The sequence below is a fragment of the Eggerthella sp. BIOML-A1 genome (genome assembly GCF_009875595.1).
Classification (GTDB): domain Bacteria; phylum Actinomycetota; class Coriobacteriia; order Coriobacteriales; family Eggerthellaceae; genus Eggerthella; species Eggerthella lenta.
In genome coordinates, this window is record NZ_WWRZ01000006.1 from 350,957 (window position 1) to 408,329 (window position 57,373).

The window sequence follows — 57,373 nt, forward strand, 5'->3', positions numbered from 1 at the left end:
TCGCGGCGGCACGAACGCCGGGTGGGTAACCCGACCGGACGCTCCCGGGTTGTCATCCTGAGCGGAGCGCGAAGCGCGGAGTCGAAGGATCACGCGCGGCGCCAAGCTGGAAGCGCCGCGGCTATCGCCGCGCGTGATCCTTCGACTCCGGCCTGCGCTCAGGATGACAAAAAGGGCGTTCCGCCCGTTCAGATAGGAAAGGAATCCATGAACCTCAAAGCGATCGATGCGGCCATCGCCGCGTACCGTACGAACCTCGACGAGAGCGACGTCTCGCGGCTCGCGTTCTTCCGCGAGCTGTGGGGGGTTCAGGCCGAGGCGGCCTCCCATGTTGATCTCGGCTACGAAGTGCCCGACGCCGATAGCCTGAAAACGTGGGCGCGCCACGGGGAGCCGGTGCTCTCCCATGCTCCGGTGAAGATCGAGGCCGCCGCGTTGGCGGGCGCGATGGAGCGGCTGGCCGAAGTGCTGGCTGCGCGCGGCGGGTTCGCGGCGTCGACGAGCGAGGCGCTCTCGCGCACGAGCTGGGAGCGCATGGTCGCCGCAAGCGACCTCGCGCTCGCCGGCTGCAACCCGGCTGCCTATGTGGAGTCGTTCGTCGAGCTGCTCGAGGACGACGGCATGGACGAGGACGCGGCCCGCATCGGCGCGATGGCGGCGGCGCTGGCCCTGCGCGCGTTTCTAGAGGGTCCGGCGACGGCCGTCGAGCGGGCGCGTCGGGAGGCGGGTGCCGACGAGCCGCATAGCGTGCGCTGCCCCGTGTGCGGCGGCGAAGCTGCGGTGGCGCAGGTGAGCGGCGCGCCTGCGGGGCAGGGACGCGCCAAGCGCCTGTGGTGCGCCCAGTGCGGCTGCGCGTGGGAGTTCGAACGCGTGCGTTGCGTGCGCTGCGGCACGCAGAACCAGAGCCGTCTGCATTATTTCAATCTCGAGGGCGACGAGGCGCACCGCCTGGCCACCTGCGACGAATGCGGCGGCTACACGCGCACCGTGTACGAGGAGGACGCGCTTGCGCCGTTCTCGTTCGAAGTGGAGGACGTGGTCATGGCGAAGCTCGACCTCGTGGCGTACCAGCGCGCGGCCGCCGATGCCGCCGCGGAAGCGCAGAGGTAGGACGATGGCCATCGTAGAGCGTCCCGAGCCCGCGAAGCGCGAGTCGGCCGAGCGGCCCATCCGCATCTTCCTGAACGAGGTGCCTGTTGCCGTGAGCCAGGGAAGCCCCTTCGGGCTGTCCGAGCTGGCGGTGGGCTACCTGTTGTCCGAGGGCCTCATCGCCGATCGCGACAGCCTCGTGGAGGTGGTCGAGGTGCCCGAGGAGGCTGCGGTGTACGTGGCCAGCGGAGAGCGGGCGGAGGAAGGCTACGTGCCCCTGCACCGCGTCACGTCGGCCGGGTGCGCCCAGTCGGCGCTTCTGCGCGACGCGCGGCGCGCGGGCGAGCCCCGCGCGTTGGAGACGGCGGCGCGCTTCGACGCCGACGACTTGCTGGCGTGCATGGAGGAGCTGTGCGAGCGCAGCCCGCGCCGCAACACCGGCGCGTGCGTGCACGGCTGCGGGCTGGGCGCGGCGGGCTCGGACGAGCTGCTGCTGGTGCGCGAGGACATCGGGCGGCACAACGCCATGGACAAGCTGGTGGGGCAGGCGTGGCTCGACCGTGTGGACGTGCGCGACAAGGCGCTGTTCATCACGGGGCGCATCAGCTGCGAGATGGCCCTCAAGGCTTATCGTGCCGGTTGCCCGGTGCTGGTCAGCCGCAAGTCGGCTACCGACGAGGCCGTGCGCCGCGCCGAGGAGCTGGGCGTCACCCTCGCGTCGCACTGCCGCGACGGCCGTATCCGCGTCCTGTCGCGTTCCGAGCGCGTGACGGGGTAGGGGGATCGGCCCCTGCGGGCGATCCATCCGGTTTCGCCGTGCACGCGCCCGGTTTCGCCGTGCGCCTTGACCGCGCCCGCCGGTTGCCTTTGAATTGCCCAGACGGCGCGCGGCGCGTAGGCGCGCCCGAGCGAGAAAGGGCTTCCTTTGAGACATTCCGGGCGCGCACGGCGCGATCCGGGCGCGATGGCGCTCGTCGTGCTGCTGGCGGTGCTGCTCGCCGGGGCGGCGGCGGGGTTCGGCTATCTCGCCTGGCAACGGCAGCAGGCGGCCGATGCGGTGCGCGCGGTCGAGCGCGAGCCGCTGCCGGCGGTGGAGCGCGCCTACGACGCGCCTGCGGACGAGCCGGCGGAGAATCCTATCGACTTCGAGGCGCTGCGCCGGGAGAGCCCCGACGTCTACGCGTGGCTCTACGTGCCGAACACGAACGTCAACCTTCCCGTGCTCCAGCGGCCGGGAGACGACTTCTTCTACCTCGATCACGACCGCTACGGCGAGCCGGCCGTCGAAGGCGCGGTGTTTTCCCAGATGGCGAACGCGACCGACTTCTCCGATCCCGTCACCGTGCTGTACGGCCACAACATCGTGAACGACGCGATGTTCGCCACGTTGCATGCCTACGAGGACCCGGCGTTCTTCGCCGACAACCCCGAGCTGTACGTTTACCTGCCTGATCGCATCCTCGCCTATGAGGTGGTGGCGGCCTACGAGTACGACGACCGGCACATCCTCAACTCGTTCGACTTCTCCGACCCCGCCGTGCGGACGGGCTACTTCGCATCGGTGCTCGCGCCCGACGACCCGAAGGCGAACGTGCGCGACGGCGCGCAGCTCGATGCCGACGACCGCATCGTGCAGCTCAGCACCTGCCGCTCGGCCCTGACCAGCGACCCGGTGCGCTATATCGTCACGGCCGTGCTCGTGGGCGAGAAGCCTGCTGCGTGAGCTGCGCCCCCGCTTTCGCAACAGGCGGAGCCTCTTTCGTCGAAGGGGTCGAACGGCATGTCTCCATGCTCTAGCATGAGGTGGCTGTGGAATGCTTGCGCCTTCGGGTAGGCGCATCGACGAGAGAGGTGCTGATATGAAGAAGAAGCTGGCCGCGCTTTTGTGCGCTGCGATGCTCGCGTGCGCGCTCCCCGCGCTCGCGTGGGCCGACGAGGCGGATCAGGCGACGGCGGATCAGGCGACCGCGCAGGAGTCGGCCGCGGCCCGCTCGATCGGGCCGTGGCAGGAGAGCGCGTCGAACGAAGACGGCTCGTGCGTCCTCTCTGGCGAGACGAGGGCGTCTTCGTTCGCCGTCATCGCTACGAGCGAGACGGCCGACGACGCGCTGGACGGCATGCCGTCGTTCAGGGTCGTTGCCGAGAACGCGACCAAGAAGATCGATTTCGGCGTGGCGCTTCTCGCGGGCGGCCAGTACGCCGGTTGCAACAAGCTCGAGGTGCACGTGAAGCCGAGCGCGGGAAGCGCCGGCATCGCCAAGACGTTCGAAGTGACGAGGGCCGTCGACCAGAGCAGCTTCAACTTCACGTCCGAGATGTTCAACCTCGGCGACCAGGAAGGCGATGCCTCTTACAGCGCCGACTTCGTCATGACGCTCGTCCCCTCGAAGGCGGACGTCGACGAACCGGCCGCCGACGAGCCTGCTGCCGATACGTCGGCTGCGTTGCCGTCCGGCGCCGACACGGGCGCAACCTCGCCCAAGACCGGCATGGACGCCGGCGCGCCGGCGGGCGCCTCCTTCGGCATGCTGGCCGCCGCCGGAGTCGTGGCCTTCGCGCTGCGCCGCAAGCTCGCGAAGTAACCGATGCTCATCGTCGGGCGGGCGCGCCGCAAGGTTCGCCCGCCCGGTCGTCGAAAGGCGGCCGCATAGGCGCTTGCGCGACCTCGCCTTATACATATTCTCGCAAGTTTCTGCATAAAAGGGGTTACAAATCGGCTCCGAACCGAATATACTGCTTCCAGTCCTTTAAAAGCGGTACAGAGAGACCGACAAGGTAGAACCCCAAGCGCTCACCCGAACAAGAGCGCGACGAGTCGAAGCCTTTGTCTGTCGCGGAGGCTTTTTTCATGCCCTCGCGCAGACGCCGCCAACTCGGGGGCGACGCGGACGCCCGGCATCGCCGGAGCGGGCGCGGAACCCGGCGGAGAGCAGGTCCGTCTGTACGCACTCGACGTCAAGAAAGGGTGTGTATGAACGACGCAGGAACGGTCAAGACCGTCTGCATGGACGCAGACGAGATCGAGCGGTCGCTGACGCGCATCGCGCATCAGATCCTCGAGACCAACAAGGGCGCGGGCAACATCGCGCTCGTCGGCATCGTGACGCGCGGCGACTTGCTCGCCAAGCGCCTGGCCGAGAAGATCGAGGCCATCGAGGGCACGAAGGTGCCGCTCGGCAAGCTCGACATCAGCTTCTATCGCGACGACTTCGCGACGCATCTCTCGCCCGAGGTGCATTCCACCGACATCCTCTTCGACCTCGACGGCAAGGACGTCGTGCTCGTCGACGACGTGCTGTACACCGGCCGCACCATCCGCGCCGCGCTCGACGCGCTCATGGATATCGGCCGTCCCTCCACGGTGCAGCTGGCCGTCCTCGTGGACCGCGGCCATCGTCAGCTGCCCATCCGCGCCGACTTCGTGGGCAAGAACGTCCCGTCTTCCTCCGACGAGAACGTGCGCCTGTTCTTGGAAGAGGCGGACGGCAAGTCCGAGGTCGAGATACTGGAAATCGCTCCGGGCTCCCGCGCGGGTTCGGCACCGCTGGGAGGTGAATAGGGCATGGCCTTCAATCACAAGCATCTGATCGACATCACGGAGTACTCCGCCGACGACATCATGACCGTTCTGGAGACGGCGGTCCGTTTCAAAGAGGTCAACGAGCGCCGCATCAAGCAGGTGCCCACGCTCAAGGGCGTCACCGTGGTCAACATGTTCAACGAGCCGTCCACCCGCACGCGCTCCTCGTTCGAGATCGCCGAGAAGCGCCTGAGCGCCAACAGCCTGAACTTCGGCGGCAGCTCCACCTCCACGGTGAAGGGCGAAAGCCTCGTGGACACGGTGGAGACGCTGTGCGCCTACAAGATCGACATGATCATCGTGCGTGACAAGCACGCCGGCGTGCCCCGCAAGATCGCCGACGTCTCCGGCGCGCACGTCATCGACGCGGGCGACGGCAAGCACCAGCACCCCACGCAGGCGCTGCTGGACCTCTACTCCATCTGGGAGGTCAAGGGCGACCTGAACGGCCTCAAGGTGGGCGTCGTGGGCGACATCGGGCACTCCCGCGTGTGCGGCAGCCTGATCCCCGCGCTCAAGATCATGGGCTGCGAGGTGACGGTGGTCGCGCCGCCGACGCTGCTTCCCGCGCGCCCCGACATCCTGGGCGCCGACCGCGTGACCACGAAGCTGGACGAGGCGCTGCCCGACCTCGACGTGGTGTACATGCTGCGCATCCAGCGCGAGCGCCTCGAGGGCGCGCCGTATCCGTCGCTGCGCGAGTACAACATGCTGTACGGCCTCACGAAGGACCGCGAGCACCTCATGAAGCCCGACGCCCTCATCTGCCATCCCGGCCCCATCAACCGCGGCGTCGAACTGGATAGCTACATGGCCGACCATCCGAAGCGCTCGGTCATTCTCGATCAGGTCTATGCCGGCATCCTTACCCGCATGGCCGAAATGTACCTGCTGCTCGGAGGGAGCGAAGATGGCCTTACTGCTTAAGAACGCCCACGTGATCGACCCGCAGGTCGGTCTGAACGAAACGGCCGACATCCTCGTGCGCGACGGGAAGATCGTCGAGATCGGCCAGAACCTTGCGATGGAGAAGGGCGTCGAGCGCGACCTGGGCGGCAAGATCGTCGTTCCCGGTCTCGTGGACATCCACGTGCATCTGCGCGAGCCCGGCTACGAGCTGAAGGAGGACATCGCCTCCGGCACGCGCGCCGCGGCGCACGGCGGCTTCACGGCGGTGTGCTGCATGCCGAACACGAAGCCCGTCATCGACAACGCCGTGGGCGTGGAGTACGTGAAGGCTCGCGCGGCGGCCGTGGGCAAGTGCCGCGTGCACGTGGCCGGCTCCTGCTCGCAGGGGCTCAAGGGCGACACGCTGTCCGAGATGGGCGACATGGTGGCGCACGGCGCCGTCGCCTTCACCGACGACGGCCGCGGGGTGCAGGGCGCGGGCATGATGCGCCGCGTCATGGACTACGCCGCGCAGTTCGACCGCGTGGTGATGAGCCACTGCCAGGACGAGGACCTCGTCGGTGCCGGCCAGGTGAACGAGGGCGTCGTGTCGACGCGCCTGGGCATGCTGGGCTGGCCGGCCGAGGGCGAGGAGATCCAGATCGCCCGCGACATCGCTATCTGCCGCCTCACCGGCTGCCCGCTGCACATCCAGCACCTCACCACGGCGCGCGGCCTGGACCTGGTGCGCGCCGCCAAGGCCGAGGGCCTGCCGGTCACCTGCGAGGTCACGCCGCACCACCTGTTCCTCACCGAGGACGCCATCGGCGACGACTACAACACCTTCCTCAAGGTGAACCCGCCGCTGCGCACGGCCGAGGACGCCGCCGCGCTGGTGGAAGGCGTGAAGGACGGCACGGTGGACGCCATCGTCACCGACCACGCGCCGCACAACGACTTCGAGAAGAACGCCGAGTTCGAGCTGGCGCCCTTCGGCATGATCGGCCTGGAGACGGCGCTTTCGCTGGTCATCACGAACCTGGTTGCGCCGGGCGTCATCAGCTGGGAGCGCGCCGTCGAGCTGATGGCCGTGAACCCCCGCGAGATCCTTCGCGTCGAGCGCGTGGCCCTCGAGCCGGGCGCGACGGCCGACCTCACGGTCATCGACCCGGACGCCGCCTGGACGGTGGACGCCGCGGACTTCCAGTCCAAGGCCGTGAACTCGGGCTTCCTCGGCGCCGAGCTGACCGGCCGCGCCACCGACGTCTACGTGGGCGGCTACGCCACCATGGAGGACGGCGCCATCGTCGAGTAGGGTCGAGCCCTGCACGATCTTCGAACCACGCGGCCCCGCATCGAGCGAACGATGCGGGGCCGTTCTGCGCGATGCCCGGTGCGCCCGATGGCCATACGTGGCGTAAGAAACGCTCCGATGAGCCGACTAGGCGGCGCAGGTCGTCCGCTGCGGTTCCAGATGCCCGATTCTTCCTGCAATGTTGCGTTGCGGGGGTAGAAGAAGGGCGATCCTGAGTGCTTTTGCGCGTTTTCCCTGGTTGCAAACGCAACTGCTGGAGAATGTCCGATTGATGCGCGTTCTTTCACAACATTACGGGAAATATCGGGCATCCGGGCGGGCACTGCGTGATAAAATCATCTCCTTATCGAGCCAGTGCAGGCGCTCTTCTTTTTTGAAGCAGCCCATGGAGGAAGCCGGGCCCTCGCTTCCTAGTACCACGTCTGCAAGATCCTCGCAGCCCAGGGCAGACGAGGAGGCTCCAATGGAACCTATGCAGGTTTGCTTCTCCCATCAAACGGCTTTTCAGGTGTTGAGGGCGATCGACGCGCGGGAGCTTGCAGGGTCTGGCGACACGGCGTGGCGGCTTCCCGCTCGTGCGCCGAGTGCGCGGGAGCTCGAAGAGGTCGTCAAGCGCATTGAGAACGATCGCCCTGGGTTATCGATCGAGCGTCCCGTCCATATTCTCCTGGGAGCGGCTTCAAGATGCCGCTCCACTTCGCGTCGCGTGTCGCACGTGTGCACACGGCAGATGCGTGGGAAGCCCTTGCTCCGGCTGTCGGACGGAGTTGGCGTATGCAGTGCGCCGTTTGCCTGCGTTCAGGCGGCTCCGTCAGCGAAAAACAAGATCGATCTGCTTGAACTTGCTTACGAGCTTTGCGGAACCTATCGCACTCGGCGAACGTCGACTGCTCCTGCGTATCAGGTGCCTCCTTTGATGACGATGCGTTCTCTACGCAGCTTCGTTTCGCTCAACCCTTCCATCGCGGGCGCTCGGATCGTGGCGCGCGTCCTGCCGTACCTGGCGGATGGTTCGGCTTCTCCGAGGGAGACGAAGCAGGCGCTCGTGTTGGGCTTGCCGACATCGTACGGCGGGTACGGCTTGGGCATCCCGAGGATGAATTACGAGGTGAAGGCAATCGCAGGAGCCCGCACGACTTCCGGCAGATCGAGTTTTCGTTGCGACCTTTGCTGGCCGGATGCGAAACTCGACGTGGAGTACCAAAGCAGGGAGATGCACGAAGGGGAGGAAAGCCGTATCAGGGATTCTAGAAGGACGAACGCGTTGATGGCGATGGGCTGGACGGTCGTAGGCGTCACGAACGACGAGCTGGACAGCCTGGCTGCAACCGATGCGATAGCCGACACGATACGTCGGCTCCTGGGAAAGCGCGTGCAAGTGCGCGTGTCGGACTATCATGCTCGCAAGCTGCGGCTCCGGCGGCAGCTCGGGCTTCCGGTGGGCTACGACTAGGCCGGCCGCCGTAGGTGCGGCCTCGATGTGCGATTATCACAGGAATGTTGCGTTTGACGGGGCGTTCTCATCGACGCGGAAGAGCGCGAGACGATGATCAGGCAGTTTGCAATGATTACTTTCGATGCATGCCGATACGGTCCGAAAAAACGCAACATTGCGGGAAGAATCGCACGCGGCACGCCGCTTCTTCGGCACGCGTGCGCCGGCCGCCGACGGGATAGAACGTCCGACGGTCGGAAGCTGTGCGCGTCTTTCGGCATCGTTTCTTGTAATTGCATAAAATTACTTGAATAAGAGAAAATATTGCATTTCTAATCGATAAAACTCGTTATAGGCGTATACTACGCTTCGACCTTTAAGGGCGGTACGGAGAGACCGACAAGGTGCGCAACATACACCCTGCATCCGTGCGCCTCCCACATCAGATGGAGGCGCTTTTTTGTAGGGGCGTTGCCCGAACGGAAGGATGGAAGCTTGAGCGAGATTTCGAAGCGGTTGATGCAGGGGACGTCGAAGCCCGCGGGCGCGCCCGCGGCGCTCGTGCTGGAGGACGGCGCCGTGTTCCGCGGCACGTCGTGCGCGGCGGCGGGGGAGGTGTTCGGCGAGGTCTGTTTCAACACCTCGCTCGAGGGCTACCTCGAGGTGATAACCGACCCGTCGTACGCGGGCCAGATCGTGACGATGACGTATCCCCAGATCGGAAACTACGGCGTGAACGTGGACGACGCGCAGGCGGACGAGCCCGCCCTGCGCGGCCTCGTCGTGCGCGACCTGTGCGCGACGCCGTCGAACTGGCGCAGCGCGCAGGGTCTGCCCGACTACCTGCGCGACCACGGCGTGGTGGCCGTCGAAGGGGTGGACACCCGCGCGCTCGTGCGCCATGTGCGCGACTGCGGCGCACAACGGGCCGTGCTGTCCACCGTCGACGTGGACGAGGCCAGCCTTCTGGCGAAAGTGCGTGCGAGCGCATCCATCGTCGGGCAGAACCTGGCCTCCACGGTGTCGTGCGCGCGTCCGCGCCGCTTCTCGGCCGACGACCTGCCGGCTTCGCGGGCGTTCTCGCTCGCCGCGCCTCCCGAGCCGCGCTTCAAAGTGGTCGCCTACGACTGCGGAGCGAAGCGCTCCATCCTCGAAAACCTCGTGCGCGCCGGCTGCGACGTGACCTGCGTGCCGTGGGACACCCCGGCGCCCGAGGTGCTGGCCATGGCTCCCGACGGCGTGTTCCTGTCGAACGGCCCGGGCGACCCCGAAGCCGTCGAGGGCACGTACGCCCAGGTGGAGCAGCTGCTGGGGAAGGTGCCCGTGTTCGGCATCTGCCTGGGGCACCAGATGATCGCCAAGGCGGCGGGCGCGGATATCGAGAAGCTCAAGTTCGGCCACCGCGGCGGCAACCATCCCGTCATGAACCTGCGCACGCTCCGCGTGGAGATCACCGCGCAGAACCACGGCTTCGGCCTCGTGTTCCCCAGTTTGGGCGCGCTCGTGCCGGAGCTGTCGGCCGGCGTCTGCACGCACGAGGACGACCTGCGCTGCTGGGCGCGCCGCGGCGTCGCGCCGGTGGTGCAAAACGAGCGCTTCGGACGCATCCAGCTCACGCACGTGAACCTCAACGACGGCACGGCCGAGGGCGTCGCGTTCCTCGATATACCGGCGTTCTCCGTGCAGTACCACCCGGAAGCCTCGCCGGGTCCTACCGACGCCCATTACCTGTTCGCTGCGTTCGCGCGGTTGATGGATTCCGCCGTTCTGGCGAACGGCGGCGTTGCCGACGCTGCGGCCGCGGCTGGCACCCTATCTTGCCCTTCTGCTGCGGCTGGACGGACAGAAGTCCAGTCCAGCCTTGCATCAGGGCAATCTGGGGCACCAGCCGCGCCCTCGCTGACCTTGCCTGACCCGCGCGAATGTGCAAACTACCTCGACATCGACATCGCCGAGGATCGCCTGGCCGGCTGGTCGTTCGCCGAAGGGAAGGAGGCCTCCCATGCCTAAGCGCGAAGACATCCAAACCATCCTCGTCATCGGAAGCGGCCCCATCGTCATCGGGCAGGCGTGCGAGTTCGACTACTCGGGCGCGCAGGCCTGCAAGGTGTTGAAGGCCGACGGCTATCGCGTGGTGCTCGTGAACAGCAACCCCGCGACCATCATGACCGACCCGGGCCTGGCCGACCGCACCTACGTCGAACCCATTACCGTGGAGTTCGTCGAGCAGGTCATCGCGAAGGAGCGCCCCGACGCCCTCTTGCCCACGCTGGGCGGCCAGACCGGGCTCAACACGGCCGTCGAGCTCGCGCGCGCCGGCATCCTGGCCAAGTACGGCGTGGAGATGATCGGCTGCGACCTCGAGGCCATCGAGCGCGGCGAGGACCGCAAGCAGTTCAACGAGTGCATGGCGGAGCTTGGCATCGAGACGTCGCGCTCCGGCTACGCCTATTCCATCGCCGACGCCGAGGACATCGTGGCCGAGCTCGGCTACCCCGTGGTGCTGCGCCCCTCGTTCACGCTGGGCGGCGCGGGCGGCGGCATCGCGCACGACGCGGCCGAGCTGCACGAGATCGTGGGCCAGGGCCTGGAGCTGTCGCCGGCCGGCGAGGTGCTGGTGGAGGAGAGCATCGAGGGCTGGAAAGAGTACGAGATGGAGGTCATGCGCGACCGCGCCGGCAACGGCATCATCGTGTGCTCCATCGAGAACTTCGACGCCATGGGCGTGCACACGGGCGACTCCATCACGGTGGCGCCCGCGCAGACGCTCTCGGACGTGGAGTACCAGCGCATGCGCGCGGCGTCGCTGGCCATCCTCGAGAAGATCGGCGTGGAGACCGGCGGCTCCAACGTGCAGTTCGCCGTCAACCCGGAAAACGGCCGCATGATCGTCATAGAGATGAACCCCCGCGTGTCGCGCTCCTCGGCGCTCGCGTCGAAGGCCACGGGCTTCCCCATCGCGAAGGCGGCCGCGAAGCTGGCCGTGGGCTACACGCTCGACGAGATCGTGAACGACATCACGAAGGCCACGCCCGCCTGCTTCGAGCCGTCCATCGACTACTGCGTGGTGAAGGTGCCGCGCTTCGCGTTCGAGAAGTTCCAGGGCACAGACGACACGCTGTCCACGCGCATGAAGGCCGTCGGCGAGGTCATGGCCATCGGCCGAACGTTCGAGGAATCGCTCGGCAAGGCCATGCGTTCGCTGGAGAACGGGCGCGCGGGCCTGGGAGCCGACGGCAAAGGCGGCGAGGCCGACGCGTCCGACGAGGCGCTGGAAGACCTCGTGGCGCGTCCCACAGCCGAGCGCATCTTCTACCTGGCCGAGGCGCTGCGTCGCGGCTGGACGGTTGAGCGCGCGAGCGCGGCGAGCCGCGTGGACCCCTTCTTCGTCGCGCGCATGGCCGACATCGTGCGCGTGCAGGAGAACCTGCGCGGCATGGCGCTGGACGAACTCGATGCCGATGCGTTCCGCCTGCTCAAGCGCATGGGGCTGGCCGACGCGCAGATCGCGCGCCTCACGGGATCCGACGAGCTCACCGTGCGCACGTGCCGTAAGATGCTGGGCGTGAGGCCTGCGTTCAAGACCGTGGACACCTGCGCCGCCGAGTTCCCCAGCGCCACGGCCTACCATTACAAAACCTACGATGCCGACGAGACCGAGACGGCGCCGAAGACGCGGCGGCGCGCCATGATCCTGGGCGCGGGGCCGAACCGCATCGGCCAGGGCATCGAGTTCGACTATTGCTGCGTGCACGCCAGCTACGCTCTGCACGAGGCCGGGTTCGAGACGATCATGGTGAACTGCAACCCCGAGACGGTGTCCACCGACTACGACACGTCCGACAAGCTGTACTTCGAGCCGCTCACGTTCGAGGACGTCATGGACATCGTCGACGTCGAGCAGCCCGACGGCGTGGTGGTCACCTTCGGCGGGCAGACGCCGCTCAAGCTGGCGAACGCGCTGGCGGCGGCCGGCGTGCCCATCATGGGCACCTCGCCGGAGGCCATCGACCTGGCCGAGGACCGCGACCGCTTCGCCGCCGTCCTCGACGAGCTGGGCATCGTCTACCCGGCCGCCGGCATGGCCTCCACGTACCAAGAGGCGTGCGTCGTGGCCGACCGCATCGGCTTCCCGCTGCTCGTGCGCCCCAGCTACGTGCTGGGCGGGCGCGGCATGGGCATCGTCTACGACGGCGCCCAGCTAGAGAAATACATGGCGGAGGCCGCGAAGATCTCGCCCGACCACCCGGTGTACCTCGACCGCTTCCTCGAAGGCGCGGTGGAGGTGGACCTCGACGCGCTCTGCGACGGCGAGCAGGTGTTCGTGGGCGGCGTGCTGGAGCACATCGAGATGGCGGGCATCCATTCGGGCGACTCGGCCTGCTGCACGCCGCCGTTCGCGCTGTCCGAGGCCGTGCAGGCGCAGCTGCGCGCCATCGCGCGCCGCTTGGCGCTGCGCCTGGGCGTGGTGGGGCTCATCAATATCCAGTTCGCCATCAAAGACCAGGTCATCTACATCATCGAGGCGAACCCGCGCGCCAGCCGCACGGTGCCGTTCGCCTCGAAGGCGACGGGCGTTCCGCTGGCGAAGGTCGCCGCGCGCATCATGGCGGGGGAGAAGCTGGCCGACTTAGGGATGCCGCCCGACGACCGCCGGCTCGAGCATTTCAGCGTGAAGGAAGCCGTCATGCCCTTCGGCCGCTTCCCCGGCGCCGACACGGTGCTCGGCCCCGAGATGAAGTCCACCGGCGAGGTCATGGGCATCGCGCGCAACTTCCCGGCGGCGTTCGCGAAGACGCAGCTGGCCATCAGCTACGCGCTGCCCGAGGGCGGCACGGTGTTCGTCAGCGTGTGCGACCGCGACAAGCGCGCCATCGTGCCCATCGCTCGCGACATCGCGCGCCTGGGCTTCCAGCTCGTGGCCACGGGCGGCACGGCCCGCGCGCTGCGGGCGGCCGGCGTGGAGTGCGAGCAGGTGAGGAAGATCCACGAGGGCGAGGGCAACGTGCGCGACATGATCGCCGCCGGGGACATCGCGCTCATGATCAACACGCCGTTCGGCCACGCCACGCGCGCCGACGGCTACGAGCTGCGCCTCGAGGCCGTGAAGCACGGCGTGACCCACGTGACGAACCTCGCCGGCGCCCAAGCCATGGTGGCCGGCATGGAGGTGGCCCGCCTCGGCGGTCTCACGGCCGTGGCCCTGCAGGACCTGCCCCAATGGGGGTAAGGTAGTTGTCGAGATGAACGGCGGGCGGGACCCGGAAACCTGTCCGCTTCATCTTGCCCCAATGTTCCTTTCATGATAAGATATCTGTAAAGATATCTTGAAAGGAGGGTGCTCATGTCGTTGGTTGCAGACAAGATTACCCAGCTGTGCTCGTGGGGGACGTCGCGCGCCGTCCGCATTCCCAAAGATCTGTGCGAACGCTTGGGCGTTGATGTAGGTGCTCGGCTTTCGATGCATGTCGTCCATGACGAAAGAGGCTCGTTTTTGCTCGTTCGGCCGGAGGGTTCCGAGCATCGCCGTTGTCTCGACGTCCCGTATGTTTCGATAGACGATCTTTTCGAGGGGTACACGGGAGATTACCAACCGAGCGAATGCGATTGGGGCAAAGACGTGGGACGCGAGGTGGTTGAATGAGCCTCGAGCAGGGCGATGTGATTCTGGTTGATTTCAACCCGTCGGTCGGACATGAGCCGGCAAAGCTCCGTCCGGCCGTCGTGGTGAGCGGGTACGGGTTCAATTCGCGAGCGAATCTCGTGGCGGTTGTCCCGACGACCACGAAAGACAACGGTTATCCACTCCACGTGCCTGCTACGTGCTCGGGTCGTTCCATCGGCTTCGCATGCGTCGAGCTGCTGAGAACGATCGACGTTTGCCAACGCGGATTCGAGTATCTGGGCGTCGCAGACGACGAAACGTTGCGCTCCATCCTCGCTTCCATCAGAGGCATGTTGGAGTTGCGCTAGCGAGCGCCCTGGGCGCCGCGGTTTCAAGCTGATCGAGAGCGAGAGCATCATGGAGATCACGGGCGAGCACCTGCGCGAGGCATGCTACGAAAAGGCGATCTGCTACACTTGATGCGTTTCGCGATTCTCCATGATTCCCTGACGAGGGCAGCCGTACCAGGATCGAAAAGACGGCGCATAGCCTACGAAGGGGGTCTTCTCATGGCATGGGTCGTTCTTATCGCATCGGGCGTTCTGGAAGCGGTGTGGGCCACAGCGCTCGGGCGCGCGGAGGGGTTCACCAGGCTGGCGCCTTTGATCGTGTTCCTGGTTGCGCTGGCGTTGAGCATGGTCGGCCTGTCCTACGCCGTCAAAACGCTGCCCGCAGGCACCGCGTGCGCCGTCTGGGTGGGCTCGGCGCCTCCCTCACGGTCGCCTACGGCATGTTCTCGGGAACCGAGCCGGTCTCGGTGGCGAAGGTGCTGCTCATCGTCGGCCTCATCGCTTGCGTCATCGGCCTCAAGCTCGTGCATGACGGCTCTTGATGCTGCTTGGAAAGCAACGGACTGAAACATAGAAACGAGGGCGCATCGGCTGACGCGCCCTCGCTCGATCAGAATTCTTCCTCACGCCTTCGGGGACTTCGGCGGTCTGGCCGACCCCTGTTTGACGACGATGTCGAGCGCGCCCAGGGCGTCGAAGGCTTTCCGCGCCGCCGCTTCGACTCGAACGGCATCGAGGCTGCGCTCGTCGACGACGGCGCGCACGGCGGCCGCGTAGTCGCGCTTGCAGCGCTCGTTGAGATCGGTCCAGTCCACCTGCGCGAACCCGTCGGCTGCAGCGCGGTCGAGCGGAAGCCTGCCTTGCAGCATGAGCACGGCGATGACGGGGTAGCCAGCATAGCCTTGCCAGTACGTGGCGTTGTCGTTCGACGAGTACGTCGAGCCGTTTTCGTTCCAAGCCACGGTGTAGGTCTTCGCGCCGTTCGAGGAGGCGATCGCCGCGCGCCGCTCGTCGGGGTGCAGCGCGACGCGTCCGTCGGCGACGGCGGACCATGCTTCGTACACTTTCTCGATGGGCGGCAGCTTCTCCACGGTGCTCCTTCGGTCGCGGCATCATGTTCGGAAACAGCATGATATCAGATGGTAGAATGATCGCTGCGAATGCTGACGAACCGTCGAAGAAGGAGCGCCCGTGACGCTGTTCGGCGATCTGCACGACCTGATGAAACCTCCCGCGCTGTACGAACGCACCGATGCGGCGTTCTGGGACGACGAGCACATATCGCGCGGCATGCTGGCGGCGCATCTCGACCCCGAGTTCGAGGGGGCCAGCCGAAGCTTCGCGTTCATGGACCGCTCGGTCGACTGGATATGCGCCACCGCGCCTCCGGCGACGCATCCGCGTTTGCTCGACCTGGGCTGCGGTCCCGGATTGTACGCCGAGCGCTTCGCGCGCGCGGGCTATGCGGTGACGGGCGTCGATCTCTCGCCGCGCTCGCTCGACCATGCGCGGCGCTCCGCGAACGAGCAGGGGCTCGCCATCGACTACCGGTGCCGGAACTACCTCGAGCTCGACCTGGACGGCTCCTTCGACATCGCCGTCATGATCTACTGCGACTACGGCGCGCTCTCGTCCGACGAGCGCCGCGTCGTGCTGCGTCGCGTTCGCGAGCGGTTGCGGCCGGGCGGCGCGCTCGCGCTCGACGTGTTCTCGCGGCGCAAGCTCGAGGCCTTCGAGGAGCGCACGACGTGGGAGGAGCATCCCGCAGGAGGGTTCTGGAACGCGGGCCCGCACTTCGAGGTGCAGCGATGCCGCCGCTTCTCCGAATGCGTGTCGCTTGAGCAGATCGCGGTGATCGCGTCCGAGGGCGCGACATCCTACCATCTGTGGAACACGTACTTCACGCCCGCAACGCTCTCGGCGGAGCTCGAAGAAGCCGGCTTCGAAGCGGTGGAGCTGGTCGGCGACGCGGCGGGCGCGCCCTTCGACGACGCGAGCCTCACGATCTGCGCGGTTTCGCGCAAGTCTGCGATCGGCAAGGAAGGGCGATGACACGGATCGTGTCTTGCCGCGACGGCGCGGGTCGGCCATTCTGAAGGCCGAAAGGAGGCATGCACATGGATTTCGGAGAGAAGCTGAAAGCGCTGCGCACCGAGCGCGGCCTGACCCAGGAGCAGCTTGCCGCCAGGCTGTACGTGTCGCGCACGGCCGTGTCGAAGTGGGAGACGGGCGGCGGCTCGCCCAACCTCGACTCGCTGCAGGCCGTCGCGCGCCTGTTCGACGTGTCGGTGGACGACCTCCTGTCCACCGACGACCTCATCGTGCTCGCCCGCGACGAGCGCCGCTCGACGGCGCGCAGCAGCGGCATGCTGTCGTTCGGCCTGCTCGACGTGCTGGCCGTCGTGTTCGCGTTCATTCCGCTATACGGCGTGGACGACGGCTCGTTCGTGCGCATGGCGAACCTGGCCGACTACGGCGCGTCCGTGGATTTCGGCGCGTCGTTCGCCGTCATGGCGGCGGCCGTCGTCTCGCTCATGTTCGTGGGCGCGGTGGAGATCGTGCTGGCAGCTGCGGGCTCGCGCCGCGCGGCCCGCATCGTCGCCCTCGTCGGGTTCGCGGTGCAGGCGCTGGCCGTCGTCCTGTTCGCCTCCACCATGCAGCCCTACGCCACAACGCTCATGTTCGTGCTGCTCCTGGCGAAGGTCGTCGTCGGCTACCGTATTCTGCGCTCGTAACCCCTGGTCGGCTGCGGAGGTCACGCACCGTGTCGCCCGTGCGACGCATCGTGGCTTGCCGCCGGGAGGCGCGCGTCGTTTCATGGAGGCTCGGACCCGCAAGGGATCCGCAGCATCCGTGAGGCGAAAGGACGGTTCGATGGAAACAACCCTGATGGCCGCGTGGCTGAACGACACGTTCGCCGCGTTCGATGCGACGATCTTGGGGGCGCTGCATGCGCTCGCAGAATGTGGGGGCTTCGCGCTCACGCCCCTGTTCGAGGCGGTGAGCTTCGTAGGCGAGAAGGGCGCATGCTTCTTCGCGCTGGCCTTCGTGCTTATGGTGTTCAAACGCACGCGACGTGCCGGGACGGTCATGTTCGTCGCCATCTGCCTGGGCGCGCTCGCCACGAACATCGTGCTCAAGGACCTCGTCGCGCGGCCGCGGCCGTTCGAGTCGTCCGCGCTCTTCCTCGACTGGTGGCGCTTCGCCGGCGCCGCGCCCGAGGACGGGTTCTCGTTCCCCTCCGGGCACATGACCGCGGCCTCGGCGGCGATGGCGGCGCTCATGCTGGCGTATCGGAATTGGAAGACAGTGCTGGGCGGCTCGCTCGTCATGCTGGTCATGGGCGCTGCCCGCTGCTATCTCGTGGTGCACTATCCCACCGACGTGCTGGCCGGCCTTCTCGTGGGCGCGCTCGCGGCCGTCGCAGCGCAGCTGCTCGTGTCGTTCGCGTTCCGCCGGTACGGGGAGCGCCGATTCGCGCGGCCTCGCCACGCCTGTGCTCCCGTGCGACGCAGGCGGTAGGCCCCGCCGTTCGCTCCTTCCGTCGTCCCGGCGTGCACATTCCCTGCATTTTGGCTTGTCAGCCGCATGAAGCGCGCGCAGATGATACAATCGTCGGCCGAGAGACGAAAACGCGCGCCGCGCTCGCACGGGCGGCGGCGAAAAGTGAAAGGACGAATGTGGCACTCGTCAACGAGCGGGCCCGCATCCTCGCCAACGAGGAAGTCGGCCCGAACCTCTACCTCATGGAACTCGCGGCCTCGCATATCGCGGCGAGCATCGAGCCGGGGCAGTTCGTGCACATGAAGGTGCCGAGTATGGAGGCGCACATCCTGCGCCGCCCGTTCTCGGTGTACGCGCGCGATGCGGCGGCCGGCACGCTCGAGGTGCTCTACCAATCGGTGGGCTTCGGCACCGACCACATGACGCGCATCGAGCCCGAGCGAGCCGAGCACCTCTCCGGCGCCGAGCTCATCGGGCCGGTGGGCCGCGGGTGGCAGCCTCCCGCGAACGCGCGTCGCGCCCTCCTCGTGGGCGGCGGCGTGGGTGCTGCGCCGCTTTTCATGCTGTGCGAGAGTCTGATTAGCGCCGGCGTGCGCACTGACGTGGTGCTGGGCGCGCAGACCGAGGCGGCGCTCACGTGTCGCGGCCGCTACGAGGCGCTGCTGGACGAGCCGCCGCGCTGCGCCACCGACGACGGCAGCTTCGGACGCGAGGGCTTCTGCACCTCGCTCGTCGCCGAAGCGCTCGCGGAAGCTGCAGAAGCGGGGGAGCCGTACGACTATCTGGCCGTGTGCGGCCCCGAGCCCCTTATGAAGATCGTGGCCGGCATGGCCGCCGAGGCGGGCGTGCCCTGCGAGGTGTCCATGGAGAAGCGCATGGCCTGCGGCGTGGGAGCATGCCTGTCGTGCGTGGTGGACACGGTGGACGGCAAGCAGCGGGCCTGCGTCGACGGCCCCGTGTTCGATGCGCGGAAGGTGGTATGGTAGATGAAAATCGACGCAATTGATCCTGCGGGTGCGGCCGGCGAGGGGATCCCTCCAGTCGCTCGGCAGTCCTGCTCGCACGGACAGCCCGCCGGGCTGTCCGGCTCGTGCGGAACTCGCTTGGTGGAGGGATCCCCTCGCCGGCCTGTTCCTACTTCGGTAAACATGTGCGTCGATTTGGGCGGGTTGGAGATGAAGAACCCCGTGACGGTGGCGTCGGGCACGTTCGCCGCCGGGCGCGAGTACGGGGACTTCGTGGATGTGGCGGGCCTCGGCGCTGTCACGACGAAGGGCGTGTCGCTGAACGGGTGGGCGGGCAACGCCAGTCCCCGCATCGCCGAGACGCCTTCGGGCATGCTCAACTCCATTGGGCTTCAGAACCCCGGCGTGGCGCACTTGAAGGAATGCGATCTGCCGTGGCTGGCCGAGCGCGGCGCGACGGTCATCGTGAACGTGTCAGGCCACAGTTTCGACGAGTACGTGCAGGTGATCGAGGCGTTGGAAGACGCGCCGGTGGACGCGTACGAGGTGAACATCTCGTGCCCGAACGTGGATGCGGGCGGCATGACCATCGGCACGTGCACGGACAGCGTCGAGGCGGTCGTATCCCGGTGCCGCGCCGCCACGAAGCGCCCGCTCATCGTGAAGCTCACCCCGAACGTAACCGACGTGACCGAGATCGCGCGCGCCGCCGTGTCCGCCGGCGCCGACGCGCTGTCGCTCATCAACACGCTTCTGGGCATGGCCATCGACGCGGAGCGCCGCCGACCGCAGCTCGCGCGCGGCGTGGGCGGACTGTCGGGCCCGGCCGTGAAGCCCGTGGCGCTGCGCATGGTGTGGGAGGTTCACCAGGCCGTCGACGTGCCGCTGCTCGGCATGGGCGGCATCTCGTGCGCGATCGACGCGGTGGAGTTCATGCTGGCCGGAGCCACGGCGGTGGCCGTCGGCACCGCGAATTTCGTGAATCCGCACGCCACGGTTGAAATCATCGACGGAATGGCGCAGTATTGCGAAAGGCACGGCATCGAAGACGTGCAGCAACTGATAGGAGCTTTGGAATGGTGAGTTCGTTCGAAGAGGTGCCCGCGCGCGATCGCGTGATCGTGGCGCTCGACTGCGGCATCGAAGAGGCCTTCGACCTCGCGGACCAGCTGCAGGGCAAGGCGACGTGGATGAAGGTGGGAATGACGCTGTTCTACGCGAACGGCCCGGCCATCGTGTACGCGCTCAAGGAGCGCGGCTTCAAGGTGTTCCTCGACCTCAAGTTCCACGACATTCCGCACCAGGTGGAGGGCGCCGCGTACGCCGCGGCCGGCAGCGGGGCCGATATGCTGACCATGCACACGGTGGGCGGCGTCGACATGATGGCTGCGGCGCAGAAGGGCGCCGAGCGCGCAGCGTCCGAGTACGGTCACGATGCGCCGGCGACGCTGGGAATTACGGTTCTCACCAGCATGAACGATGCGGCTCTGGCCGAAACGGGCGTAAGCCGCGCCATGGCCGACCAGGTGGTCGTGCTGGCCGAGCAGGCCAAGCGCGCCGGCATCTCCGGCGTGGTGGCGTCTCCGAAGGAGGCTGCGCGTCTGCGCGAGATCCTGGGCCCGGACGCCTACATCGTCACGCCGGGCGTGCGCCCTGCGGGCAGCGACCGCGGCGATCAGAGCCGCGTGGCCACGCCTGCCCAGGCGTTCGCCAACGGTGCGTCGCACATCGTCATCGGGCGTCCCATCACGCAGGCGGCCGATCCGGCGGCTGCATTCGAGTCCATCGCGGCCGAGCTGTAGGCGCCCCGTCGAACTTGCGTGCGGTCTGGGAAAATGACGGTTGGGCGACGAATGGTCGACAAAGGAGCCAACTGCTTCTAGAATGTGTGACCACGCACTGAAATTTTTAGGATTTGTAGGAAAAGACAAGGTGAAGTGGGCGAATGCGTGATAGTATCACGGAATCGTTTTGGAACAGAAGGAGATAACACGATGGCTATTCCTCAACTCAGCCCTGAAGAGCGTCAGGCGGCTTTGGAAAAGGCGAAGGCGGCTCGCATCAAGCGCGCCGAGGTTCGCGATGACCTGAAGTCCGGCAAGCTCACGCTCGAGAAGGTTCTTGAAATGAAGAACGATCCGGTCGTGGGCCGTATGAAGGTTTCCACCCTCATCGAGACGCTTCCCGGCTACGGCAAGGCCAAGGCTGAGAAGATCATGAAGGAGCTCCAGATTGCCGAGAGCCGCCGTCTGCGCGGTCTGGGCGAGCGTCAGCAGACCGCCCTGCTGGAGCGCTTGGGCTAACCGCACCTATGCGCCACGGCAATCTGTTCGTCATCTCGGGGCCATCGGGTGCTGGCAAGGGCACGCTGGTGGCCCGTCTTTTGCGCGAGATCCCCGATGCTTGGGCGTCCATGTCGGTTACCACGCGCAAGCCGCGCGAGGGAGAAGTGGATGGCGTCCACTACCGCTTCGCGTCCCCTCAGGAATTCCAGGAGCTCGTCGACGAGGACGGCCTGCTGGAATGGGCGACGTACGGCGGCAACTGCTACGGCACGCCCCGCGCTACCGTCGAGGAGCACATCGCGTGCGGCGATCAGGTCATCCTGGAAATCGACGTTCAGGGAGGATTCCAGGTGCGCGACAAGTTCCCTTCGGCGCATCTCGTCTTCATCGAGCCGCCGTCGCTTGACGTGCTGGAAGCGCGCCTTCGCGGCCGCGGAACAGAGACGGAGGAGGCCATCGCCACGCGGATGGAGACGGCGCGGGTGGAGCTTTCCCGTAAAATGGAGTATGATATACGGCTGGTAAACGACGATTTGGACGAAGCTGTCCGTGCATTAGCGGGCTACGTCAACGAACAAGCCGAGAAAATACGAGGTTAACACGCATATGAGCATTATCGAACCGAAGATCGACGTCCTGTTGAACGAGACCGACAACGATCGTTTCCTGCTGTGCGCGCTCGCTTCCAAGCGCGCGCACGACATCAACGACATGATGCGCGGCCAGCGCGACCGCGCCATCCAGCTGCAGACGGCGGTCGAGATCGCGCGCGCGGCCGACAAGAAGCCGCTGTCGCTGGCTTTCAACGAAATCGCCCGCGGCGAAGTGTCGTACGATCCTAACTCCATCGACGTCAACTACCACTAAGAGATTCCGTCGGCCGTAGGCCGACGGAACTGCTCGACGCCGCGAAGCCCCGAGGCACCTCGCCTTGCCGCTCCAAGCCCTCGTCGCGTACGGAAGTACGCTTCCTCGGGCTTTCGCGGCATTGCAAGGCGCCTCGGGGCTTCTCGATGACGTGCTGCGCCAATCTGCGTGTTCGTTTCGCGCTACGCGCGATCTCTCTGCATCGAAGGATATCCATGACTGAATTCCAACGCATCTGCTTGGTCCATTACCACGAGATCGGGCTCAAGGGGCACAATCGATCGACGTTCGAGATGAGGTTGCTCAAGAACCTCGAAGCGCTGCTGAAGCCTTTCCCCGTGGTCGTTATCCATCGCATCGCGGGCCGTTTGTGCGTGTTCTTGCGCGAGGGCACCGATTGGACCACCGCGAAGGAGGCGGCCGACGTCATCGGCAAGGTGCCGGGCGTAGCGCGCGTGTCGTGCGGTTTCAAGTGCGAGCGCGACCTCGACGAGATGACGGAGGCGGCGCTCGCGGCGATGGCCGAGGCGGGCGAGTTCGACACGTTCAAGGTGGCGGCGCGGCGCAACCACACCGATTTCGCCACGGGTTCGATGGACATGAACCAGATCATCGGCTCGGCGCTGTGCGCCGCGCACCCCGAGAAGTCCGTTAAGATGAAGAAGCCCGACGTTACGGTGGGTGTCGAGGTGGTGCAGAACGCGGCGTACGTGTACGCGCGCTCGCTGCCGGGCGTGGGAGGGCTGCCGGTGGGCAGTTCGGGCCTGGTCGTGAGCCTGCTGTCGTCGGGCATCGACTCGCCGGTGGCGACGTGGAAGCTCGCACGGCGCGGCGCGGTGTGCATAGGCGTGCACTTCTCCGGACGACCTCAAACATCCGATGCCAGCGAGTACCTCGTGGACGACATCGCGCAGGTGCTGGAGCGCACGGGCTGCATCGCTCGCGTGTACACGGTGCCGTTCGGCGACTACCAGCGCGAGATCGCGCTGACCGTGCCGCCCGAGCTGCGCGTCATCATGTACCGCCGTCTCATGTTCAAGGTGGCTGAGGAGATCGCACGCCGCGAGCGCGCGGGAGCGCTGGTGACGGGAGAGAGCCTGGGTCAGGTTGCCTCGCAGACGCTCGACAACATCCGCTGCACTGACGCGGCGGTTGACCTGCCCGTCTTTCGTCCGCTCATCGGCACCGACAAGCTGGAGATCATCGCCGAAGCCGAGCGTTTGGGCTCGTTCGAGATCTCGTCGCAGGATGCGCCCGACTGCTGCACGCTGTTCATGCCGCGCAGTCCGGAGACGCATGCGAAGCTGCCCGTGGTGTTGGAAGCCGAGGCCGCGCTGCCCATCGAGCGCTGGGTGCCCGAGATCGCCGACGCCGCAGAGGTTCGCGACTACGCCTGCCCCGCCTACAAGCCGAAGAAGAAACGCGCTTCCTGAGCGCGGCCGGTTGCAGAAGCTCGCAAAAGCGGCGTCCCCGGGAGATACCTCGGGGGCGCCGCTTTCTCTTGCCCCGTTTCGTCGTCCCGAGCGAGCGCAGCTCTCGCCCTGTCATCCCGAGCACGCGAAGCGAGCGCAGGGAGGCCCCGCGAAGCGGGGACGCGAAGGATCCCGTGCGGCATCAGCTGGAAGCGCCGCGGCTGGCACCGCACGGGATCCTTCGACTCCGCGCTGCGCGCTCCGCTCAGGATGACGACCTGCGGTGCCCCGATCAGGATGACGGGCCCAGCGCAGCTTGTATTCGAGCTGACGAGAAGCGGGGTACTCCTCGCGCGCGATATGCGCGTGGGATTCGTTGGCGCGGCAGGTGGAAACCGCGTTGGATCGGCATCGACGACGTGTGGAATCGGCGTTGGAAACGCGTGGAAGGTGCGCTGGAAAACGCGGCGCGTTTCGCTGGATCTGCGCCATCGGCGCGTGAGTCGGGGTTGCTATCATGGAAGGGGAGGAATCGGCGACGGACGAGGGGGCGGCATGGGGTTTGCGGAGCAGGCGGAGTCGTGGCGGGCGAAGGCGCACCTGACCGGCGTGCGCCTGCCGGTGCTCGTGGGCGTGACGGCGCTCGCGGCCATCGTGCTCATCGCGGCGGGAGGAGCGCTGGTCAAGGCCGGAACGGCGGACGGCTTCTCGCTCTCTCGCGACGAGGGCGCGGCGACCTCCGACGGCGCCGACGAGGAAGGCGCCGCTTCCGGGGAGGCGCGAACCGTCTTCGTGCACGTGGGAGGCGCCGTGGTCGAACCGGGAGTGCGAGAGCTGGCGGAGGGCGCGCGGGTGCAGGACGCGGTGGACGCGGCCGGGGGGTTCGCCGACGGAGCCGCCCGCGACGCGCTCAACCTGGCACGCGTGCTCGCCGACGGCGAGCAGATCGTCGTGCCGTCGCAGGAGGAGGCCGTCTCGGAGCCGGGCGCGGCCGTGAACGGCGGCGATGCGGGTTCCGGGGCGGCTGCTTCGCCGACGGGCGGCAAGATCGACCTCAATCGGGCGACGGCGGCCGAGCTCGACGCGCTGCCGGGCGTGGGGCCGTCCACGGCGGAGAAGATCGTGGCCGACCGTGAGGCGAACGGCCCCTTCCGCACGGTGGAGGATCTCAAGCGCGTGTCCGGCATCGGGGACAAGAAGTTCGCCGATCTGGCCGATCTCGTATGCGTGGGATGAGGCGCGCCGCGCGGGGCAAACCGGTCGCGCTTCCTCCGCGCCCGGCGCTGCCGCCTGTGCTGGCCTGCGCGCTTTCGCTGTGGGCATCGTGCGCGGCGGTGCTGGCCGCATCCGGATCCTGGGATGCCGGCGCATGCCTCGCCGTCGGCACGGCCGGCATCGTCGCAAGCGTCGCATGCGCTTTCGCGCTATGGCGGCTACCGGCGCCGATCGCGTGGGCAGCGCTGCTGGGAGCCGCGCTCGGCATCGCGCTCGCAGGCGGGTGCGCGGCCGCGCAGCACGAGGCGCAGCTGCAAGGCGACGGCCTTTCGGGACGCTGGCGATTCGAAGTCGCAGCCGACGGCTCGCAGGGCCCTTATGGCGCAACGTGCTTCGCGCGCGCGAACCTTCCCGACATCGGAGCCGTTACGGTGCGGCTTAGGTTCGAGGAAGGCGAGGACCCTCCGCGTTACGGCGACGTGCTGGAGGCCGAAGCGACGCTCTCCGCGCCGGGCGGGTCGTCGGCGGCATACTGCTGGCGGCAGGGCGCGGTGCTCGAAGGCACGGCGCGCCGGGTCGTGAGCTGCGAGCGTGCCGACGCCCTCGGTATCTTGACAGGGCTTCGCAATCGCGCGATCGACCTGATCGCCGACGAGGGGACCGACGACGGGGCCGCGGTGCTCGCCGCGCTCGTGTGCGGATGGCGCGGCGCCCTCGAGGTAGGCGACGCGTACGCCGCCTACCAGACCAGCGGGCTCGCGCATCTCGTGGCGGTGTCGGGGGCGCACCTGTCCATCGTCGCCGGCTGCGCAGCCGCGCTCTTGCGTGCGCTGCGCGTTCCCCGGCGCGCCGGAGCCGTTCTGCAGGCGTCGTTTCTGCTGGGCTTCCTCGTGCTGGCGGCCGCGCCCCCGTCGGCCGTGCGCGCGGCCGTCATGGCGTTCGCCGGCATGTTCGCGTTCACGGCGCGGCGGCGGCCGGCGGCGCTCAGCGCGCTGGCCGTATGCATGATCGGCTGCATCGCGCTCGATCCGCGCACGGCGCTGGCGGTCTCGTTCGCGCTGTCGGCGCTCTCGACGCTCGGCATCGTACTGTTCGCAGGGCTTTTCCAGGCGTGGATCGCGCAGTGCTTCCAGCGCGCTCCGCGTCTGACGCGCGAGGCGCTCTCGCTTACCGCCGCTTCGAGCCTTGCGGCCGCGCCGCTCGCCGCATCGCTGTTCTCGCAGGTGCCGGTTGTGGCGCCGCTGGCCAACGTAGCGGCCGCGCCGCTGTTTCCCGTAGTCTGCGCCGGCGGGCTCGCGGCGGTGCTGGCATCCTTGGCCGTTCCTGCCGTCGCGCCGGCGTTGATCGGATTCGCGTCGATGGGCGCAGGCGCCCTCACTGCCGTCGTGCGCGCGCTCGCGATCGTCCCCTACGCGAGCCTGCCTGCGAGCGTGCCCCTCGCCGGGGCGCTTCTGGCGTCGGCGGCATGCGCGGCGGCGCTGTGGCTGGCGTGGCCGCGTCCGAGCCGTCGTCGCGCGTTCGGTCTGGTCGCGGCGGCGGCGTGCGTCATGATCGGGACGGTCGTCGTCGCCCCGCGCCTTTCGGGCGACGAGATCGTCATGCTGGACGTGGGGCAGGGCGACGCGTTCCTGGTGCGGAGCCGGGGGACGGCCGTCCTGATCGACACCGGCAACCAGGACAGGATGCTGCGCGAGGCGCTCGCGCGGCATGGAGCGTACCGCCTCGACGCGGTGGTGATCACCCACGGCGACGACGACCATAAAGGATCGCTCGCCTCGCTTGCGGGCGTCGTGGACGTGCGACGCGTGCTCGTCGCCCAGGACGCGCTCTCGTGCGGCTGCGAAGCGTGCGTCTCGCTCGTCGCCGACGCGCGCAAGCTCGCGGGCGACGGGGGAGTCGTCGGGCTTCGGCAGGGAGATGCGCTTCAGGTGGGCTCCTTCGACTTGCAGGCAGTGTGGCCCGAGCGGTTCTCCGACGAAGGGGGCAACGCCGACAGCCTGTGCCTTGTCGCCGATGCGGACATCGACGGCGACGGCGCATCCGACTGGCGTGCGCTTTTCACGGGAGACGCCGAGCGCGACCAGCTGCGCGCGCTCATCGACGAAGGGCTCGTGGACTCCGTCGACCTCTACAAGGTGGGCCATCACGGATCCAAGAACGCCCTCGACGACGAGGAGGCCGCCGTCCTTTCTCCTCGCATCGCGTTGGTCAGCGCAGGGGCGCGCAACCGCTACGGCCATCCGGCGCAGGACACGCTCGATCGGCTCGAGGCCGCGGGCGCACGCGTCTTCCGCACCGACGAGCAGGGAGATGTTTCGTGCAAATTGACCGTCGACCGGATCGAGGTGGAGACCCTGCGTTAGAATGAACGGCATGGCTACTCAAAAGAAACAAGAAGCTCCGCTGCTGCCCGTCTACCTTATCGTGGGCGAGGACGCGCTCAAGCGCGACACCGTGATGAAGCGCCTACGCGCGCGCCTGTCCTCGATGGGCGATCTGTCGTTCAACGCCGACGAGTTCGACGGCGAGACGGCGCAGGGCGGCGACATCGTCACGGCCTGCAACACCGTGCCGTTCGCGAGCCCCGTGCGTCTCGTGGAGGTGCGCGCGGCCGACAAGCTGAAGAAAGCCGATGCCGAACAGCTCGTGAGCTATCTCGGTTCGCCGAACGGCTCCACGGTGCTCGCGCTCGTCGCCGAGAAGCTGGCGAAGAACACGCGCCTGTACAAGGCCGTGGCCGCCTGCGGCAAGACGGCGGTTATCGATTGCGCACCGCTCAAGCGCTACGAGCTGCCCCGAACGGTGCGCTCGATGGCCGTGACCCACGGCGTCACGCTCACCGAGGGCGCAGCCGTCAAGCTCGTCGACCTCGTCGGCGAGGACACGGTGCATCTCGACAGCGAGCTCAAAAAGATCGCGCTCGCGCATCGCGGCACCGACGCGGTGAACGAGCACGAGATCGTCGACATGGTCAGCCGCACCGCCGAGGTGAAGCCTTGGGAGTTCGTCGACGCCTTTGCGGCGCGAGACGTGCGCAAGTGCCTGCTGTACCTGGGTCGTATGGATTCCGTGTCGCCCCACGCGCTGCTGGCCATGTGCACGACGCGTCTGCGCGAGCTTGTCTGCGCGCGCTCGATGGCCGATCGCGGCAATCCCCGCGGCGTGGCCGCGGCGCTCAAAGCGCCCGACTGGCGCGTGAAGAACCATGTCAACTGGGCCCGCGGCTTCACTGCCGCCGAACTGCGGCGCGCCATCATCTCTTCGCGTGACACCGAGCGCGCGATGAAGAGCGGCGCCGATCCCAGGAGCGCCTTCCTGGACTGGGTGCTGGCGGTGACGGCGAGGCGCTAGCGTTTCAGGTTGTCGTCAAAAATGCAAGCAGAACGCCAGCTCAGGATGACAGCGGGGACAATCCGCGGTTTCCGCTCAGGATAACAGCCCTCTAACGCGAAGGAGCCCCGGATTTCCGGGGCTCCTTCGCTCTTGATATGCGGACGGATCGCAGGGCGAGTGCCGTATGCGCATGGATCGTTATTCGGCGGCAGCTTCCTCGGCGCCTTCGGCAGCCTCGGCCTTGGCGGCCTCTTCGGCTTCCTTGGCCTTGCGCTTCTGAGCGGCGGCCTCTTCCTTGAGCTGCTTCTCGCGGCGCTTGGCCTTCTCTTCGGAAGCGGCCTTCATCTCGGCGAGACGGGCGGCCTTGCGCTCGGCCTTCTTGGAGCCGGTCTTCTGCTCCTTCTTGGCCGGCTTCACGTAGGCGGCGCGATCGGCGTCGGTGGCAACCGTGTTGGCCAGGGCCATGATGCCGCTCTTGCGGTTCGCAGCCTGGTTCTTGTGGATGACGCCCTTCGAGGCGGCCTTGTCCATCAGGCGGCACGCGGCGCACGCGGCGGCGTAGGCCTCGGCGCCGTTGCCGGCGGCGACGGCGTCCTTCACGCGACGGGTCGCGGTCTTGAGCTCGCTTTTGACCGCGCGGTTGCGCATGCGGGACTTCTCGTTGGTGATGATGCGCTTCTTCTGGCTTTTGATGTTCGCCATGGGTGATGTTCCTCCAATTTGCAAAACCTGTCTGATACCGTGCGTTTCCGGCGATGCGGAGCGTTTGGCGATCTCGAGAGTCGCAACTGCACGGTGACGACAGCCTCGCATGCGATCCCCTTCGGGGGAACCATGGCGCGCCCGCGCAGGCGGGCAGCCTCGATGCATGGTGAAACAGGCGGGATTTCTCTGTTTCGCGGACCAATCGGTCACCGGCACGTACGAATCTTGAAGCGCAGCCACGTCTGCAGATCGGCGATGAAACCATCGCGCGAACGTATTTGCCGGATACACAATGCGATAGAATAGCAAACGTTGAGCGCTTTTTCACGCACAAATGCAAAATCGCGCACGTTTCTCCATCAACCTGGGAAAAGGAGTCTGCCATGCACCGTTGCGACTTTCGCTTGCCCGTCCGCGTACTGGCCGCCGCCGCGCTGCCCCTCATGGGCGCTGCGACCCTCGCAGGATGCTCCGGCGCGTCCCAGCATCAGGTGATCGACCGGAACGTCGCCTGCTCCTCATGCCATTCCGACGAGAAGCCCGTCTACGAAGGAGCGACGGTGCCCTCGGAAACCGTTGAGAGCGGGTCGCGGGTGCAGGTCAAGACATCGGGAGCCGCGGTTGCCGTTGTCGCGCGACCCGTGTTCACTGCCGAGGACGGCTCGGGTTTCGTGCCTGTGATCGATTCGTCCGTCGCCTTGGACGGGGGAGAGGCGGTCGTGGAGCTGGAGGACGGCCTCTGGGCGCTGTGCCTGGACGAGGGCGACAAGGCTCGCGCCAAGCTCGTGCGCGTCGATTCCGCGAGCGATGCGACCGCTGTCGTGGAACTGTAGCGCGCGAACCCTGTCCGCAGCGCGCGAATAGGGTAGAATAGGCTCCGTTTTCCCGAAGCGCCCGCATGCGTGCGAGCGCGCGTCATTTGAAAGACAGGCTATGACCACCGATCCGAACTTCATCCGCAACTTCTCCATCATCGCGCACATCGACCATGGCAAGTCGACGCTGTCCGACCGCGTCCTCGAGCTCACGGGCACGGTGGCCAGCCGCGACATGCAGGCCCAGCTGCTCGACAGCATGGACATCGAGCGCGAGCGCGGCATCACCATCAAAAGCCAGGCCGTGCGCGTGGACTACACGGCCGACGACGGCCAGACCTACCAGTTCAACCTCATCGATACGCCCGGCCACGTCGACTTCACCTACGAGGTGAGCCGAAGCCTCGCCGCGTGCGAGGGCGCCGTGCTCGTGGTGGACGCCACCCAGGGCGTGGAGGCGCAGACCGTGGCCAACGCCATGATGGCCATGAACGCGAACCTCGACATCATCCCGCTCATCAACAAGATAGACCTTCCCGCGGCCGAGCCCGACCGCGTGCGCGAGGAGATCGAGGAGGGCCTGGCCATCCCCGCCGACGATGCGGTGCTCGCGTCCGGCAAAACGGGCGAGGGCGTGCACGATCTGCTGGAGGCCGTGGTGTACAACATTCCCGCGCCCGTCGGGGACGCCGACGCCCCCTTGCGCGCGCTCATCTTCGATTCGTACTTCGATCCGTACCGCGGCGTGGTGGCGCTCGTGCGCGTGGTGGACGGCGCCGTGAAGAAGGGCGACAGGGTGCTCATGATGGCCACCGGCACCGAGGTGCTGGTGGAAGAGGTGGGAGCGCGCCGCCCGGCCGAGACGCCGCTACCGGAGCTGTCGGTGGGCGAGGTGGGCTACCTGGTCACCGGCCTGAAGGACGTGCGCCAGGTGAAGGTGGGCGATACCATCACCGCCGTGCGCGGCGGCGTGGATGAGCCGCTGCCGGGATACCGCGACGCCAAGCCCATGGTGTACACGGGCCTGTTCCCCCTCGACGGCGACCAGTACGAGCCTCTGAAGGAGGCGCTGGAGAAGCTGTCGCTCAACGACCCGGCGCTGGCCTGGGAGCCGGAGAAGTCGCACGCGCTGGGCTTCGGCTTCCGCGTGGGCTTCTTGGGCCTGCTGCACATGGAAGTCATCAAGGAACGCCTCGAGCGCGAGTTCGGCCTCGACCTTCTGGCAACGGCGCCCAGCGTGGAGTACCACGTGTACCGCCAGGGCGGCGAGATGATCTCGCTGCACTCGCCCCAGGAGATGCCCGACCCCGGCGAGATCGAGCGCATCGAGGAACCCTATCTCAAGGCGAAGATCCTCATTCCGCCCGACTACGTGGGCGCGGTCATGGAGCTGACCACGGCACGGCGCGGCACCTTCGTCACCATGAACTATCTGTCTCCCACGACGGTGGAGATGCTGTGGGAGATCCCGTTGTCGGAGCTTATCATGGACTATTTCGATAAGCTTAAGTCGAACACGAAGGGCTACGCCTCGCTCGACTACGACTTCGACGACTACAAGCCCTCGAAGCTGGTGAAGCTGGACATACTGCTTTCGGGCAAGCCCATCGACGCGCTGTCGTTCATCGTGCACAAGGACAAGGCGTACGATCGCGGACGCGTGCTGACGGAGAAACTCAAGGAGATCATTCCGCGCCAGATGTTCGAGGTGCCCATCCAGGCAGCCATCGGCGGGCGCGTGCTGGCGCGCGAGACGGTGAAGGCGAAGCGCAAGGACGTGCTGGCGAAGTGCTACGGCGGCGACATCAGCCGCAAGCGCAAGCTGCTGGAAAAGCAGAAGGCCGGCAAGAAGCGCATGAAGAACATCGGCAACGTGGAAGTTCCGCAGGAGGCGTTCATGGCCATCCTGAAGGTGGACGACTGATGCAGATAGGTTGAGAGCATGGCACGCAAAGACGATTTCGATTGGCTGGACGACCCGTTCGACGAGAAGAAGGCCGCGAAGGACGAGATGCGCGCCGCCACGTCGGGCGGCACCAAGCTCGCGCTGGGCTGCGGCTGTTTGATCGCCGTCGTGGGCATCGTCGTGCTGCTGGGGTTCGTCTTGGTCAACATGGCCGAGATCATGGCTTCGTAGCGCCATGGAGGATATGCACGCGTTCTTCCGGAGCCGCCGTCTGCTGCTCGCCCCCATGGCGGGCGTGAGCGACGAGGCGTTCCGCACGCTCTGCCGCGAGCAGGGCGCCGACCTCACCTACACCGAGATGGTGTCGGCCAAGGGTCTTTCCTACGCGAACGAGAAGACGCGGCATCTGCTGCGCCTCGCGCCGGGGGAGGACCAGGTGGCCGTGCAGCTGTTCGGCCACGAGCCCGACACGATGGCCGCCCAAGCTGCGTGGATCGAGCGCGAGATGGGGCAGTCGCTGGCCTACCTCGACATCAACATGGGCTGTCCGGCCAGAAAGATCGTGTCGAAGGGCGACGGCTCGGCGCTCATGAAGGATCCGGCGCTGGCCGCCTCCATCGTGCGCGCGGTGCGCGCAGCGGTGAGCCGCCCCGTCACGGTGAAGTTCCGTCGAGGGTGGGCCGAGGGCGACGAAACCGCCCCCGAGTTCGCTCGGAGGATGGAGGACGCGGGCGCCTGCGCCATAGCCGTGCACGGGCGCTATGCCGAGCAGCTGTACCGCGGGCGCGCCGAGTGGGGCGCTATCGCGCGGGTGAAGGAGGCCGTGAGCGTGCCCGTCGTGGGCAACGGCGACGTGAGAAGCGGCGCCGACGCCGTGGCCATCACGGAGCGCACCGGCTGCGACGCCGTGATGATCGCGCGTGCCGCCGAGGGAAACCCTTGGCTGTTCGCCCAGGCCAAGGCTGCGCTTGCGGGTGAGCCGGAGCCTGACGGGCCAACCGTGGAAGAGCGCATCGCGCTCGCGCGCCGCCACGCGCGGCTGCTCAGCGCGCGTGAAGGCAGGAACATCGTGCGCATGCGCAAGCACGCCATGTGGTACCTGGCGGGCCTTCCCGGCGCCGCCGCCGCGCGCGGCAAGATCAACGGCTGCGTGTCCGTGGAGGATTTCGACGAAGTGTTCGACGAGCTGCTGGCGTGCGCGCGCGAGCATGCCGCCGCCCACGAGTGAGGGGAGGGACGCCCATGCCGCACGATCCGTACAAGGCGCTGTACCTGCATCTTCCGTTCTGCGTGAAGCGGTGCGCCTACTGCGACTTCGCCACGGCGGCCGTGCCCGCCGGCGCGCCCGAAATCGAAGCGTACGTGGAGGATCTCAGCCTTCAGATCCGCCGCAAGGCTAAGGAGGGCGAGCTGGGGGCGGTCGAGACGGTGTACCTCGGCGGCGGCACGCCCAGCCATGTGGGGCTGGCGGGCCTGTCGATGCTGCTGTACACGCTGTCGCTGTCGATGCACCTCACCGACGAGGTAGAATGCACGATGGAGGCGAATCCCGAGAGCCTCACCGAGCGTATGGTGCGCGACATCTGGGCGCTCGGCGTGAACCGTCTGTCCATCGGCGTGCAGAGCTTCGACGACGACGTTCTGCGCACGCTCGGCCGCGCGCATTCCTCCGATGACGCCCGCCGCGCCATCGAGGCGGCGCGCACCCGGTTCGAGAACGTGAGCGTCGATCTCATGTGCGGCATCCCCGGCCAGAGCGCGGAGAGCTTCGAGGCGAGCGCGCGCGAGGCCGTGCGCCTCGGCGCGACGCACGTGAGCGTGTACCCGCTCACCGTCGAGCCGCACACGCCCTTCGACGCCGCGGTGCTGGCGGGCGAGCTGGAGGAGCCCGACGACGACGTGGAGGCCGCGCACATGCAGATCGCCGCGCGCGTGCTGGATTCGGAGGGCTTCGAGCGCTACGAGGTGGCCAGCTACGCCCGCCCCGGCTTTGCATGCCGCCACAACATCGCGTACTGGACGGGCGTGCCCTACCTGGGTCTCGGCCGTTCGGCCGCCACGATGACGCAGAACGCGCAGCGTCGCATGCGGGTGAAGGACGGCCAGGTGACCGACGACCTCGACTCGCGCCAGATGGTCGCCGAGGACCTCATGCTGGGCATGCGCATGACCGCGGGCGTGTCCGACGAGCACGCCGCCCGCGCCGCGGAGTTGCTGCCCGAGGCGACGACGGTGCTGGCCGACTTGGAGCGGCAGGGGCTCGTCGAGCACGAAGGCGGCCGCTGGCGGCCCACCGAGCGCGGTTGGCTCTGCGGCAACGAGCTGTACGGCGCCCTGTTCGATCTGGCCGACTGACACGCGCGCTCCTTGTGCGTCTCCCGTCGAGTTTCTCCATAATTTCCGCCTGTTGTTAGCACTCTCGGCTTTCGGCTGCTAATATGATGCGTTACTATGGTTCAGGTAAGCCGACTGGCGAGAGAGGTAGGTGGAGGAGCGTGCTTTCGGATCGAAGGCAACGGGTGCTGAGCGCCCTCATCGAAGAATACGTCGCGCGCGCCCTACCCGTGGGGTCGCGCACGTTGACGGAGCGCTACCAGTTGGGCGTCAGCCCGGCCACGGTGCGCAACGAGCTGTCCGTCCTCGAGGACGGCGGCTACATCACGCAGCCGCACACGTCCGCCGGGCGCATTCCGACCGACTTCGGCTACCGTGCGTTCGTCGACAACCTGCTGGCGTCCGATCTTGCCGGCGACGACGAGCGCTACCGGCCTGTGGTGGACCAGCTGCGCCGCAGCGCAAGCGAGCTGGACGCGCTTCTGGAGCAGACGTCGTCGGCTCTCACGCGCCTTACCGACTGCCTGTCCATCGTGCTGGCTCCGTCGGTGCTGAACCTGCACATCAAGCAGCTGTCCCTCATCTCGCTGTCGCCGTACCGCGCCCTCGTGGTGTTGGTCACCGAGGACGGCCAGGTGTTCAACCGCCAGATGGACTTCGCCGAGGAGGTGTCGCCCGACGAGCTGGCGCGCGTGCAGCGCTTCCTCGCCGAGGTGATGGGCGGCAAGTCGCTGCAGGAGATCGAGGACGGCCTGGGCGAGGGCATGGCGGAGGCGTTCCGCGACCCGCTCGTGCGCATGGCGTTGGACGAGGTGCTGTCGTGCTTGCAGGAAGGCGACGCGTCGCGCACGCATCGCCTCGGCGTGAGCTCGCTTCTGACGAAGCCCGAGTTCAGCCAGTCCCAGGCGCTGCTGCCCGTCATGCAGGTGCTCGAGGACGACACGGTGCTGCTGCAGATCCTCGACGACGCCGCCCGGCAGGGCTCGGGCGCGCCCAGCGTGCGCATCGGGCGCGAGAACGACGCGGCCGCGCTGGCGGGCGTGTCGGTGGTGGCCAGCCGCTACGGGCGAGGCGCGTCGGCGGGGGTCGTCGCCGTGGTGGGTCCCACGCGCATGGATTATTCCAAGGTTATACAGGCGGTGCGCATCGCAAGCGCGGCGCTGGAGGACGTGTAAACGACATGGGAGGCGGCGCGTCCTGCGCCGTCTATGAGGAAAGGTAACGAGCGTACAATGGCGAAGGATCTGTACGAAGTTCTGGGCGTGTCCCGCGAGGCGACCGAAGACGAGATCAAGAAGGCGTTCCGTCGGCGCGCGCGCGAGCTTCACCCGGACGTGAACAAGGCGCCCGATGCCGAGGACCAGTTCAAAGAGCTGAACGAGGCCTACGACGTGCTGTCCGACGCGCAGAAGCGCAGCGCATACGATCGCTTCGGCACGGTTCCCGGCGCGGCCGGCGGCGGCAGCCCCTACGGAGGCGGCGGCTACGTCGACTTCGAGGACCTGTTCGGCGGCGGATTCGGCATGGGCGACATCTTCAGCTCCTTCTTCGGCGGGCAGGCCGCCGGCCGCGCGCCTATGCGCAAGGAAGGTCGTGACATGGGCGTGGGCCTGCGCCTGACGCTGGAGGAAGTGGCCGCGGGCGCCAAGAAGGAGATCGTGTACGATCGCCTGGCGCCGTGCCCCGACTGCGAAGGGTCGGGCCTCGGCCCCGACGGCCGCGAGATCACCTGCCCCGATTGCCACGGCCAAGGCCGCGTGGTCACCATCCAGCACACCTTCCTCGGCGACATGCAGACGGCCACCACGTGCAAGACCTGCGGCGGCACCGGCCACACCATCGAGAACCCGTGCCCCGAGTGCGAGGGGCAGGGCCGCGTGCCCGACCGCCAGCGCGTTACCGTCGAGGTGCCCGTGGGCATTCGCGACGCCCAGCAGCTGCGCCTGTCCGGTTTCGGCGAGGCCGGCATGCACGGCGCCCGCCCGGGCGACCTCATCGTTACGTGCCGCATCCAGCCGCACGAGTTCTTCGAGCGCGACGGCGACAACCTGCATGCGCGCGCGAACGTTTCCATCGTACAGGCCACCCTCGGCGCCGAGATCGAGATCGACGGCATCTTCGAGGACGAGAAGGTGCAGGTGCGCATTCCCGAAGGCTGCCAGAACGAGCAGGTGGTTCGCGTGAAGGGCTTCGGCATGCCGAAGTTCCGCAGCGAGTCGCGCGGCGACATGTACGTGCACGTGAACGTCGTGGTGCCCAAGAAGGTGACGAAGAAGCAGCGCGAGCTGCTGGAGAAGCTGGCCGAGGAGCTGGGCGAGGACGTGGCCGACGAGCGCACCCCGCTTCAGAAGCTCCGCGACGCGTTCAACTAGCGGGTCGCCATGTCCCTGCAGCATTTCTACCTGCACGACCAGGTGCTTGCCGACGAGGGGGCGCCGTCTTTCCCGCTGCGTTTGTCGCCGGACGACGCGAAGCACGCTCGCGTGCTGCGGCTTGCGCCGGGCGAGCATATCGCGGTGGTGGACGCCGCGCAGGACTACTTCGAGTGCGAGATCACCGCTTTCGACGATGCGGTCCCGGTGGTGCGCATCGCGCAGCGCCTCGACGACGAGGAGCGCCCCCTCGTGATGCTCGTGCAGGGCCTGGCCAAGGGCGACAAGATGGAGACGGTGATCCGACACGCCACCGAGCTGGGCGTTTCGGCGTTCGTTCCGATGTCGTGCGAGCGCTCCATCGTGAGGCTCGATGCGAAGAAGGCCGCGGCGAGGACGCAGCGATGGCGCGCCATCGCGAAGAGCGCGGCCATGCAGTCCGGCCAGCGCGCGTGTCCCGAGGTGGGCGAGCCGATGGCGCTGGCGGATGTGTGCGCCTTCTTGGCGCACGCCACCGCCGTGCTGGTGTGCTGGGAGGAGGCGCCGCTGGACGCGCGCATCGAGAAGGCGCTCGAGCGCGGCCTCCGGCTCGACCGCGCGCTTCCCGAGAACGCGCGCATCGCCGTGGTGGTGGGCCCCGAAGGGGGCCTTTCGCGAAGCGAGGCGGACGCGCTTCTGGCCTGCAACCCGCGTGCGTCGCTCGTGTCGCTGGGCTCGTCCATCCTGCGAACCGAGACGGCCGGCATCGTGGCTCCTGCGCTCGTCCTGCACGAGCTGGGCCGCATGATGCACGACGCGCGCGAAGCGCAGGAACGCACGTCCGCCCATGTCGAAAGCCGTCGCGAGGAAGCCGGGGACGCGTGCGAGGCAGGCGGGCAATCGTGAATTTCGCCGTCGTCAACCTGGGATGCAAGGTGAACCGCGTGGAGTCGGACGATGCGGCGGCGCGCCTCGCCCTGCGCGGTGTCGAGACGTCCGAAGCGTCCGCCGACCTCATCGTGGTGAACACGTGCACGGTCACGGGGGAGGCCGAGAAGAAGACCCGCAAGGCCGTGCGCCGCGCCCTGCGCGCGAACGACCATGCCCGCGTGCTGGTCACCGGCTGCGCCGCCGCCATCGACGCCGCGTTCTACGAGGCGCTCGACGAGCGCGTGAGCGTGGTGGGGAAGGCCCAGCTGGCGCAGGCCATCGATGTCCTGTTCGACGAGGCGCCCTTTTCTCCCGGCGAGGACGCGCCCCTCCATATCGGATCCGGCTTCCGCACGCGCGTGGGCGTGAAGGTGCAGGACGGCTGCGACAACGCGTGCACGTACTGCATCGTGCACGTGGCGCGCGGGCGCGCGACCAGCCGTCCGGCCGACGACGTCGTGCGCGAGTGCGCGTCCTATGCCCGCGCCGGCGCGCGGGAGATCGTGCTCACGGGTATAAACCTGGGGTCGTACTGCGACGGAGGACGGCGCGACCCCTCCGCGATCAGGCTGGCCGCTCTGCTGCGACGCCTGCTCGACGAGACGGCCGACCTGCACGCGCCCGGCGAGGCCCCGGCGCGCTTCCGCGTGTCCAGTATCGAGCCGCGCGATGTGGACGATGCGCTCATCGACCTTCTGGCTTCGGCGGACGGCCGCGTCTGCCGTCATCTGCACCTGCCGTTGCAGGCGGGAAGCTCGAAGGTGCTGCGCGAGATGGCGCGCCCCTACGACGCGGAGCGTTTCGTCGCGCTCGTGGAGCGGCTCTACCGCCGGATCCCGCAGCTGGCGCTGTCCACCGACATCATCGCCGGCTTCCCCGGCGAGACCGATGCCGAGTTCCAGGAGACGCTCGACGTGGCGCGCGCCTGCCGCTTCGCGAAGATCCACGCGTTCCCGTACTCGCCGCGCATCGGGACGCCCGCCGCCGAGCGCGCCGACCAAGTGCCGCCCGCCTTCAAGGAAGCCCGCGCCGCCATGCTGCGCGCGCTGGGCGACGAGCTGCGCGCATCCGAGCGCGCCCGCCGCGCCGGAACCGTCGAGCTCGCCTTGGTGGAGGAGGGCGGCGTCGCCATGACGGAGAGCTACTTCGAGGTGCCCGCCCCCGCCGGCGCCGCCCCGGGCGCGCTGGTCGAGGTGACGCTGTAGTCGGTCGCGCATCGCCCCCGAACCGGCGCGCCAAGAGCGGGCGAGCGGCCTGTTTGCGCGAAGGATCGCCATGGGCGCGCGATGCTCAGAACGGGCTGCGTCAATCTTGGTTTAACGGCGGGGCAGTCGTTTTCCGGCACGGGAAGCTCTTCACGGAGAGCGCGTATTGGAACAGGTCGCGTATGCTCACCCCGAGTCCTCGGGCAATTTCGGAGAGCGCGTCGATGTTCGGGTTTTCGTATCTGCCATGATGGCAGCCTCTCTTGTTTTCTGAACCCCTGCGGCTGCTGGCCCTTTCTTGAATGAGGCGATTCGAAATGCCTCTGTTTTCCGATAGGCTGTATACTAGTCAGAATAGCGATTTAAAACGGGAGGCGCGAATGGGCGACGACGAGGCGCGCGAGCGGGCGCGCAGGAGGCTCGAGGAGCGCAAGGCGCGCATGCGCGGGGAAGCGCCCACCGGCCGCGATACGCACGGCGTGCATGACGCGCGCGAGCCGATAAGCTCGGGTCGTCTCCGTTCGAGCCGTCCCGGAACGGGCAATCGGCACTCGTGGGAGGCGCACGGCTCGGAGCTCCTGTTCGCCTTCTCCGAGGCTGCGACGAACCTCGTGCGCGCCGTCGGTCTCAAGCGCCTCGCGATCGCGGCCGCCGCGATCGTGCTGGTCGTCGCGCTCGTCGCGGGCGTTCGCGGCTGCATGGCCGCCGGCGCTGCGACGCAGGCGCCGGACGAGGCTGACCGGGCTCCCGTCCAGCAGCAGCCGCAGCGCGACCCCGTCGACGAGGCCAAGCTCAAGGCCGTGCTCGGCGACGATTTGGCCGCCCAGCTCGTCCAAGCGGCTTCGGCGAGCGACGACGCGGCGTGGATCGCCGCCCATCCGGACGCCTACGCCATGGACGGCGACGCGGTGCAGTACAAGCTGCTCAAGCTGGCCGCCGTCGAGCCCGAGGCCGTGCCCTTCGTGCGCACGTTCCCCGACGCCTATCCGGCCGAGAGCGCCCTTGGCACGGACGATCCCGCCTCCGGCGAGGTGCCGCGTCTCTACCAGTGGGATCAGCGCTGGGGCTCCACCGTGTACAGCTCCACGACGTTCGCGCTGACGGGATGCTGCCCCACGTCGCTTTCCATGGTGTACCAGGGCCTCACCGGCAAGGGCGATCTGTCGCCTTACGATATGGGGAAACGCGCGAGCGACGGCGGCTTTGAGACGGCGTTCGACGGCACCGACTCCTCGTTCCTCGTGAGCGAGGCAGCCTCGCTCGGCCTTTCCTGCGAGGCGCTCTCGGTCGATGCGGGCAGCGTGCGCGCGGCGCTCGAAGGCGGCGCCGTGCTCGTCTGCAACGTCGGCCCTGGAGACTTCACCGACAACGGCCACTTCTTCGTCGTCACCGGCATCGACGGCGACGGGAACCTGCGCATCAACGATCCGTACTCGGCCGAGCGCTCGAACAGAGCCTGGGACGTGGACACGGTGCTCGGCCAGACGAAGGCGCTGTGGGCCTACCGGCTGGCCTGAGGACGCGGGTGCGCGTGCGGGCAATGCGTCTTCGCCCGTAAAACACGGAAAACGACCCTGAGGCGTGTTTTCGGGGCGAAGATGCGAGGCGGGAGCGGCGCGGCCTCGAACCGCCTCGCCGTTCCCGGCAGATCTTGATCACCTGCACTATATTCCCTTGTCGGTTCGATGACATCGAAGCGCGCGCCGGCCGTGCGTGGTACAATGCCCCCATGACTGACCAAACCCAAATCACCCTCACGGCCCCCCGAAGCGTGAACATGGCGCTCATCGTCGGCCCTGCGGACGAGATCCTCCATGTCGTGCAGGATGCGTTCGCCTCGCGGATCACGGTTCGCGGCGACACGGTCGAGCTCGTCGGCGATCCGCTGGAGGTGCAGTCGCTCACGGCGCTGTTCTCGGATCTCATCAAGCTCGTGGAAGGCGGCGGCGAGCCTACGCTCGAGTACGTGCGGCACGCCATCGACCTGTTGCGCACGGCCGAGTTCAGCCCGCAGGCGCTGCGCGAGGACATCCTGCTCACGTACCGCGGCCGGGCCATCCGTCCGAAGACGGCGGGCCAGAAGCGCTACGTCGACGCCATCCGCGAGCATACCATCACGTTCGGCATCGGGCCCGCGGGCACCGGCAAGACGTACCTCGCCATGGCCATGGCCGTGGCTGCGCTCAAGCGCAAGGAGGTTGGCCGCATCATCCTCACGCGCCCCGTGGTGGAAGCGGGGGAGAGCCTGGGCTTTCTGCCCGGAACCCTCACCGAGAAGGTGGATCCCTACATCCGCCCGCTTTACGACGCGCTGTTCGACATGACCGACATGGAGCGCGCCACGCAGCTCGTCGAGAGCGGCGTCATCGAGATCGCCCCGCTCGCGTTCATGCGCGGGCGCACCCTGAACGACAGCTTCATCATCCTCGACGAGGCGCAGAACACCACGCCTGAGCAGATGAAGATGTTCCTCACGCGCCTGGGCTTCGGCTCGAAGATGGTGGTCACGGGCGACGTGACCCAGCTCGACCTGCCGCGCGGCGTCTCGGGCCTCAAAGGCGTGCGGGCCATCCTCGAGGACATCGACGATATCGCGTTCTGCGATTTCACCGGCAAGGACGTGGTTCGGCATTCCCTGGTGGCCGCCATCGTCTCGGCCTACGATCAGGCAAGCAGAAAGGCTTGAGGTATCATGGATATCCAGATCAACTACGACTACCGCAAAGAAGACCTCGAGAAGCTGCCGCTGCACGAGCTGACCCAGTTCGTGCTGGCGCGCGAGGACAAGCCCTTCAACACCGAGGTGTCCATCAGCTTCGTCACCGACGAGGCTATCGCCGAGCTCAACGAGCGCTACCGCCACAAGGAGGGCCCCACCGACGTGCTCTCCTTCGAGTGCGACGGCGTGGACGACGACCTGTCGGCCATGACGCTGGCGGAGGATCCCGTCTACGAACTGGGCGACGTGGTGATCGCCCCCGACGTGGCCAGCCGCCAGACGCGCGAGTTCGGCACCACGTTCGAGGAGGAGATCAGCTTGCTGCTCGTCCATGGCCTTCTGCACCTGTGCGGCTACGATCACATCGAAGATGACGAAGCCGAGGTCATGGAGAAGCGCGAGGCCGAGATCCTCGAAGCCTGGTCCAAGCGCTGAGATCGGGGGAGGGCTGGATTGCATGAACGCGACTGACGCCATGGGCGAAGGCGATCGCAAAGAGGGGAATCCGTCGCCGGAGGACGGTGCGGCGGACGGCGTGAGGTTCGTCCGCAACCGTGCTGACAAGGATTCGCGCGCCCGGTTCTCGCTCGGACGCGCGTTCTCGTGCGCATGGGAGGGCGTCGTCTACACTGCGCGCACGCAGCGCAACATGAAGATACATTTCGCGGTGGGCGCCGCGGCAGTGCTGCTCGGCGCCGCGCTCGGCATCGACGCGGCGTCGTGGGCGGCCATCGTCATCTGCATCGTGCTCGTGCTGGCCGCCGAATGCCTGAACACGGCCGTCGAATCGGTGGTCGACCTCGTGTCGCCCGACTACGCCGAGCTCGCCAAGCACGCGAAAGACTGCGCTGCCGGCGCAGTGCTCGTGTGCGCGCTGGGCGCGGTGGCGGTAGCCGCCGCCGTGTTCGTCCCGCGCCTTGCGGCGCTGTTCGTCTAACGCATCGGAAACATTGGAAGGCTTTTCATGGACAACATCTATCCCGCAGTCGGCGATTCGTTCAAGTCGGGGTTCGTCACGCTGGTCGGGCGCCCGAACGCGGGCAAGTCCACGCTGATCAACGCCATTATGGGCAAGAAGATCGCCATCACGTCGAACACGGCGCAGACTACGCGCCATCGCTTTCGCGCGGTGCTCACGCGCGAGGGCTTCCAGCTCATCCTCGTGGACACGCCGGGCCTGCACAAGCCGCACGACGCCCTCGGCGAGGAGCTGAACACGTCGGCGCTCAAGGCGCTCGAGGACGTGGACGTGGTCGCCTTCCTCGTGGACGCGTCGAAGCCGGTCGGCACGGGCGACGAGTGGGTGGCCGCTCAGCTCAAGCGCGCGCGCTCGAAGAAGATCCTCGTGCTGTCGAAGATCGACCTCGTGGACGGCGAGCAGCTGGACCGCCAGCGCTTCGCCGCAGCCCAGCTGGGCGATTGGGACGCCGTGGTGGAATTGTCGAGCCAGACGGGCGAGCATGTGCAGGATTTCGTCGACGAGGTGGTGGCGCTGCTGCCGCCGGGTCCGGCGTGGTTCCCGACCGATATGGAGACCGACCAGCCCATCGAGGTGGTGGTGGCCGAGTTCATCCGCGAGAAGATCCTGCGTTCGTTCCACGACGAGGTGCCCCATGCCATCGGCGTGCGCGTGGAGGAGATGGAGTACGATCGCAAGAAGGATCTCTACCGCATCTTCGCCATCGTGTACGTGGAGCGCGACAGCCAGAAGGGCATCATCATCGGGAAGAAGGGCGCGGCCATCAAGCAGATCGGCACCGAGGCGCGCCAGGACCTCGAGCAGCTGCTGGGCTGCCGCGTGTTCTTGGACCTGTCGGTGAAGGTGAAGAAGAACTGGCGCCGCGACGCGAACCAGATCCGCCGTTTCGGCTACGGCGAAGGGGCTTAAGGGCTTTGTCTGCCCGGCCGCCGGCGGCCGGAACGGCTCGGCGCTTATCGCCGATCGGCTGCGCCAACCTGGAAGCTCGCCTTTTTTCTGCAGGTATTGTCACGAAGCGTGCAAACGGGGCGTTGTCCGGCTGCGCTCGGCCCGTTTTCGGCTACAATCGTCGTATGTGCCATTTGCGCGAGGGAGTAAGCCAGCATGATCTGTCCGAACTGTCAATCTGAGAACAAAGACGGCGCGAAATTCTGCAACGATTGCGGATTTCCCCTGACCGGCCGTATGGCGGCCGTCGCCGCGGCGTCCACGAGCGATGCGACGCTGCGCTCGATCGCGGCTGACGACGGCCCCGAGGATGCGCAGGCCGGCGATTCCGATCCCGACTTCGAGGGCACGGCATCCGCCGTCGAACCCGAGTCCGCCGGGGAACCCGACGCTTCGGGCTCGCTCGATCGTTCGAGCATCCCCGCCATCGACGTGGCGGGCGTGAACGTCGACGAGAACGGCAACGCGTTCGACTTCGGCTCCATCGGAGACGACGAGGCCGCGCGCGCTGCCGACGATCTCACGCCGTTCGTGCCCCGTCGCCCCGACGAAGAGCCGATCTCCGGTCGCTCCGATTTCTCGGGCTTCGACGAATGCCTCGTCGATGCGGGCTACGTGCCCCCGAAGAAGTCGTGGGGGCCGGGCGATACCATGGAGATGCCGCGTATCGAGGGCCAGGCCGCGCCCAAGCAAAAGGAGTTCCGCGCACCTGATGCCAACCAGAAGAAGGGCGGCAAGGGCAAGATCGTGGCCATCGTGCTCGTATGTCTGCTGGCCGTCGGCGGGGCGGCCGCGGGCGTCACGTACTATCTGGAGCTATGGGGCGGCAAGATGCTGCCCGACGTCGTGGGCATGACCCAGTCCGACGCCGTCTACGTTTTGGAGTCCAAGGGCTTCGCCGTGCACGAGGAAAAGATCAAGTCCGACGACACCGAGGGCGTCGTGCTGCTGATGGATCCCGTCGCCGGCTCTCGCGAGGAGGAGGGCTCCGAAGTCACCATCCATGTTTCGGAGGCGCGCACGATCCCCGACGTCGCGGGCAAACAGCGCGACGAAGCGGCGGCTCTGCTCGAGAAGGACGGGTTCGAGAAGGTTTCCTTCGTGACCGAGAAGTCGAACGAGCGTGAAGGCCTCGTGCTGGGGATAGCCCCCGAAGCGGGGTCGAAGGCCGCTGCCGGCACTGAGATCACCGTTACCGTTGCCGTCCCCTTCACCGTGCCCGACGTGAAGGGCAAGACGTGGGACGAGGCTTCCAAGATGCTGACCGACGAAGGGTACGAACCGGTGGCGAGCTACGTCTACGACGACAGCGTGCCTGCCGGTACCGTGCTCGGTACGACGCCCGAAGCCGACGCGAAGGCCGACTCCGGCTCTACGGTCACCGTGTCGGTCGCCTTGTCGCGCGGCGCCGAGTTGGAGCAGGCGGCGCTGTCGTATCTCGGCGGTTTGCGCGATTCGGGCTCGACCGTCACGGTCGGCGGCACGGCCTATCTGGTGGAGTCGGTGGACGCCGTGAAGTACGAGGGGGGCGAGACCACGTCGTTCACCATCACGGGCAAGGCGGTGACCTCGCTCGACGGCGAGACCGTGTACGGCTCCTCCAAGCAGAAGAGCGGTGCCATCGTTTGGACGAGCGACAACGCCATCGCCAGCATCTCGTAGCGCGCGTGTCCCAGCCTACCTACGACGCGCGCGCCATCGTGCTGCGCAAGACGAAGCTCGGCGAGAGCGACCTCATCCTGACGCTGCTCGCCGAGGACGGCTCGCAGATGCGGGCCGTAGCGAAGGGCGCGCGCAAACCCGCCAGCTCGTTCGCGGCGCGCCTCGAGCTGTACTCGGTCGTCGACTTGCTCGTCGCGCGCGGGCGCAGCCTCGACATCGTGAAGGAGGCGCGGCTCGTCGAGAGCAACGAGCGTCTTCGCCGCGACATCGAGCACGCTGCCGGGGCAGCGCCCATGGCCGAACTGCTCGACCGCGTCACGCAGATGGGACTGGAGAACCCGCGGTTGTTCGCGCTCACGCGCACGGCGCTGTCCAGCCTGGGTCGGGTCGATCCCGCGCAGGTGCCGGCCGTGTGCGCGGCGCACTTGCTCAAGACGCTTGCGTTCGCGGGGTTGCGCCCCAGCCTCGATGCGTGCGTCTCCTGCGGGCGCGACGTGGAGGCGGTTCCCGAAAGCGGACTCATGGCGCTCTCGTACCAGGAGGGCGGGGCGGTATGCGCCGCATGCCGGTCGAGCGTGGAGACGGTGCTCGTCCCTGCCTCTACGGTCGCGTGGTGCCGGGCTCTGCTGAGCTCCACGTTCGCCGAGATCGAGATTCTCGAGGCGGATCCTTCCGCCGCGTTTTCCGTGCTGCGTTTCTGCCAGCAATGGGTGAGCGAGCACGTCGGGGCGAACTTGAAATCGTTGAACTTCCTGTTCACATGCGGATTGTTCTGAAAGACGCGGGCGGGACCCGCGAAGAGGAGGAGAGAGGCATGTACCGTTACACCCCGCGCGGCGTATGCTCGCGCGCGATCGATATCGACCTCGACGGCGACAAGGTGGCGCGTGTCGAGTTCGTCGGCGGCTGCGACGGCAATTTGAAGGCGGTGTCGAGGCTCATCGAGGGCATGACGGTGGAGGACGTCGCCGCGGCGCTTGAGGGCAACACGTGCGGTCGACGCGCAACTTCGTGCGCCGACCAGCTGGTGAAAGGGCTGCGCGAGGCGCGTCAAGCGGCCGTGTAGGCCCAGATCGCTCGGCATTGGCCGAGCACGGTGGCGAAGTCCCAAGCCTTTCCCGTGCGTTCGGGGCTGTTGGGGTCGCGCACGAGCAGGCGGCCCTGTTCGTCGATGCCTGCGAGCACGATGAAGTGGCCCGTGCTGGTGAAATCGCCCGGTCCCACGCTGCAAATGACGGGGGAGCCGGACAGGAGAGCGCGGCGAACGCTCTGCTCGTCTGCGGGCACTTCTTCGGCGACGAGGCCAAGCTCGGCCGCGCCTTCGGTCATGAACGTCCAGGCGGTGCCGTCGGGGGTCGCGCATCCGAGGCGCTCGGAGAACGCGCCCATGTCGGCCGGTGTCATGTCGGTGCGGCCGGTCAGCGCCACGTACGCCATGGCCATGCACGTAGGCCCGCAACCGGTGGTTCCGAAGTCGTCTTCTGCGTAGGTTCCGTCAGCCCATGCGGGATCGCGCTGGTACAGCGCGGGCACCTCGCCGGCCTGCCAAGCGCTTTTCGGCGTCGACTGCGGGCCTGCGGAGGGCGATCCGCTGGCCTGCGCGCCGTCGACGAGGCCCGTCAGGGTGCTCACCGCGTACCAACAGGCGCCTCCGAGGGCGATCAGCAGCGCCAGAACGACGGCGAGCTGCGGCAGCGATCGCGAAGGGATGCGCCGCACGTCGGATGCGGCGTGCGTGCGGCTTTCGGGAGCGCAAGCGCGGCGTATGGGCCGAGCGCGATAAACGGAGCGGTTCGGGCGAAGCCTTGCATCGAAGGAATTGGTGTACGGCACGGGGAGCCTCCTCGAAAGCGTTGGATACGGGGATAGCGAGGCGTCGTCCGGGACTGCGCCCCGGACGACCTCCGGCAGCGCTCGCGGCGCGCCGTCCTCGCCGTCAAGTATCCCTCGGGCGCGCCCCTCCCGTCCCAGAAGAAACGTCAACCGATTGCTTAAGTTTTCCTTAATCTTGCCTCGTCAGGGGCGTGATCGCGCACGGGGGCTTATACAATGGGAGAGACGGCGCGCCCGAGCGGGCGCGGACGGCCCGATGGGCCGCGGAGTGCGAGGAGGAACGCGTGGAATCGAAGATGCGCATCGCCGTATGCGACGACGAGCAGGCCATCGCCGATTTGGTGGGGCAGCTGCTTGTCGAGGCCGGGTTCGCCCCGACGGTGTTCTACGCAGCTCCCGATCTGCTGGCCTGTCAGGCGGACGATCCGTTCGACCTTGTCATCCTCGACATCATGATGCCCGGTATGGACGGGTTCGCGTGCTGTCGCGAGCTTCGGCGCACGAGCTCGGTTCCCATAATCTTCCTCACGGCGAAGGACGAGGAGGTCGACAAGGTGGTGGGCTTCGAGCTGGGTGCCGACGACTACGTGGTGAAGCCCTTCAAGCCGCGCGAGCTCGTGGCCCGCGTCCGCGCGCGCCTGCGCCGCGCTATCTCGAACGACGTCGCAAGGGAGGATGGGCCGGGTATGCTCGAATGCTGCGGCATCGCTCTCGACGAGAGCGCCTACACGGCCACGCTGCACGGCGAGGCGTTGAGCCTCACCCCGAAGGAGTTCGCCATCCTCGCCTGTCTCATGCGCGACCAGGGCCGGCCTGTGGCCTCGCGCGATCTGTTCGAGTCCGTCTGGGGCGAGATCGCCAACGCCCAGAGCAACAACACGGTGATGGTGCACATCCGGCATCTGCGCAAGAAGCTGGCTGCCGTCGACTCGTCCCAGGAGTTCGTCGAGACCGTCTGGGGCGTCGGTTACAAGCTGGGCTAAAAGGAGGAAGACATGGAGGAACCCGTACGCTCGCAGGCGCGGCTCGACCAGACGAAGCGGCTCTCGAACGCCATCCTGCGTCGCACGGTGGTGAACGTCGTGCTGTTCATCGTCGTGTACCTCGTGCTGTTCGCCGGCTTCATGACCACGCTCGGATCGGCCGTGTCGAACTTCGTCTACGAGCTGCTCGGCTACGACTACGCGCTGCACACCCTTGCGTCGAACCTGTTCCTGGTCTTGACGGCTATCGGCTTCGTCGCGGGTATCGTGCTCGTGGTGCGCTCGGGCATCAACCGGGCGCTGCGCTACTTCGACCTCTTGCTCGATTCGGTGTCCGACATCCTGGCCAAAAGCGACGGCCCGGTCATGCTGCCCGGCGAGCTTGCGCCCACCGCTATGGCGCTCAACACCATCAAGGCGACGTCCGAGCAGAACGAACGCGCTGCGAAGGCCGCCGAGGATCGCAAGAACGAGCTGGTGGTGTATCTGGCGCATGATATCAAGACGCCGCTCACCTCCATCATCGGCTATCTTACGCGGCTCGAGGAGTCTCCGGACCTGCCGCTCGAGGTGCGTGAGCGCTACACGGGCATCACGTTGGACAAGGCCTACCGGCTCGAGGAGCTGCTCGACGAGTTCTTCGAGATCACGCGCTACAACCTGCAGGCCATCCCCATCGAGCGTTCGCGCTTCGACGCCGCGCTGTTCGTGAACCAGGTGGTGGACGAGTTCTTCCCCCTGGCCGAGGGGCGGCGCCTGAACCTCGTGTACGAGGGCCCCGCCGAGCTGTCCGTGTTCGCCGACGCGGGGCGCGTGGCCCGCGTGCTGAACAACGTCATCAAGAACGCGGTGGCCTACGCCGACCCGGGCACGGACGTGAGGGTGCGCACGGGGCTCGTGACGGCCGTCGACGGCTTCGTGTGGTGGGAGCTCACGGTGAGCGACCAGGGACGCGAGCTGTCGCCGCAGCACCTCGAACGCATCTTCGAGAAGTTCTACCGCGCCGACGAGTCGCGCGGGTCGGCAGCGGGCGGCGCAGGGCTGGCGCGGGCCATCTCCCGTGAGATCGCCCGCGCCCACGGCGGCGACATCTACGCTTCGAGCGACGCGGGCCTCACGTCGTTCACCGTCTGGGTCCCCCAGGGACCCAGCGTGGCGCGCTCCTGACGGAGGCCTTCTGCAGCATGCGTCTGTCCTGATGGGGGCGCGGCTTCGAAGCGTCGGCGCTTTGTGCGGAACCTGTGGGCGCCCCGCGTCCCGCTTGCCGCGCACCGTGCTTGCCGTTACAATAGGCGGGCTGCGAAAACGCAGGCACGTTCCGCTTGGTCCGCATGTTCACCGCATGCCTACCCAGAGGGACGCGCATACGACGCGTGCAGGCCCGGGCCGGGCAGGCGCGCAGGAGGCGGCGTCCGACGAGGGCGCTGCGAACGAAAGGTGGAATAGCACATGGCCAGCAAACTCAGCATCAGCAAAGAGCGCACTGCCGAGCTCGTCAAGGAATTCGGCAAGGGCGAAGGCGATTCGGGCAGTCCCGAAGTGCAGGTGGCGATCCTCACCGAGCGCATCCGCAACCTCACCGAGCATCTCAAGGTGCACAAGAAGGACAACCACACTCGTCGAGGCCTCATGATGCTCCTCGGTAAGCGTCGCGGTCTTCTGAAGTACATCAAGAACCGCAACATCGAGGAGTACCGTACGCTCATCAAGCAGCTCGGCATCCGCGACACCATCTAGCGTATGAAAGCCCGCCTTGGCGGGCTTTTACATAGAGGCGGTCGGAAGCGCAAGGGCGCATCCGCTCGCGGCGGCGGGGGAACGGTAAGTACCCCGCGCCGAAGAAGCTGGGCGGCACTAGGGCCGTTCAGGTGAAGAGAAAGAAAGCAGCATATGGAAAAAATCGTCGAATCCTTCGAACTGTACGGGAAGCAGTACCGTTTGGAGACAGGCGAGCTCGCCAAGCAGGCGACCGGCTCGGTCGTCGTCACGCAGGGCGACACGACGGTGCTCGTTACGGCCGTCATCTCGAAGGAGGAGAAGGACTACGACTTCTTCCCCCTCACGGTCGACTTCATCGAGAAGATGTACGCGGTCGGCCGCATCCCGGGAGGCTACCTCAAGCGCGAGGCGCGTCCTTCCGACAAGGGCACGCTGACGGCCCGCATGGTGGACCGTCCCATCCGTCCCGGCTTCGCCGACGGCTTCAAGCGCGAGGTGCACGTCGTGTGCACGACGCTCGTCGTCGACAGCATCAACCCGCCCGACACCATCTGCGTCATGGGCGCCAGCGCTGCCCTCATGCTGGGCGCGGCTCCCTTCGACGGCCCCGCCGCTTGCGTGCGCATCGGCCGCGACGTGGAGACGGGCGAGTTCATCGTGAACCCCACGTTCGAGGAATCCGAGAACTCGGATCTCGAGCTGACCATCGCCGGCACGGCCGACTACATCTCCATGGTGGAGGCCGGCGCCGACGAGATCTCCGAAGAGGACATGCTGGCCGCCATGACGTTCGGCCAGGAGGCCATCGCCGCGTTCTGCGAAGCCCAGCAGCGCTTCCTCGACCGTGCGAACATCGAGCCGGTCGAGTGGCCCGTCCACGTCGCCGACCCGGCCATCGCCGAGCGCGTCGCGCCGTTCATGGCCGAGATGTCCGCCGCGTTGCGCGATGCCGACAAGCTTTCGCGCATGGGCAAGGTGGAAGAGCTCAAGGCCCGCATTAAGGAGGAGCAGTTCTCCGATGAGGAGCGCGCCGCATGGAAGGGCGACATCGCCGCCGAGCTCAAGAAGCTCGAGAAGAAGGCCATGCGCGCGATGGTCATCGAGACGGGCGAGCGCGCCGACGGCCGTCGTCCCGAGGACATCCGCCCGCTGTACATCGTGCCGGGCTACCTGCCCCGCGTGCACGGCTCGGGCCTGTTCCAGCGCGGCCAGACGCAGGCGCTCTCCGTCTGCACGCTCGGCATGCTGAACGAATGGCAGCGCCTCGACACCATCGACCCCGCCGAGGGCAAGCGCTACATGCACCAGTACAACTTCCCGCCGTACTGCACGGGCGAGACCGGCCGCATGGGCGCTCCGAAGCGCCGCGAGATCGGCCACGGCGCGCTGGCCGAGCGCGCGCTGATCCCGGTGCTTCCCAGCGAAGACGAGTTCCCCTATGCCATCCGCGTGGTGTCCGAGGTCCTCGAGTCGAACGGCTCGTCGTCCATGGCCTCCACCTGCGGTTCGACGCTGGCTCTCATGGACGCGGGCGTGCCTATCAAGGCGCCTGTTTCGGGCATCGCCATGGGCCTCATCAAGGAGGGCGACGACGTGGTCATCCTCTCCGACATCCAGGGCATCGAGGACTTCCTCGGCGACATGGACTTCAAGGTGTGCGGCACGGCGAAGGGCATCACCGCCCTGCAGATGGACAACAAGGCCCGCGGCCTGTCGGTCGACATCCTCGCTCGTGCGCTCAAGCAGGCCAGCGAAGGTCGCGCCTACATCCTAGACGCCATGCTGGAGACCATCGCCGCGCCGCGCGAGGAGCTCTCCGAGTTCGCACCGCGCATCGAGACCATCCACATCCCGGTGGACAAGATCCGCGACGTCATCGGCTCGGGCGGCAAGGTCGTCCGCGGCATCCAGGAGGAGACGGGCGCCAGCATCAACATCGAGGAGGACGGCACCATCCACATCGCCGCCATCGAGGGCCCGGCCGGCGAGGCCGCGAAGGCCATGATCCTCGGCATCGTCAAGGAGCCCGAGGTGGGCGAGACGTTCGACGGCGAGGTCGTTGGCATCAAGGACTTCGGCGCGTTCGTCAAGCTGACGCCGGGCAAGGACGGCCTGCTGCACATCTCCCGCGTTGCCAACGGCCGCGTCGGCAAGGTCGAGGACGTGCTGAACCTCGGCGACATCATCAAAGTCGAGGTGCTCGAGGTGGACCCGAAGACGGGCAAGATATCGCTCGACCGCCTCGACAAGCCGGACGCCCCCGAAAGCAGCGCTTCCAACGGCGAGCGTCGCGAGCGCGGCGATCGCAACGGCGGCCGAGACAATCGTCCGGGTCGCAGCGGACGCGAGGGCAACGGAGGCGGCAACCGCACGCCGCGCCGCCGTCACGACGCGTAAGCGGTTTTGATTCGAGCGAAGGGGCCGAACGCGGCCCCTTCGTCGTTGCGGGAGGGCGGATGGCCGACGAATCGTGCCGGCCGGGTAACGGCGGCGCAAGCGGCGTATATCCGCGTGGTAGGATGTTCGGGTACATGAAGCGAAAGGCAGGCAGCGATGATCAAGGTGGCAGTTGCGGGATGCGCGGGCCGTATGGGCAGGACCGTATGCGACGCGGTGCGCGCGGCGAACGATATGGAACTGGTGTGCGGCATCGACCCGCACAGGCCCGAGGTCGACTTCCCCGTGTACCCGACGGTGGCGGCCGCGCTCGAGTCTTGGACGGCCGATGTGCTCGTCGACTTCACCCAGCCTTCCGTCGTGGCCGACAACCTGCGCGAGGCGCTTCCCGCGGGAGTCGACTGCGTGGTGGGCACTACCGGCCTGTCGAACGAGACGTTGCAGGAGCTGGCCGCGCTCGCGCCCGACGGCACCTGTCTGTTCTACGCGCCGAACTTCACGACGGGCGCGGTGCTCATGATGGAGTTCGCCAAGGCCGCCGCGCCGTACTTCCCGGAGGCCGAGGTCATCGAGTTTCACCACTGCAACAAGAAGGACGCTCCTTCGGGCACCGCGGTGCGCACGGCGCAGATCATCGCTGAAGCGCGTGGCGGGCGCGCGAGCGAGGCTCCCGGCAAGGAGACCGAGATCGAAGGCGCCGAGGGCGCGCGCGGCGCGCTCGTGGACGGCGTGCCGGTGCATTCCGTGCGCTCGATGGGCTACGTCGCCAGCCAGGAAGTGATCTTCGGATCGCTCGGCCAGACGCTGTCCATCCGCCATGACTCATGGGACCGTACGTCGTACATGCCGGGCGTGCTGTTGGGCATTCGTAGCGTGGGCTCGTGCGACGGGCTGGTTGTAGGTTTGGAGAACTTCATGGCCTGAGGGCTCATCTCGTGGGATAATAGCCGTTCAGGCACTTGTTTTTGTATGTTGGATGCGCAAGCGGCACGGGTCGCGCGCATGGAAGGTGAGGAGTCAGAGCATGTCGCAGCCTCGGTTCGGCCGGATGATCCCGGCCATGGTCACGCCCTTCGATGAGAATCGCGAGCTCGATCTTGACAAGGCTCAGGCGCTTGCCGCGCGCCTCGTCGACGGCGGCAGCGACTCCCTCATCATCAACGGCACGACGGGGGAGAGCCCGACCGTGTTCTACCCGCAGAAGATGGAGCTGTTCCGCGCCGTGGTGGAGGCCGTGGGCGACCGCGTCCCCGTCATCGCGAACGTGGGCGACAACTGCACGGCCGACACGGTGGGCTTCGCCCGCGACGTGGCCGAGTTAGGCGTCGACGGCTTTATGTGCGTGGTGCCCTACTACAACAAGCCTCCCCAAGAGGGCATGTACCGTCACTTCCGCACCATCGCCGACGCGGTGGAGCTGCCCATCATCCTGTACAACATTCCGGGCCGCTGCGTGGTGAACATGGAAGCCGAGACCACGCTGCGCCTCGCCCACGACTGCGACAACGTCGTGGCCGTGAAGGAGGCGTCGGGCAAGATGGATCAGGTCGAGGCCATCGTCGCAGGCGCTCCGGACGGCTTCGTCGTGTACTCCGGCGACGACTCCGCCACGCTCGACGTCATGAAGCGAGGCGGCGCCGGAGTCATCTCCACCATCGGCAACGTGTCTCCCGCTCGCATGAAGGAGATCGTCGAGCTGGCGGCTGCAGGCGACTGGGAGGCCGCCGAGGCGGCCAACGAGCGCTTGATGCCGCTCATGACGGGACTGTTCGAAACGTCGAACCCCATTCTCGTCAAGGAAGCGCTCAAGCTGCTGGGCTTCCCCGTGGGCGGCGTGCGCCTGCCGCTCGTGGATGCCACGCCCGAGCAGTCCGAGCGCCTGGCCGCCACCATGCGCGAGGTGGGCGTGCTGTAGCCGTTTGCCATCCTGAGCGGAGCGCGTAGCGCGGAGTCGAAGGGTCCCGTGCGACGATAGCAGGAAGTACCCCGGCTGGCGCCGAGCGGAATCCTTCGACTCCGCACCAACGGCGCTCTGCTCAGGATGACGACATGAAGAAGGACCGAAGCGCCGCGCATCGCGGCGCATGATATAACCGCGACGTGCGGGCTTGCAGGCTCGAACGAATTTCAGCCTGCTGCGAGACCAGCCGGGATACCCGGCTCCTCGTGCATGCGCCCCCGTCGCCTGAGAAAAAAGGAACGATATGGAAGAGAAGAACCCGCGCGTCCAGCGCGGAAGCGATCGCGCACGCACGGAGAACCGCTCCGGCGGGAGCCCGCGCAGGGGAGAGAAAGCGCCCCGCGCGAACGGAAACGAGAACGGCCAGGGCAACAAGAAGACCCGCACGTACAAGCACGTGCAGCTCGAGCACAAGCGCCCGCAGCTGTCGAAGGCGGGGGAGGGCGGTCAGCGCGCTGCGTCCAACCGCGGCGACCAGAGCGCGCGACGCAACTTCGCCTCGCCGAAGAAGGATCCGAACGCCACGCTCAAGATCATCCCGCTGGGCGGTCTCGACGCCATCGGCAAGAACATGACGGTGTTCGAGTGCAAAGGCGACATGATCCTCGACGACGCCGGCCTGATGTTTCCCGACGACAACCATCCGGGCGTCGATCTCATCCTGCCCGACTACACCTACGTGCTGGAGAACGCCGACAAGCTGCGCGGCATCGTCATCACGCACGGCCACGAGGACCACACAGGAACCCTCCCGTACCTCATGAAGGACCTCGATCGCAACGTGCCCATCTACGGCACGAAGATGACGCTGGGCCTCATCGAGGGCAAGTTCGCCGAGCATAAGATCAAGAACGCCAAGCTCGTCGAGATCAAACCGGGCGACCAGATCAAGCTGGGTTGCTTCACGGCCGAGTTCTTCGCCGTGAACCACTCCATCCCGGGCGCCGTGGGCGTGTTCTTCCAGAGCCCGGCCGGAAACGTGCTGCACACGGGCGACTTCAAGCTCGATCAGACCCCCATCGACGGCGTGACCACCGACTTCGGCGCGCTGTCGAAGTTCAGCGAAATCGGCGTCGACCTCATGATGAGCGACTCCACCAACGCCCAGAACCCCAACTTCACGCCGTCGGAGGCCGAAGTCGGCAAGGAGCTGGCGAAGATCATATCGCAGGCGAAGGGTCGCGTCATCATCGCGTCGTTCGCCAGCCATATCCACCGCATGCAGCAGATCTGCGACGCCGCCGTAGCCAACGGCCGCAAGGTGGTGGTGACGGGCCGCTCGATGATCCAAAACACCGATATCGCGCGCCGCCTGGGCTATCTCAGCATCAGCGACACGGACCTCATCGACGCATACGACCTCAAGGGCATTCCGCCCGAGCAGGTGGTCATCATGTGCACGGGCAGCCAGGGCGAGCCGCTCTCGGCGCTGGCGCGCATCGCCAACGGCGAGCATCGCACCATCCAGATGGACGAAGGCGACACGGTCATCGTGTCGGCCACGCCGGTTCCAGGCAACGAGAAGGCGGTCACGCGCGTCATCAACGGCCTGGCGAAGATCGGCGCGGACGTGTACGACAAGAACCGCGCACGCGTGCACGTGTCGGGTCACGCCGGCGCCGAGGAGCTCAAGCTCGTGCTCTCCATCGTGCAGCCCAAGGCGTTCATGCCGGTGCACGGCGAGGCCACCCACCTGCGCGCGCATGCTCGTCTGGCCGAGGCGACGGGCGTGCCGACCGACAATGTTTTCATCTGCGAAAACGGCGAAAGCCTTGAGCTGACGTCGCAGGGCGTCGTTCGCGGCGAGACCGTGCAAAGCGGCATCGTGTTCGTGGACGGCCTGTCGGTGGGCGACACCTCGCAGGGCGTGCTCGACGAGCGCAACGCTTTGGGTTCGCAGGGGTTTGCGGCCATCGCCGCCGCGGTGTCGCCGAAGGGAAAGAACGTGGTGGGCAACGTGCAGATCGAAATGCACGGCATCACGGGCGGCGACGACGATTTCCTCGTGCGCGAGGCGCAGGGCACCGTGAAGAACGCGCTCGGGCGCGCTATGGGAAAGGGCGGCGGCCAGAAGGAGTGGAAGAAGGCCGGACGCGACGCCTTGCTGTCCCTCCTGTGGGAACGCACGAAAACCCGTCCCATGGTGATTGTGAACTTGCTCGAGGTTTAAGCTATAATGGCCGCATGCGCCCTCGCGGGGGCGTGCGGCCGCAGCATAGGCTGAAACAAACCCATGAAACGCAGATCAAACGCAGCATAAAGGAGTAGGGCGTGGCCCGACAGTCATCCAGCACCGCGAAGCCGAAAGCGTCTTCGGCGACGAAATCGAAGGGCAAGGCGGCCTCGCCCGCCGAAAAAAGGGCGAAGCAGGCCAAGGGCGCGCGCCCGCAGGCGACGGAGGAGCCCCGTCTGCTTGACGAGCGCACGCGTCGCGATATCACCGGCGTGGCTTTCGCCGTGCTCGCGGTCGTCCTGTTCGTGGCGGCGGTGCTGCCTACGAACGCCGTGGTCACCTCGTTCGTTTCCACGGCGCTGCACCTCTCGCTGGGTCTAGGCGCCTATCTTTTGCCGTTCCTCTTGCTGATCATCGGAGCCAGCTTCCTCGCGCGTTTCGACCGCGAACGCGTACCGGTGCGCGTGGCTGTGGGCCTTGTGATGATCTTCGTCGCCGCGCTCTCCCTGCTGGCCCTCTTCACGCCCGAATCCGCGCCCGATTCCGTCGACCGGCTGTTCCTGTCGGACGAGCTCGCCGCGCGAGGCGGCTATCTGGGCGCCGGCATCGCATGGGTTGGAATCAGCCTGTTCGGGCAAGCGGTGACGTGCATCATCATGATCGGGATAGTCCTGGCCGGGCTCGTGATCATCGGGTTCTCGGTGTCGAAGCTGGTCGAACGCGTACAGGACGCCCGTCGGGCGCTTGTCGCCGACGATGCGGACGACGACGTGCTGGCGGCTCCGCCCTACGCCCGCATGAAGCGCTCGACGGGCGCGAAGGTTCCCGTGGTGCCCACGACCGGCGAGGTTGTGGAGGCGGGTGCAACGAACGTCCTACCGCGCGCCAAGGATGCAAAGGGTCGACCGAGCAAGCCCCGTCGCGCGTCGCAGTCGCTGGTCACTCAAGCGATCGGCAACCGTGCGGCTTCTACCGAGGAAGGGGGAGGCGAGGCCCCGCAAACGCTCACGCGCAAGCTCGGCCGCAAGCACGACAAATCCGATAGCTCCCCTGCGGCTCCCAAGCCGTCCGCGAGCTCCACGCCCCTGGCCTCTCCTCGTCCGGCGGACGGTTTCGTGCTACCGCCCGCGGATCTGCTGGCCGTGTCGAAGAACTCCAAGAAGGACCGCGCTTCCGACGCCGAGCTGGCCGACACCGCGGCCTGTCTCCAGGAGACGCTCGAAAGCTTCGCTATCATGGCCGAGGTCGTTGGCTGGGTCGCCGGACCTACGGTGACGCTGTTCAAAGTCGATCTGCCCGCAGGCGTGCGCGTCAGCCGCATCACGGCGCTCGAGCAGGACATCGCGCTTGCGTTGGCAGCGCCGGGCGTGCGCATCTTCGCGCCCATCCCCGGCACGAACTACGTCGGGATCGAGGTGCCCAACCGCACGCGCCAGAGCGTGCTCTTGGGCGACGTCATCAAAGATGCGGACGAGGGCCCGCTGCAGATCGTCATCGGCAAGGACGTCGAGGGCCGCTCCATCGTCTCCGACCTCGCGAAGATGCCCCACTTGCTCATCGGCGGCACTACCGGTTCGGGCAAGTCGGTGTCAATCAACGCCATGATCATGTCCATCCTCATGCGCGCCACGCCTTCCGAGGTGCGCTTCATCATGATCGACCCGAAACGCGTGGAGTTCACGCCCTACAACGGCATCCCGCACCTGTACGTGCCCGTAGTCACCGAGCCGCGCGAGGCGGCCAGCGCGCTTTCGTGGGGCGTGGCCGAGATGGAGCGCCGCCTGAAAGTGTTCTCGAAGGTGGGTGCTCGCAACATCGGCCAGTACAACGCGAAGGTGCAGGCCGAGCTGGCCGCGCAGCAGAAAGCGATCGAAGCCGGCGAAGAGCCGCCGGCCGGCGAGCTGGGGGCCG

53 protein-coding genes and 1 pseudogene (1 of these 54 only partly in view) are annotated in these 57,373 nt (G+C 67.1%); 51 read left to right on the forward strand and 3 right to left on the reverse strand.

Annotation, left to right across the window (positions count from 1 at the left end; translation table 11 throughout):
• Window positions 1-207 precede the first annotated feature (207 nt).
• From GT590_RS09535 to GT590_RS14560, 13 genes and pseudogenes are all read left to right on the forward strand, one after another.
• Window positions 208-1,110 carry a formate dehydrogenase accessory protein FdhE gene (locus tag GT590_RS09535; protein WP_161171060.1) on the forward strand — a complete coding sequence of 301 codons (903 nt, stop codon included), beginning with the start codon at window positions 208-210 and terminating at the stop codon, window positions 1,108-1,110.
• A gap of 4 nt (window positions 1,111-1,114) precedes the next feature.
• Window positions 1,115-1,867 carry a formate dehydrogenase accessory sulfurtransferase FdhD gene (fdhD, locus tag GT590_RS09540; protein ID WP_015760710.1) on the forward strand — a complete coding sequence of 251 codons (753 nt, stop codon included), beginning with the start codon at window positions 1,115-1,117 and terminating at the stop codon, window positions 1,865-1,867.
• Window positions 1,868-2,014: 147 nt separating this feature from the next.
• Window positions 2,015-2,812 (forward strand): class B sortase, encoded by a 798-nt coding sequence (locus tag GT590_RS09545; RefSeq protein WP_227791228.1) that lies wholly within the window; start codon window positions 2,015-2,017, stop codon window positions 2,810-2,812.
• A 136-nt stretch (window positions 2,813-2,948) separates the two neighbouring features.
• On the forward strand, window positions 2,949-3,671 hold the full coding sequence (locus tag GT590_RS09550; protein WP_227791227.1) for a hypothetical protein: 723 nt from the start codon (window positions 2,949-2,951) through the stop codon (window positions 3,669-3,671).
• 389 nt (window positions 3,672-4,060) lie between these two features.
• Entirely contained in the window at window positions 4,061-4,648 is a 588-nt protein-coding gene (gene pyrR, locus GT590_RS09555) for a bifunctional pyr operon transcriptional regulator/uracil phosphoribosyltransferase PyrR (protein ID WP_009307089.1), read from the forward strand.
• A 3-nt stretch (window positions 4,649-4,651) separates the two neighbouring features.
• Window positions 4,652-5,596 carry an aspartate carbamoyltransferase catalytic subunit gene (locus tag GT590_RS09560; protein ID WP_114538291.1) on the forward strand — a complete coding sequence of 315 codons (945 nt, stop codon included), beginning with the start codon at window positions 4,652-4,654 and terminating at the stop codon, window positions 5,594-5,596.
• Entirely contained in the window at window positions 5,580-6,872 is a 1,293-nt protein-coding gene (locus GT590_RS09565; protein WP_114538290.1) for a dihydroorotase, read from the forward strand. The genes GT590_RS09560 and GT590_RS09565 overlap by 17 nt, the downstream gene beginning before the upstream one ends.
• Before the next feature lie 916 nt (window positions 6,873-7,788).
• A complete protein-coding gene (locus tag GT590_RS14550; RefSeq protein ID WP_227791226.1) occupies window positions 7,789-8,325 on the forward strand; it encodes a DUF559 domain-containing protein in 537 nt (178 codons plus the stop codon).
• A gap of 477 nt (window positions 8,326-8,802) precedes the next feature.
• Entirely contained in the window at window positions 8,803-10,317 is a 1,515-nt protein-coding gene (gene carA / locus GT590_RS09575; protein WP_035579124.1) for a glutamine-hydrolyzing carbamoyl-phosphate synthase small subunit, read from the forward strand.
• Window positions 10,310-13,537, forward strand: a complete 3,228-nt coding sequence (gene carB / locus GT590_RS09580; protein WP_114551599.1) for a carbamoyl-phosphate synthase large subunit — start codon at window positions 10,310-10,312, stop codon at window positions 13,535-13,537. The genes carA and carB overlap by 8 nt, the downstream gene beginning before the upstream one ends.
• Window positions 13,538-13,947: 410 nt before the next feature.
• Window positions 13,948-14,280, forward strand: a complete 333-nt coding sequence (locus GT590_RS09585; RefSeq protein WP_086414565.1) for a type II toxin-antitoxin system PemK/MazF family toxin — start codon at window positions 13,948-13,950, stop codon at window positions 14,278-14,280.
• A 201-nt stretch (window positions 14,281-14,481) separates the two neighbouring features.
• Window positions 14,482-14,613: pseudogene (locus GT590_RS14555) on the forward strand (SMR family transporter); the annotation flags it as partial.
• 41 nt (window positions 14,614-14,654) lie between these two features.
• Window positions 14,655-14,804: a hypothetical protein gene (locus tag GT590_RS14560; RefSeq protein WP_227111349.1), complete on the forward strand. Its 150-nt coding sequence runs from the start codon at window positions 14,655-14,657 to the stop codon at window positions 14,802-14,804.
• An 81-nt stretch (window positions 14,805-14,885) separates the two neighbouring features.
• Here the strand turns inward: GT590_RS14560 and GT590_RS09595 are convergent, their stop codons facing one another.
• A complete protein-coding gene (locus tag GT590_RS09595) occupies window positions 14,886-15,353 on the reverse strand; it encodes a hypothetical protein (RefSeq protein ID WP_086414566.1) in 468 nt (155 codons plus the stop codon).
• Window positions 15,354-15,453: 100 nt separating this feature from the next.
• Between GT590_RS09595 and GT590_RS09600 the strand changes: the two genes are divergently transcribed.
• From GT590_RS09600 to holA, 13 genes are all read left to right on the forward strand, one after another.
• On the forward strand, window positions 15,454-16,314 hold the full coding sequence (locus GT590_RS09600) for a cyclopropane-fatty-acyl-phospholipid synthase family protein (protein WP_198161612.1): 861 nt from the start codon (window positions 15,454-15,456) through the stop codon (window positions 16,312-16,314).
• 65 nt (window positions 16,315-16,379) lie between these two features.
• Window positions 16,380-16,997 carry a helix-turn-helix domain-containing protein gene (locus GT590_RS09605; protein WP_009307081.1) on the forward strand — a complete coding sequence of 206 codons (618 nt, stop codon included), beginning with the start codon at window positions 16,380-16,382 and terminating at the stop codon, window positions 16,995-16,997.
• A 139-nt stretch (window positions 16,998-17,136) separates the two neighbouring features.
• Window positions 17,137-17,784 (forward strand): phosphatase PAP2 family protein, encoded by a 648-nt coding sequence (locus GT590_RS09610; protein ID WP_009307080.1) that lies wholly within the window; start codon window positions 17,137-17,139, stop codon window positions 17,782-17,784.
• 158 nt (window positions 17,785-17,942) lie between these two features.
• Entirely contained in the window at window positions 17,943-18,752 is an 810-nt protein-coding gene (locus GT590_RS14565) for a dihydroorotate dehydrogenase electron transfer subunit (RefSeq protein ID WP_009307079.1), read from the forward strand.
• Between the two features lie 162 nt (window positions 18,753-18,914).
• Window positions 18,915-19,814, forward strand: a complete 900-nt coding sequence (locus GT590_RS09620; protein WP_114551737.1) for a dihydroorotate dehydrogenase — start codon at window positions 18,915-18,917, stop codon at window positions 19,812-19,814.
• Window positions 19,808-20,533 (forward strand): orotidine-5'-phosphate decarboxylase, encoded by a 726-nt coding sequence (pyrF, locus tag GT590_RS09625; RefSeq protein WP_009307077.1) that lies wholly within the window; start codon window positions 19,808-19,810, stop codon window positions 20,531-20,533. The genes GT590_RS09620 and pyrF overlap by 7 nt, the downstream gene beginning before the upstream one ends.
• A gap of 192 nt (window positions 20,534-20,725) precedes the next feature.
• Entirely contained in the window at window positions 20,726-21,034 is a 309-nt protein-coding gene (gene mihF / locus GT590_RS09630) for an integration host factor, actinobacterial type (RefSeq protein ID WP_009307076.1), read from the forward strand.
• An 8-nt stretch (window positions 21,035-21,042) separates the two neighbouring features.
• Complete coding sequence (gene gmk / locus GT590_RS09635; protein WP_009307075.1) at window positions 21,043-21,615, forward strand: guanylate kinase; 573 nt, start codon at window positions 21,043-21,045, stop codon at window positions 21,613-21,615.
• A 7-nt stretch (window positions 21,616-21,622) separates the two neighbouring features.
• Window positions 21,623-21,883, forward strand: a complete 261-nt coding sequence (locus GT590_RS09640; RefSeq protein ID WP_009307074.1) for a DNA-directed RNA polymerase subunit omega — start codon at window positions 21,623-21,625, stop codon at window positions 21,881-21,883.
• Between the two features lie 215 nt (window positions 21,884-22,098).
• Complete coding sequence (gene thiI, locus GT590_RS09645; protein WP_035585243.1) at window positions 22,099-23,316, forward strand: tRNA uracil 4-sulfurtransferase ThiI; 1,218 nt, start codon at window positions 22,099-22,101, stop codon at window positions 23,314-23,316.
• Window positions 23,317-23,850: 534 nt separating this feature from the next.
• Window positions 23,851-24,531 (forward strand): ComEA family DNA-binding protein, encoded by a 681-nt coding sequence (locus GT590_RS09650; RefSeq protein WP_114552399.1) that lies wholly within the window; start codon window positions 23,851-23,853, stop codon window positions 24,529-24,531.
• On the forward strand, window positions 24,519-26,873 hold the full coding sequence (locus GT590_RS09655; protein WP_227791225.1) for a DNA internalization-related competence protein ComEC/Rec2: 2,355 nt from the start codon (window positions 24,519-24,521) through the stop codon (window positions 26,871-26,873). Before GT590_RS09650 ends, GT590_RS09655 begins: the two co-directional genes overlap by 13 nt.
• Before the next feature lie 10 nt (window positions 26,874-26,883).
• On the forward strand, window positions 26,884-27,861 hold the full coding sequence (gene holA, locus GT590_RS09660) for a DNA polymerase III subunit delta (protein WP_009307069.1): 978 nt from the start codon (window positions 26,884-26,886) through the stop codon (window positions 27,859-27,861).
• A 180-nt stretch (window positions 27,862-28,041) separates the two neighbouring features.
• On the opposite strand, the gene rpsT is transcribed toward holA, so the two are convergent.
• On the reverse strand, window positions 28,042-28,545 hold the full coding sequence (gene rpsT, locus GT590_RS14690) for a 30S ribosomal protein S20 (protein ID WP_035585248.1): 504 nt from the start codon (window positions 28,543-28,545) through the stop codon (window positions 28,042-28,044).
• A gap of 386 nt (window positions 28,546-28,931) precedes the next feature.
• On the opposite strand from rpsT, the gene GT590_RS09670 reads away from it, so the two are divergent.
• The 17 genes from GT590_RS09670 (at window position 28,932) to GT590_RS09750 (ending at window position 45,463) form a co-directional block, all read left to right on the forward strand.
• Window positions 28,932-29,381 carry a hypothetical protein gene (locus GT590_RS09670; protein WP_021409384.1) on the forward strand — a complete coding sequence of 150 codons (450 nt, stop codon included), beginning with the start codon at window positions 28,932-28,934 and terminating at the stop codon, window positions 29,379-29,381.
• Window positions 29,382-29,481: 100 nt separating this feature from the next.
• A complete protein-coding gene (gene lepA, locus GT590_RS09675) occupies window positions 29,482-31,287 on the forward strand; it encodes a translation elongation factor 4 (protein WP_009608598.1) in 1,806 nt (601 codons plus the stop codon).
• Window positions 31,288-31,305: 18 nt separating this feature from the next.
• The gene (locus tag GT590_RS09680) at window positions 31,306-31,500 is read left to right on the forward strand and encodes a hypothetical protein (protein WP_009307065.1); all 195 of its coding nucleotides are present in this window, start codon (window positions 31,306-31,308) and stop codon (window positions 31,498-31,500) included.
• Window positions 31,501-31,504: 4 nt separating this feature from the next.
• On the forward strand, window positions 31,505-32,497 hold the full coding sequence (dusB, locus tag GT590_RS09685; protein WP_009608682.1) for a tRNA dihydrouridine synthase DusB: 993 nt from the start codon (window positions 31,505-31,507) through the stop codon (window positions 32,495-32,497).
• A 14-nt stretch (window positions 32,498-32,511) separates the two neighbouring features.
• Window positions 32,512-33,624, forward strand: coding sequence for a radical SAM family heme chaperone HemW (hemW, locus tag GT590_RS09690; RefSeq protein ID WP_009608643.1), 1,113 nt, complete (start codon window positions 32,512-32,514; stop codon window positions 33,622-33,624).
• Window positions 33,625-33,707: 83 nt separating this feature from the next.
• Window positions 33,708-34,778, forward strand: coding sequence for a heat-inducible transcriptional repressor HrcA (gene hrcA / locus GT590_RS09695; protein WP_009608692.1), 1,071 nt, complete (start codon window positions 33,708-33,710; stop codon window positions 34,776-34,778).
• Between the two features lie 57 nt (window positions 34,779-34,835).
• The gene (gene dnaJ, locus GT590_RS09700; protein WP_009608625.1) at window positions 34,836-35,975 is read left to right on the forward strand and encodes a molecular chaperone DnaJ; all 1,140 of its coding nucleotides are present in this window, start codon (window positions 34,836-34,838) and stop codon (window positions 35,973-35,975) included.
• Window positions 35,976-35,984: 9 nt separating this feature from the next.
• A complete protein-coding gene (locus GT590_RS09705; protein WP_009608596.1) occupies window positions 35,985-36,860 on the forward strand; it encodes a 16S rRNA (uracil(1498)-N(3))-methyltransferase in 876 nt (291 codons plus the stop codon).
• A complete protein-coding gene (locus tag GT590_RS09710; protein ID WP_114516201.1) occupies window positions 36,857-38,089 on the forward strand; it encodes a MiaB/RimO family radical SAM methylthiotransferase in 1,233 nt (410 codons plus the stop codon). Before GT590_RS09705 ends, GT590_RS09710 begins: the two co-directional genes overlap by 4 nt.
• A gap of 380 nt (window positions 38,090-38,469) precedes the next feature.
• A complete protein-coding gene (locus GT590_RS09715) occupies window positions 38,470-39,606 on the forward strand; it encodes a C39 family peptidase (RefSeq protein WP_009608603.1) in 1,137 nt (378 codons plus the stop codon).
• 212 nt (window positions 39,607-39,818) lie between these two features.
• Window positions 39,819-40,775 carry a PhoH family protein gene (locus GT590_RS09720; protein WP_015760690.1) on the forward strand — a complete coding sequence of 319 codons (957 nt, stop codon included), beginning with the start codon at window positions 39,819-39,821 and terminating at the stop codon, window positions 40,773-40,775.
• A 6-nt stretch (window positions 40,776-40,781) separates the two neighbouring features.
• The gene (gene ybeY / locus GT590_RS09725; protein ID WP_009307055.1) at window positions 40,782-41,243 is read left to right on the forward strand and encodes an rRNA maturation RNase YbeY; all 462 of its coding nucleotides are present in this window, start codon (window positions 40,782-40,784) and stop codon (window positions 41,241-41,243) included.
• Window positions 41,244-41,265: 22 nt separating this feature from the next.
• On the forward strand, window positions 41,266-41,745 hold the full coding sequence (locus GT590_RS09730) for a diacylglycerol kinase family protein (RefSeq protein WP_021410254.1): 480 nt from the start codon (window positions 41,266-41,268) through the stop codon (window positions 41,743-41,745).
• A gap of 27 nt (window positions 41,746-41,772) precedes the next feature.
• Complete coding sequence (gene era / locus GT590_RS09735; RefSeq protein ID WP_009608610.1) at window positions 41,773-42,696, forward strand: GTPase Era; 924 nt, start codon at window positions 41,773-41,775, stop codon at window positions 42,694-42,696.
• Between the two features lie 195 nt (window positions 42,697-42,891).
• Window positions 42,892-44,397, forward strand: a complete 1,506-nt coding sequence (locus GT590_RS09740; protein ID WP_009608612.1) for a PASTA domain-containing protein — start codon at window positions 42,892-42,894, stop codon at window positions 44,395-44,397.
• Window positions 44,361-45,173, forward strand: a complete 813-nt coding sequence (gene recO, locus GT590_RS09745) for a DNA repair protein RecO (protein WP_157003505.1) — start codon at window positions 44,361-44,363, stop codon at window positions 45,171-45,173. Before GT590_RS09740 ends, recO begins: the two co-directional genes overlap by 37 nt.
• Before the next feature lie 38 nt (window positions 45,174-45,211).
• The gene (locus tag GT590_RS09750; protein ID WP_009608661.1) at window positions 45,212-45,463 is read left to right on the forward strand and encodes a TIGR03905 family TSCPD domain-containing protein; all 252 of its coding nucleotides are present in this window, start codon (window positions 45,212-45,214) and stop codon (window positions 45,461-45,463) included.
• Here the strand turns inward: GT590_RS09750 and GT590_RS14575 are convergent.
• Entirely contained in the window at window positions 45,448-46,230 is a 783-nt protein-coding gene (locus GT590_RS14575) for a C39 family peptidase (RefSeq protein WP_009608667.1), read from the reverse strand. The two genes, GT590_RS09750 and GT590_RS14575, sit on opposite strands and share 16 nt — an antisense overlap.
• A gap of 284 nt (window positions 46,231-46,514) precedes the next feature.
• Between GT590_RS14575 and GT590_RS09760 the strand changes: the two genes are divergently transcribed.
• The 8 genes from GT590_RS09760 to GT590_RS09795 form a co-directional block, all read left to right on the forward strand.
• Window positions 46,515-47,213, forward strand: coding sequence for a response regulator transcription factor (locus tag GT590_RS09760; protein WP_009608640.1), 699 nt, complete (start codon window positions 46,515-46,517; stop codon window positions 47,211-47,213).
• A 12-nt stretch (window positions 47,214-47,225) separates the two neighbouring features.
• Complete coding sequence (locus tag GT590_RS09765) at window positions 47,226-48,380, forward strand: sensor histidine kinase KdpD (protein ID WP_161171061.1); 1,155 nt, start codon at window positions 47,226-47,228, stop codon at window positions 48,378-48,380.
• A gap of 282 nt (window positions 48,381-48,662) precedes the next feature.
• Complete coding sequence (rpsO, locus tag GT590_RS09770; RefSeq protein ID WP_009307039.1) at window positions 48,663-48,950, forward strand: 30S ribosomal protein S15; 288 nt, start codon at window positions 48,663-48,665, stop codon at window positions 48,948-48,950.
• 153 nt (window positions 48,951-49,103) lie between these two features.
• Window positions 49,104-51,329 (forward strand): polyribonucleotide nucleotidyltransferase, encoded by a 2,226-nt coding sequence (locus GT590_RS09775; RefSeq protein WP_009608705.1) that lies wholly within the window; start codon window positions 49,104-49,106, stop codon window positions 51,327-51,329.
• Between the two features lie 156 nt (window positions 51,330-51,485).
• The gene (dapB, locus tag GT590_RS09780) at window positions 51,486-52,253 is read left to right on the forward strand and encodes a 4-hydroxy-tetrahydrodipicolinate reductase (RefSeq protein WP_009307036.1); all 768 of its coding nucleotides are present in this window, start codon (window positions 51,486-51,488) and stop codon (window positions 52,251-52,253) included.
• Between the two features lie 100 nt (window positions 52,254-52,353).
• The gene (gene dapA / locus GT590_RS09785; protein ID WP_009608703.1) at window positions 52,354-53,244 is read left to right on the forward strand and encodes a 4-hydroxy-tetrahydrodipicolinate synthase; all 891 of its coding nucleotides are present in this window, start codon (window positions 52,354-52,356) and stop codon (window positions 53,242-53,244) included.
• 289 nt (window positions 53,245-53,533) lie between these two features.
• Window positions 53,534-55,459: a ribonuclease J gene (locus GT590_RS09790; protein ID WP_009608620.1), complete on the forward strand. Its 1,926-nt coding sequence runs from the start codon at window positions 53,534-53,536 to the stop codon at window positions 55,457-55,459.
• A gap of 101 nt (window positions 55,460-55,560) precedes the next feature.
• On the forward strand, window positions 55,561-57,373 hold the 5' portion of the coding sequence (locus tag GT590_RS09795) for a DNA translocase FtsK (protein ID WP_009307033.1). Its footprint extends 716 nt past the window's final position; only the first 1,813 of its 2,529 coding nucleotides appear in the window; the start codon lies at window positions 55,561-55,563; the stop codon falls past the right edge of the window.

Excerpts from the sequence above, each read along its gene's own strand:
- GT590_RS09750 (WP_009608661.1), top strand. The coding sequence starts at position 45,212 with ATGTACCGTTACACCCCGCGCGGCGTATGCTCGCGCGCGATCGATATC.
- mihF (WP_009307076.1), top strand. The coding sequence starts at position 20,726 with ATGGCTATTCCTCAACTCAGCCCTGAAGAGCGTCAGGCGGCTTTGGAA.
- GT590_RS09535 (WP_161171060.1), top strand. The coding sequence starts at position 208 with ATGAACCTCAAAGCGATCGATGCGGCCATCGCCGCGTACCGTACGAAC.
- hrcA (WP_009608692.1), top strand. The coding sequence starts at position 33,708 with ATGATGCGTTACTATGGTTCAGGTAAGCCGACTGGCGAGAGAGGTAGG.
- GT590_RS09565 (WP_114538290.1), top strand. The coding sequence starts at position 5,580 with ATGGCCTTACTGCTTAAGAACGCCCACGTGATCGACCCGCAGGTCGGT.
- GT590_RS09585 (WP_086414565.1), top strand. The coding sequence starts at position 13,948 with ATGAGCCTCGAGCAGGGCGATGTGATTCTGGTTGATTTCAACCCGTCG.
- rpsT (WP_035585248.1), bottom strand. The coding sequence starts at position 28,545 with ATGGCGAACATCAAAAGCCAGAAGAAGCGCATCATCACCAACGAGAAG.
- rpsO (WP_009307039.1), top strand. The coding sequence starts at position 48,663 with ATGGCCAGCAAACTCAGCATCAGCAAAGAGCGCACTGCCGAGCTCGTC.
- GT590_RS09655 (WP_227791225.1), top strand. The coding sequence starts at position 24,519 with ATGCGTGGGATGAGGCGCGCCGCGCGGGGCAAACCGGTCGCGCTTCCT.
- GT590_RS09715 (WP_009608603.1), top strand. The coding sequence starts at position 38,470 with ATGGGCGACGACGAGGCGCGCGAGCGGGCGCGCAGGAGGCTCGAGGAG.
- fdhD (WP_015760710.1), top strand. The coding sequence starts at position 1,115 with ATGGCCATCGTAGAGCGTCCCGAGCCCGCGAAGCGCGAGTCGGCCGAG.
- thiI (WP_035585243.1), top strand. The coding sequence starts at position 22,099 with ATGACTGAATTCCAACGCATCTGCTTGGTCCATTACCACGAGATCGGG.
- GT590_RS09730 (WP_021410254.1), top strand. The coding sequence starts at position 41,266 with ATGAACGCGACTGACGCCATGGGCGAAGGCGATCGCAAAGAGGGGAAT.
- GT590_RS09775 (WP_009608705.1), top strand. The coding sequence starts at position 49,104 with ATGGAAAAAATCGTCGAATCCTTCGAACTGTACGGGAAGCAGTACCGT.
- GT590_RS09670 (WP_021409384.1), top strand. The coding sequence starts at position 28,932 with ATGCACCGTTGCGACTTTCGCTTGCCCGTCCGCGTACTGGCCGCCGCC.
- GT590_RS09605 (WP_009307081.1), top strand. The coding sequence starts at position 16,380 with ATGGATTTCGGAGAGAAGCTGAAAGCGCTGCGCACCGAGCGCGGCCTG.
- hemW (WP_009608643.1), top strand. The coding sequence starts at position 32,512 with ATGCCGCACGATCCGTACAAGGCGCTGTACCTGCATCTTCCGTTCTGC.
- GT590_RS09550 (WP_227791227.1), top strand. The coding sequence starts at position 2,949 with ATGAAGAAGAAGCTGGCCGCGCTTTTGTGCGCTGCGATGCTCGCGTGC.
- carB (WP_114551599.1), top strand. The coding sequence starts at position 10,310 with ATGCCTAAGCGCGAAGACATCCAAACCATCCTCGTCATCGGAAGCGGC.
- GT590_RS09650 (WP_114552399.1), top strand. The coding sequence starts at position 23,851 with ATGGGGTTTGCGGAGCAGGCGGAGTCGTGGCGGGCGAAGGCGCACCTG.
- pyrF (WP_009307077.1), top strand. The coding sequence starts at position 19,808 with ATGGTGAGTTCGTTCGAAGAGGTGCCCGCGCGCGATCGCGTGATCGTG.
- ybeY (WP_009307055.1), top strand. The coding sequence starts at position 40,782 with ATGGATATCCAGATCAACTACGACTACCGCAAAGAAGACCTCGAGAAG.
- holA (WP_009307069.1), top strand. The coding sequence starts at position 26,884 with ATGGCTACTCAAAAGAAACAAGAAGCTCCGCTGCTGCCCGTCTACCTT.
- lepA (WP_009608598.1), top strand. The coding sequence starts at position 29,482 with ATGACCACCGATCCGAACTTCATCCGCAACTTCTCCATCATCGCGCAC.
- GT590_RS09740 (WP_009608612.1), top strand. The coding sequence starts at position 42,892 with ATGATCTGTCCGAACTGTCAATCTGAGAACAAAGACGGCGCGAAATTC.
- GT590_RS09620 (WP_114551737.1), top strand. The coding sequence starts at position 18,915 with ATGTGCGTCGATTTGGGCGGGTTGGAGATGAAGAACCCCGTGACGGTG.
- GT590_RS09705 (WP_009608596.1), top strand. The coding sequence starts at position 35,985 with ATGTCCCTGCAGCATTTCTACCTGCACGACCAGGTGCTTGCCGACGAG.
- dapB (WP_009307036.1), top strand. The coding sequence starts at position 51,486 with ATGATCAAGGTGGCAGTTGCGGGATGCGCGGGCCGTATGGGCAGGACC.
- pyrR (WP_009307089.1), top strand. The coding sequence starts at position 4,061 with ATGAACGACGCAGGAACGGTCAAGACCGTCTGCATGGACGCAGACGAG.
- dnaJ (WP_009608625.1), top strand. The coding sequence starts at position 34,836 with ATGGCGAAGGATCTGTACGAAGTTCTGGGCGTGTCCCGCGAGGCGACC.
- gmk (WP_009307075.1), top strand. The coding sequence starts at position 21,043 with ATGCGCCACGGCAATCTGTTCGTCATCTCGGGGCCATCGGGTGCTGGC.
- dusB (WP_009608682.1), top strand. The coding sequence starts at position 31,505 with ATGGAGGATATGCACGCGTTCTTCCGGAGCCGCCGTCTGCTGCTCGCC.
- GT590_RS09640 (WP_009307074.1), top strand. The coding sequence starts at position 21,623 with ATGAGCATTATCGAACCGAAGATCGACGTCCTGTTGAACGAGACCGAC.
- GT590_RS14550 (WP_227791226.1), top strand. The coding sequence starts at position 7,789 with ATGACGATGCGTTCTCTACGCAGCTTCGTTTCGCTCAACCCTTCCATC.
- GT590_RS09610 (WP_009307080.1), top strand. The coding sequence starts at position 17,137 with ATGGAAACAACCCTGATGGCCGCGTGGCTGAACGACACGTTCGCCGCG.
- GT590_RS09765 (WP_161171061.1), top strand. The coding sequence starts at position 47,226 with ATGGAGGAACCCGTACGCTCGCAGGCGCGGCTCGACCAGACGAAGCGG.
- dapA (WP_009608703.1), top strand. The coding sequence starts at position 52,354 with ATGTCGCAGCCTCGGTTCGGCCGGATGATCCCGGCCATGGTCACGCCC.
- GT590_RS09790 (WP_009608620.1), top strand. The coding sequence starts at position 53,534 with ATGGAAGAGAAGAACCCGCGCGTCCAGCGCGGAAGCGATCGCGCACGC.
- GT590_RS09720 (WP_015760690.1), top strand. The coding sequence starts at position 39,819 with ATGACTGACCAAACCCAAATCACCCTCACGGCCCCCCGAAGCGTGAAC.
- era (WP_009608610.1), top strand. The coding sequence starts at position 41,773 with ATGGACAACATCTATCCCGCAGTCGGCGATTCGTTCAAGTCGGGGTTC.
- GT590_RS09560 (WP_114538291.1), top strand. The coding sequence starts at position 4,652 with ATGGCCTTCAATCACAAGCATCTGATCGACATCACGGAGTACTCCGCC.
- GT590_RS09680 (WP_009307065.1), top strand. The coding sequence starts at position 31,306 with ATGGCACGCAAAGACGATTTCGATTGGCTGGACGACCCGTTCGACGAG.